This window comes from Bradyrhizobium sp. JHI2711 (assembly GCF_056156565.1).
Genome location: NZ_JBPZPT010000002.1, coordinates 1,619,893 through 1,676,902 on the forward strand (window position 1 = coordinate 1,619,893; position 57,010 = coordinate 1,676,902).

Sequence of the window (57,010 nt, forward strand, 5' to 3'; positions counted from 1 at the left end):
AATTGCCGGCGAGCGTCGACCCCGTGGTCGAGCTCATCGACGAATTCGACGAGGATTTCGGCAGGTCGGTCGTCCCGGAGACGACCGGGGGCGAAGTGGCGGCATTCGTGGTGGTCATTGCCAGATACTCCTCACACTCTGATGTCGACGCCGCTGCTCGATCCGAGCATGCGGCCATAGCCGCGCCCGATGGGCGCCGTGGAAACGCTGTCGTCCTCGCTGATGATCAGGCGGCGGGCATTGCCGCCATTGTCGTTGTTCTGGCCTGAGTGCTGGCCCGATGAATTCTGGTCGCGCAGGCTGAAGGACAGGCCGTTGCTGCCGGTCTTGAAGCCGGCATCGTCGAGCGCGCGCTGCAATTGCGGCGCGTCCTGACGCAGCATCTGCAGCGTCTCCGGCTTCTCGACGGTGAGATGCGAGGTGACGTTGCCGGCGCGGTCGACGTTGATGCGCACGTCGATGCGGCCGAGCTCGGCCGGATCGAGGCTGATGTCGAACCGCGACTTGCCGGAGCGAATGGCGGCTGCGATCTCGATCGGGATGCCGCTGATCGGCACCGCCGTAGTGTGGGTCGCCGCGGTCGCGGTGAGCGTCGCGGTCGATGCTGTCGCGGCCGAGGTCGTATTGGTCAGCGGCGCCTGCACGGCGGAGGCGGCCTGTGCGCTGGTATCCGTCGGAGCGATCGTGGCTTGCGGGCCGGCATGCGCCGGCGCGGCCGACGTGCCCTGGGCCGGATCGGCGGCGCGGTCGGCGGGGCCCGCCTTGGCGTCGGTCGCGACGCTATCGGGCTGCGGCTTGACGCCTTGCGCATGCGCGGCGCTGGCGGGTGCCTGCGCCGTGGCGAGGTTCGTCTTGCCGGTGTCCTGGCCGATATTTGAGATGTCGGTCTGGGCCTGCACCGTGGCGGCATCCTTGAACGCAGTCTTGGGCGTGCCCTGGCTGACCGCGGCGATCAGTCCGCCACCAGCTTTTGCTTCGGTCGAGGCGGTCTCGGTCGTGCCGGCGGCGGCCTCGCCGAGCGTCGTCGTGGTCTCGGCATCGACCTCGGCGCCTGCGGCCTTGGCGCTCGCCGTGGCGGTATCGGTCTTGGTGCCGGCGATCTGGGCCGCGATGGAGGCGCTGGCGGCAAGACCTGCCGCGGCGATCGCGAGCGGCGCGGCTGCGGCATCGCCAGCCTGGTTCGCAGCTGCATTCTGGTCGACCGGAACGACCGGCGCGGCAACGATGATGCCGGGGTCGGGCAGGGCGGTCTGGGTCGTAGCGGACGGCGCGGCGGCAGCCGCCTCGACGGCGGCCGTGAGGACCTCGGTGCCATCAGTCGCGTCGCTCTCGGTCTCGTCGGATTTGTCGGCCGATTTGGCGTCCGCCGTCTCGGACTTGTCCTTGACCTTGCCGGCGTCCCTGGCCGGATCGCTGGACGCCTCGCCCCTGTCATTCTCCGCCGGCGCAGATGGGTCGGTGTCGTCGCTCGCCTTGCTCTGCGAAGCCTGGTCCGTGGACGAGGTGTCGCGCGACGGCCGCTCGGCCGCCGGGGAGGACGAGGTCTGCTCGCTCCGGCGCGGTGCGGTGTCCTGCGCCGGCGCGTTGTTGCCGATGGCCTGCGTGTTGCTGTCGACCAGCGAGCCGAAAGCCTCGCTCGCGGGCGTGTCCTTCGGGGCTTGCGACCGGGCAGGCTTCTGCTGCGCGCTCTGGATTTGCACGCTTGCCACGACATCTGACATCCGACCGACCACAGGCAACCCCTTGCAAGCAACTTCGCATCAAGAGGGAGCAAGGAGCGGGCCAGCCACCTAAGGCGTCGATTTCATCAATGTAATCAATACCTTGATGATGTGGGTCCATCGCCGGCCAGCCGGCTGCGCCCCCGTCATTTCTGCCGCCCCGGCAAGAATTGCCCTAAGCGGGGGGCTCGCGTGATTGCTTCACCGGAATGCCCCCTATATTAAAGAGGCTACTCTCAGCCGCTTTCGACTTGGGCAGTCGTGCTCTTCGGGAACCAAGGTTCCGGGGGATCGCCGCCGTCCCCCCGAGAAAGCAAATCGCGGATCGCGCGTCGCCGCCGTCACAACGCTCCAGGGCCCATGCTCAACAGTCTGGATCTCGAAGGCCGTCCCGAGGACACCAGGGTCGTCGTTGCCATGTCGGGCGGCGTCGATTCCTCGACGACGGCTGCGCTCTTGAAGGCTGAGGGCTACGACGTCGTCGGCATCACGCTGCAGCTCTACGACCATGGCGCGGCCACCCACCGCAAGGGCGCCTGTTGCGCCGGCCAGGACATCCACGACGCCCGCGACGTCGCCGCCAAGCTCGGCATTCCCCATTACGTGCTCGACTACGAGGACCGCTTCCGCGAGTCCGTCATCGACAATTTCGCCGATTCTTATGCCCTTGGCGAAACGCCGGTGCCCTGCATCGAGTGCAACCGCAGCGTCAAATTCCGCGACCTGTTGAAGACCGCCCGCGAGCTCGGCGCCCAGGCGCTCGCCACCGGCCATTACGTCGCCTCGCGCCGCCGGGGCGACGGCTCACGCGCGCTGGTCTGTGCGGCTGACGCCGATCGCGACCAGAGCTATTTCCTGTTCGCGACCACGCAGGAACAGCTCGACTTCCTGCGCTTTCCGCTCGGCGACATGACCAAGCCCGAGACGCGCGAGCTCGCGCGCCGCTTTGGCCTTGCGGTCGCCGACAAGCACGACAGCCAGGACATCTGCTTCGTGCCGACGGGCCGCTACACCGACATCATCACGCGCCTGCGCCCCAATGCGATGGACCCCGGCGACATCGTCGATCTCGAGGGCCGCGTGCTCGGCCGGCACAACGGCATCGCCAACTTCACCGTCGGCCAGCGCCGCGGCCTCGGCATCGCCTCAGGCTCGCCGCTGTTCGTGGTGCGGCTGGACGCGGCGACCCGCCGCGTCGTGGTCGGCCCGCGCGAGGCGCTGAAGATGCACCGCATCGCACTTCGCGACGTCAACTGGATCGGCGACGGCGACATCGACCGCGCCATCGGAGGCGGCCTTGAGATGTTCGTGCGCGTGCGCTCCACCCGAAGCCCCCAGCCGGCCTGGCTGCGCGGCAGCAATGGCCGTTACGAGGTCGAGCTCGTCGCCGGCGAAGAGGGCGTCTCGCCGGGACAGGCCTGCGTGTTCTACGACGCACCTAGCGGCCAGGCCCGCGTGCTCGGCGGCGGCTTCATCCAGAGCGCCGCGGCCAAGGTCGGCACGGGCACATCGCGCCCGCTCGCGGAAGCCGTGCGCGGCTGATCATGAAATTGGATCGCACTCTCGCGACACCGGAAGTGCGCCCCCTCTCCCGCCTGCGGGAGAGGCACAGGCCGCCCTTGGCGGCCGTTCTGAAGTTGGACGCCGATGCGAAGCATCGGCTACGGGAGAGGGCTCTCTCCACACGCGATATATCGCGACATGAAAAAGCCCTCACCCGCCACGCTCTTGCGAGCGTGTCGACCTCTCCCGCAAGCGGGAGAGGCGCTAGACCGCGCGCGGAGCCGGCATCGATTTCACCAACACGCATCACACTCTAGAAACGCGCAAGGGCAGGGGGCATGGCAGCAGACATCTCGCGGGCCGGGGTCGAGAAGGCCTATGGCCGCTGGGCGCCGGTCTATGATCTCGTATTCGGCAAGGTGTTCGACGCCGGCCGGCAGTCGACCATCGCGGAGGCCGACCGCATCGGCGGCCGCGTCCTCGACGTCGGCGTCGGCACCGGTCTTTCGCTCTCCGAATACGCGCGCACCACCAAGGTCTGCGGCGTCGACATCTCCGAGCCGATGCTGCGCAAGGCGCAGGCGCGCGTGCGCTCGCTCCGCCTCTCCAACGTCGAAGTGCTCTCGGTGATGGATGCGAAGAACCTCGCCTTCCCCGACAATTTCTTCGACGCGGTGGTGGCGCAATATGTCATCACCGCCGTGCCCGATCCCGAAGGCACGCTCGACGAGTTCATGCGCGTGCTTAAGTCAGGCGGCGAGCTGATCCTGGTCAACCACATCGGTGCGGAGAGCGGCCCTCGCAAGCTGTTCGAGCTCGCTTTCGCGCCCATCGCCCGCCGCCTCGGCTGGCGCCCGGAATTCCCGTGGGCGCGCCTCGAGGGCTGGGCCGCAAGGCACGGCGGCGTCGCGCTCACCGAGCGCCGCCCCATGCCGCCGATGGGCCATTTCTCGCTGATCCGCTACCGCAAATCGTGATTGCCACCTGCGGGAACAGGGGGCCTCGCGCGCGCGTTTCCTTCCCATGCGCACGACAAACCTCATTCTTGCGGGCCTCCTGATCGCCGCCTCTGGCAGCGCGATCGCGCAGGCCCCGCCCGCCCCGGCGACGCCGCCGCAAGCGACCGCGCCGCCATCCCCACAACGCGCCGCCGGCTGTGCCCCATCCGACCGGCTGGCCACGACGCCGGACGGCACCACCACCGGCCAGTCCCGGGAACCGCTCGGCGACAAGCTCGCCAAGACGGACGGCGTGCTCTGCCCGCCCGCGGGCGTCGATCCCGACATGCACGCCCCCGCCCCCAGCACCGACAGCAACACCCCGGTGATCCCGCCCCCCGGCAGCCCCGGCGGCGACCCCAATGTGAGGCCGAAATAAGGGACGCTTCCCTTCGCCTCTCCCCGCCGGGGAGAGGCCGGAATCCGCGCGATGCGCGGATTCCGGGTGAGGGGACACCATCCACGAGTCCGGCCCCGTAAAAAATCGCAAATTCTGGTGAGAAATCGTGCCGAAGCGGGCTTGTCGCGCCGAAGCTTTAGCGAAGGCGGATTGACTTACCCCCGCCCCCTTCCTTATATGCCGCGCGTTCGCGAGATCGGCCTTGTTCGCCGCCGCGATCCCTGTGGCGGGGTAGCTCAGCTGGTTAGAGCACGGGAATCATAATCCTGGGGTCGGGGGTTCGAGTCCCTCCCCCGCTACCAAAACCAGCGTAACACCTTGGTTTTCCAGACTTGGCCTGAGGACGTTTCGACGCGAGGGCATGTCTCTTTGATTCATCCGGAAACAGCGTTAATCGATTCTGGTCGCGTCCGGCGACGCATCGGCGCTTCTCGATAGCCTGAAGCGACGCCATCAACCGAACGCGAGGGGAGATGGACCTTATCGTATCACGCCTGCCGATCCACTCACAGTTGATCGCGACACCACGGTCATCGTCGCGGACGTTGTCGATCTACCGAGCTACAGCGAGAACGATTGCAAGTCGCCCCTTTGACCAAGCAACCCGCTAGGCTATCAGGGGTATGTAACACCAGAGCGAGCCTAGCATGGCCCTAGACATCGTAGTTACCACGAGCCGTTGGAAGAACGACCCCACTTCTCGGTCGTTAGTTGGCTTTCTTGATGAGCATCAGGCAGACCTCGGGTTGTCGGATGGGGTGGTGTATTACGACTTTCCTGCTTACGCTGATTACGAGGCATCGGTCTTCAGGCCAGATATTCTGCTGTTGTCGCCGTCGCATGGGTTCGTCGCCATCCGTGCATTCGAGCCTGGCATCTTTCAGCGGTCGCGCGAAAATATCCGCGAGATGGATGTTGCCCTGGACGATTTCGTCAGCAATCTCCACTCTAGGCTCATCCGCAGTCGCGAGTTGCGCAAAGGTCGGACTGGTTCGATCGTTGATATCCATCCAGTCATATTTCTAAGTCCCGGTACTTCGCCCGGCGAGTTCAATGACGACGTCGAGTCGACGATTTGCGGCAGTCTGGAGGCGCTTGCTAGCTTTCTCAGGGACAATCGCGGCGAAACTCTGGGACCCTCGGCCATGGCCGAGGTCCGTTCCGTGGTCGAGGGTGCCAAGGCGCTAAGCAGGCCCACCCGACGTTCGGTCGAAGACCCCGGCCGCCAGCCGCTTGCTGCCGCGCTGGCCAGACTCGAAAGCGAAATTACTAACTTCGACGAGAAGCAGCGTCACATCGCCCTGGTCGATGTCGGTGGCCCTGCACGGATCAGGGGGCTCGCGGGATCAGGTAAGACCGTGATCCTGGCGATGAAAGCCGCCCACATCCATCTTGTCGATCCGGAAGCCGTGATCCTAATCACGTTCTACACCAGGAGTTTGCGTGCGACCATTAAGACGCTGGTCACAAGATTTTACCGGCTCTATTCGGACAGCGATCCTGATTGGAAGCACGTGCACATTCGGCACGGCTGGGGAGGAAGTACGATCCCGGGCGTCTACTCGGACGCGTGCGCGCGAAGCGGGAGAACGCCGCTCCGACTGCCAGAGGCGCAGCGGCGCGCCGGACGCGGCGAGACTGCGTTCGGTGCGGCGTGTGCTGACCTCATCAACAGCGGCGTCGTCAAACCATTCTACGACCACGTCCTAATCGATGAAGGTCAGGACTTTCCCGACAGCTTCTATCGACTTGCCTTTCAACTGGCCAAGGGAGATCGCGACAAGAAGTCCGTCGTTTGGGCCTACGACGAGCTTCAAGACATCATGAACGTGAAGATCCGCCAGCCGATAGAGTTGTTCGGCCGCGGTCCTGACGGCGTACCGCTGGTCGACCTCGACCGCACAGCGGCTCAACTACCGCCTGGCGCCACGAACGACGCGGTACTCAGCAAAGCTTACCGGAATCAACGGGACGTTTTGGTCGCTGCGCACGCGCTGGGCTTCGGCGTTTACGGCAATATCGTTCAGATGCTCGAGAGCGCGGAGCATTGGGAGGACGTCGGCTATCAGGTTGTGACGGGGCCCCTAAAGACGGGGCATCCCGTGGTGATTGTGCGGCCGGACCGGAATAGTCCGTTAAGTGTTGCGGAGCTGCAAGGCTTCCCTACCATCGACGCGTCAGTGGCAACGGATTTCGAAAGAGAGATCGAATGGGCCGTAAGCCAAATCCGCTCGTTCATCTCCGGCGGCCTTCAGCCAGAAGAGTTGCTCGTCATTGCGCTCGACGACCGGAACGCGCGCAATTACTTACGAAGAATTGCAGAGAAGCTGTCCGACGCGAGTATCTCTTCTAACAACGTCATCGCTGATCCATACAACGAGCCCCCGTTCACGATCGCTGGGAAAGTCACGCTTTCCACGGTTTATCGCGCCAAAGGCAATGAAGCAGCGGCAGTCGTTGCGGTCGGGATCGATGCTGTTGACACAAAACTCAGGGACGGTCGCAACAAGATATTCACCGCCTTCACAAGATCGAAGGCTTGGCTGCGCGTCAGCGGCATCGCGCCGGGAGCAGCGCCCATCATCGCCGAGCTACGCACGGCGGTCGCGAACTCTCCTCGCATCACCTTCACCATGCCAAACTTGAAGGAGATCGAAACGATCCAGCGCGGCTTCAGCAAGAAGCAGGCAGCCGCCAAAGCCGCACGAGAACAGTATCTCAAGCAACTTCGTGCAGCCGGCTTCTCGGAGGAAGAGATCGAGGAGGAAATCCAGCAGGGCTTTGGAAATGAATAAGGCCGACTTAGTGCCACACATCCGCAGGTGCTGGATGTACGCAAAGGCCCTAAGGATCGACGAACTCTTCTCGGGACCAACGGCCCTGGAGGCATCGGATGTCTTTAAGACGCTCGCGGTCAATCCGGTAGCTTCTTACGAAGAGCTCTACCTTACGGGATTGCGCGATAGCCAATACAACATTCTTCTGAAGGATTTTTCCTTCTTCCAATTCGGAATCGGCAGCTTGGATGGCGTTCGTTACGCGTATTATCCCAATCCGTTCCTCGGGGCCTCGCGCGACGCTTTGTCGGAATTGAAGGAAATGCACGAGTTCGTCGCCGAGGGCATTATAGACATGGACGAATTTCTACATCGGATCTCTGATATCAGGCGTCCACAACATCCCCCGCTAGTTCGTTACGAATATTCGAAACTTCAGTACGTCCAGGCCACACACCCATGTTCGCATATGCACTTAGGCTTCCATGGGGAGAACCGGTGGCCAGTTCGGAGACATCTCACCGCCCATGCCTTTGCTCTTTTGATCTTTCGCCTGTTCTACCTCGATTTCTGGGGGCAGGCGGATACGATTAAGAGTGGTGACAAAGAACTCACGCTAGACCAGGTGCTGGAGGCGGCAAGAACAGAGTGCAGGATGCTCTACGACGACGAGTTTTCCGAGGCCGAAGGCAAGCGCTTTTATTTTATCTGAGGTCATAACGTCGAAACATGGGTGTCGGCCCACAGCTGTAAGGTCTGGGAAGGCCTCCTGTTTCGCACCCCGTCAACCCCTCCCCGCAAAAATATTCACCTTTACCGAAATTCGGAAATATCGTACACCTCGCTCATCCCGGCTCATCCTGAGGGGCGATCGCGTCGTCGTCTTGATCGCGAGCCGGGCTTGCGGTGGACGCGGCAGCGTCGGGCGCGAAGGGTAGCGGGCAGGGAGGGTAGTCCCCGGTGAGCTCGCGGCCGCGCGCGGACGAACGGCGCTGCTAGGTCTCGTCTCGTCTGTAAGTTTCCGGCTTCGTCGACGGAGCTGGAAATACTGCGGGCGAAATGGCGGGCCGTGCGTACGGCAAAACCGTGTGGTCCTGGCCGTCGTTGCTACGGTCAAGCTCTTGCGGAGGCGGCATTCGCGTCAACCGGCGCGGGTGCCGGTGAATTCCGCGGGGGCGAGGGAGGCCAGAAGGAACTCGGCTCCCGGGAGAGCGCGGCATAAGCCGTCCGACCATCGCGCAGGGAAGGCCGAGTGATCGGCACCACCTGTATGCTGCTGTGCGGTTCTTCCTGCGTGTGCATTTGGCGCAGCGGACCGCGGGTGCGTTGTCAGCACCCGGCCTTCCCTGTGCCCTCTTGGCTCAAGAGGGTGGAGCGACCAGGCAAAGCTCGGGCGAATTCAGCCGCGAGAACGCGGAACTGCGTCCGGCATTTGGAATCGAGGCTGGTTGGCGAATGGCAAGTGTGGGCGGGGGTGACCGCGGCGCGCCGCCGCATCTGCGTGATGTTGATGCCCCGCTCCGAGCTTTGGCAACCGACGGTTCTGTGATCACCATCACAGGCGCGGCCGCCTTCCCCAGTCTATACTGCCGGCTCGGAGGCTGGGTGGCGACCATGCGGATTCGGATTGCACTGGTTTTCAGTTTCGTTTTTTTCGCTTCTCTGGCAGCTGCTGATCTTGCGGCCGCAGACGACCGGACAATCTGCACGCAGCGCGGCCATGAAGACCGCATCGCCGCGTGCTCGCGGCTGATCGCAAAGAGCGGCGGGCGCGACGCCGTGGCGTTCGACAATCGCGGTGCCGAATATGGCGACAAGGGCGACTACGATCGCGCAATCTCCGATTTCAGCGAGGCCATCCGCATCGATCCGAAATACGCGCTTGCCTGGCAGCATCGCGGCGCCGCCCTGCTTCGCCGGAACGAGGTGGATCGGGCCATTGCCGACCTGACCCAGTCGATCCGGCTCGATGCAAACAATCTGAACGCCTTGAACGACCGCGGCATGGCCTATGCCGCAGCAGGTGATTCCGGGCGCGCGCTTTCGGATTACAACGCAGCGATCCGCATCAATCCGAGGTTCAAGTTCGCCTACTTCAATCGAGGGCGGCTCTATGCCGGCAAGGGCGACCACACCCGGGCGATCGCTGAATACTCCGAGGTCATTCGCATTGACCCGACCTACGGCTATGCGTTCAACAATCGCGGACTGTCCTATCGGGACACCGGCCAGTCCGAGCGTGCCGTGGCCGATTTCAGCGAGGCGATCCGGCTTTTGCCGAGGACGACGCTGGCCTACAACAACCGCGGCGACATCTATCTCCTTCAGGGCAGGTACGATCAAGCCCTCGCCGATTTCAATGAGTCGCTGCGCAATGATCCGCAACATCAGAGCGCGCTGGTAAACCGCGGAATGGTGTTCGAGAAGCTGGGCGAGGTCGCAAAGGCCCGCGCCGACTTCAACGCAGCTCTGGCTGCCCTGCAGAAGTACGACAGCGCGAAATGGGCGATGGACAAGGCGCGCGAACGCCTCGCCGCGCTGGACGATACGTCCATCAAGACCGTTCCCGCCACCACCACGTCGGTCATCGCGCTGCCGGGACCGTCAAATAGAAATGACAGGCGCATCGCGCTCGTGGTCGGAAACTCCGCTTATGAGAATGTCGCAGCGCTCGCCAATCCGGCGCGCGATGCGGCGCTCGTCGCCGAAACGCTCAGGCTCACCGGATTCGAATCCGTCACGCTGCTGACCGATCTGCGCAAGGATGCGTTGACCGCGGCGCTGCGCGACTTTGCAAGGCAGGCGGAAATCGCCGACTGGGCGATGGTGTATTACGCCGGTCACGGCATGGAGGTCGGCGGCGTCAACTACCTGATCCCGATCGACGCGAAGATCGCCTCCGACCGCGACGTCAGCTTCGAAGCCGTGGCGCTGGACCAGGTGTTGAACGCGGCGGAACGCGCCAAGCGGCTGCGCCTCATCGTCCTCGATGCCTGCCGCGACAATCCCTTCGCCAACCAGATGAAGCGTACCATGACGCTGGCGTCGCGTTCGGTGTCGCGCGGCCTTGCGGCGATCGAGCCCGAGGCGGGCACGCTGGTGGTGTATGCCGCCAAGGACGGAGAGATGGCGCTCGACGGAGAGGGCAGGAACAGCCCGTTCGCCACGGCGTTCGTCAACAATATGCGCAAGCCCGGTCTCGAGGTGCGCCGGCTGTTCGACGTCGTGCGTGACGACGTCATGGAGGCGACCAATCGTGCACAAAAACCGTTCAGCTACGGATCGGTCTCGGGCCGGCAGGATTTTTACTTCGTTGCCGGGAAATGAAACGGAAGGCTTTGGCTGTCGCGCGGGCCAAAATTCACGGTATTGAGCCGAATTTCGGAATATCGTACACCCCGCCCATCCCGGCTCATCCTTGCGCGGACGAACGGCGCTGCTAGGTCGCCTGCAATGAGTGGCGCCTGTCGGAGGCATGTTGCCCCCTGGTCCATCGGCGCAAGGGCCCTGTCCGCGGGTCACGCATCCGTGCCCGACAATCGGACTTGCGACATGGTGACATTTTCGGCCGCTCACGCCGGCCACGCCTGTCCACCGCCGTCGATCCGCAACACCTGGCCCGAGACGAAGGCACCCATGGGTCCTGCAAAAAACTCGACCACGCGCGCGACCTCGTCGACGGTGGCGATGCGGTCGAGCGTCCCGGTCTCGACCATCCGGTTGGGGTCGACCGCTCGGGTGCCAAGAAATCGGCCGGTGCGGGTGTCACCTGGCGCGATGCAGTTGACGGCGATGTCGTAGGCACGGAGCTGGTCGGCAAGACAACGCGTGTAATGCGTCACGCCGGCCTTCGCCACCGCATAGATCGAGCCGTTGGTGCGGCCCTTGAAGGCGGCGACCGAGCCGAGCGTGACGATGCGGCCGCGCCGCCGCTCCATCATGCCCTTCGCGACCGCCTGGCAGGTCAGGATGGTCGAGAGCAGGTTCCGCTCCAGCACGGCCCGTATGTCGGCTTCCTTGATGTTCACGGCATCGTTCGGATCGGGCTTGCCACCCGCAGCCGCGATATCGCCGCCCGCATTGTGCACGAGGATGTCGATCGGCCCGAGAGCGGCCTCGGTTTCGGCAATCACCCGCGAGATATCGTTGGTCCTGGTGAGATCGCCAAGCACGCGTACGGTGCTCACGCCGAATTCTCGGCTGATCTCCGCGGCAACGGCAGTGAGCGTGGTGCCCTCGCCATATTCGGCCGGTCCGTTCTCGCGCATGCCGTGTATCGCGACGCTGGCACCGAGCGCGGCGAGCTTTTCCGCAAAGGCGCGGCCGAGCCCTCGCCCTGCGCCGGTCACCAGGGCCACCTGCCCAGCCAAAATCCTCGTCCTGTCAGGCGATGCCATGATCCTCTTCCTGCTATGAAATGTCACTCAGCTGCGACATTGAAGCCGATCGCCAGCGCTTGCACCAGGCACATCGGCGCCACCCGCGTGCGGAGCACCGGCTTGGGCATGTCCTGGATCTTGAAGACGGCGCTGGCGCCCTCGATGGCACGCGTTCGCACAGAGACACTGCCGGACGGCGAATTTCATCCGGTTTGGGCATTTAGCTTACCTCTATTTGGCCGCTCCTCGAGTTGGGCGCCGGACCGGCTGGAACTCGTGGGCGTGATGGTCGTTTGCTTGGCCGGGGCAGCAGTAACGATCGGGGAGAGCACGTGAACCGACGCCAGCTTGTTCAAGGGTCGGCAGTGCTGCCGGCGTTGCTGCTTGCTTCCCGATGCAGTCTGGCCGCCCCTTCGGATGACATTTTCGGGCCGTCCACCGTGAGGGACCTGGCGCGGAGGCTGGCGGGCAAGCCGTACGAGGCGCCGGACGAGAAGCTCCCGGGCGGATTGAAGGACCTGGACTACGATCAGTATCGTTCGATCCGCTTTTTGCCCGAGCGGGCGCTCTGGCGCGGCAAGAATCTTCCGTTCGAAGCGCAGTTTTTTCACCGCGGCTTCTTCTACAAGAACAGAGTGAACATCTTCGAGGTCGCGGACGGAAAGGCATCCGAGCTCAAGTACCGCAAGGCGGACTTCTCCTTCGGCGAGAAGGTCCCGCCGTTCGAGGACAGCGATCTCGGGTTCGCGGGCTTCCGCATCCATGCGCCGATGAACCGTCCCGACTATTACGACGAGGTCTGCGTCTTCCTAGGTGCGAGCTATTTCCGCGCCGTGGCCAAGGGGCAGACCTACGGGCTTTCCGCGAGGGGGCTGTCGATCGATACGGGCGAAGCCAAGGGCGAGGAATTTCCGCTCTTCAAGACGTTCTGGCTCGAACGGCCGGCGCCGGGTGCGACCTCGTTGGTGATTCATGCTCTGCTCGACAGCAGGAGCTGCACCGCGAGCTACCGGTTCACCGTGCGCCCCGGGGAGACGACGGTCTTCGACGTCGAGATGTCGGTCTACCCGCGCGTCGAGATGCAGCGGGCCGGGCTCGCGCCCATGACCAGCATGTTCTTTTATGGTCCGAACGACCGCAACGACATCGACGATTTCCGCCCCTCCGTCCACGATTCCGATGGCCTTGCGATCTTCAACGGGAAGGGCGAAAGCCTCTGGCGGCCGCTCAGCAATCCCCGCGATCTCCAGATCAGCACCTTCCAGGATCTCAATCCGCGTGGCTTCGGGCTGATGCAGCGGGAAAGAAACTTCTTCGCCTACCAGGACATCGAATCCAGTTTCGAAAAACGTCCAAGTCTCTGGATGGAGCCGATCGGCGATTGGGGCGAGGGCGGCGTCGTGCTGTTCGAGATCCCGACCAAGGAGGAGATCCACGACAACATTGCCGCATTCTGGCGCCCGAAAAGCCCGCTCCAGGCCAAGGGCGAACACAACTACACCTATCGGCTGCATTGGGGGCCGGATAGCCCGAAGCCGCATTCCCTGGCCAGATTCACGCGAAGCGGGATAGGGGCGAGGGGCGGAGATGCGCGCCTGTTCGTGCTCGATCTGCATGGCGACAACCTCAAGGGCGTCGATCCTGCCGCTGTCAAAGGCGTGGTGTCGGCGGGGAAGTCTGAGGTGAAGAACATCGTCACGCAGCCTAATCCCTACACCGGTGGGTGGCGGCTCAGCTTCCAGTGCCAGGTGAAAAGCGAGCCGATCGAGCTGCGGGCATTTCTGGCAGAAGGCGACAAGCCCTTGTCGGAAATCTGGGTCTACCGATGGGCACCCTGAGCACTGCACCGCGGCCGATTGCCGGCGATATCGCGACCCAGCGCCTGCTGCCGACGGAGGCCCCCCTTCCGATGGCTCCTGGCGACCTCGGAAAAAGCCTGGTACCCGACCGTATTCCTGCGCCGGCTGCCCCCGCAATGGCCTGGCGGCGCGGCCTCATCCTGCTCTCGACGGCGGCGCTCACGGGGGCCGGCGGATATGAGATGTATCGCGTGCTGCAGGTCGGCGGCGTCACCGTCCTTGAAGCCATGGTGCTGGCGCTCTTCCTGGTCTTGCTCGCCTGGGTCGCCTTCTCGTTCGCCTCCGCGCTGGCCGGCTTCTTCGTGCTGCTGGCCCATCGCCCAGGCGCCCTCGCGCCAGAGGCGGAGTTGCCTGCGATCGCAAGCCGCACCGCCATGCTGCTTCCCACCTACAATGAAGATCCGCACCGATTGACGGCGCGGCTTCGCGCGATCATCGAATCCTTGGAGACGACCTCCCAAGGAAGGCTGTTCGACTGGTACGTTCTGAGCGACAGCACCGATCCCGACATCTGGGTCGCCGAGGAAAAAGCGCTCCTCGTGCTGCGACAAGCCGTCGGAACGCCAAGGCTGTACTATCGTCATCGAGCCGACAACACGGCTCGGAAAGCCGGCAACATCTCCGAGTGGATCACGCGGTTCGGCGGCGCCTACGACTTCATGATCGTGCTCGACGCCGACAGTCTCATGAGCGGGCAGACCATCGTCCGACTGGTCCATGCCATGGAGAGCAATCCGAGCGCCGGCCTCGTCCAGACGCTCCCCATGGTCGTCAACGCGCGAAGCCTGTTCAGCCGAGTCCAGCAATTCGCGGGCCGCCTGTACGGACCGATGATCGCCGCTGGCGTCGCCTGGTGGCACGGCTCGGAAGGCAATTACTGGGGCCACAACGCGATCATCCGGGTGAAGGCGTTCGCGGAATCGGCTGCGCTGCCGCAGTTGCGCGGGCGCAAGCCGTTCGGCGGGCACATCCTCAGCCATGATTTCGTCGAGGCAGCGCTAATGCGGCGCGCCGGGTGGGGCATCTACATGCTGCCGGCGCTCGGCGGAAGCTACGAAGAGGTGCCGCCGTCGCTGCTCGATTTCGCGGCGCGCGACCGGCGCTGGTGTCAGGGCAATCTTCAGCATCTCGCCGTCGTGCCTGCGCGGGGTCTCCACTGGGTCTCGCGCGTGCATTTCATGGTGGGGATAGGGGCATATCTGACGGCGCCCCTCTGGCTGCTGTTCCTCTTGCTGGGAATGTTGATCTCGCTGCAGGCCCGCTTCGTGCGGCCGGAGTATTTTCCGAAGGGTTTCTCGTTGTTTCCGACGTGGCCGGCCCAGGATCCCGTGCTCGCCATCTGGGTGTTCGTCGCCACGATGGGTCTGCTGCTGTTGCCGAAGCTGCTCAGCCTCGTGCTCGTTTGGATGCGCGGCTCGGTGAGACGCCAGTTCGGCGGCGCGTTGCGTGCTTCGGCCGGAGTTCTCGCAGAGATCGTCGTGTCCGCGCTGATGGCGCCGGTGATGATGATCTTTCAGTCGATCGCCGTCGTCGAGATTCTGGCCGGCCGCGATGCCGGCTGGCAGACCCAGAGGCGCGACGACGGCACGGTGGAGCGCCGCGAACTCTATCGGAAGTACGGCATTCCAACCCTGTGCGGCGTTGCGATGGCCGCAAGCGCGTACGCGGTTTCGGTGCCCCTTCTGCTTTGGATGTCGCCGGTCATCGTTGGGCTGCTGTTCGCCGTTCCCATAGGCGCGCTGACCGCCATGCCCGCCTCCGGAAGATTGTTTGTTACTCCCGAAGAACGAGAGCCGCCTTCCGTGCTGCGGCGAGCGAACGAACTCAGCGCGTCGGCAGACGTAGGGGGCAGCCCCGCCTTGGTGGAGCTGCGCCAAGACCCCGCGCTCCTGGCCTTCCACCTCGCGCAGTTGCTGCCTCCTCGCGCCACCAGGCCCGATACGGTCGACGCCAACCTGGCGGTCGGCCGTGCCAAGGTCGATGCAAGCGAAACTTTCGAGGAGGCCGCAGAGCATCTATCCTCGCGGGAAATCTTCTCGATCTTGAACGACGGTCCGGCGCTTTCCAGCGTGTTGCAGAAGCGATGAAGCTGCGGCCTGGATCTGTCCTGCGGCCGTTCGAAGCTTTTCTCGTTGCATAGTCCGGTATTGCTCTCTCCCTTGATGGCCGGCATCCTCGAACCAAGTGCGCGGAAAAGCGCCCAAAAACGTCCAAGGAAGGAAGCACGCGATGAAGATGATCAAAGGGCCTGCGATATTCCTCGCTCAGTTCGCTGGCGATGCGGCGCCGTTCAATTCGCTCGATGCCATATGCGGATGGGCCGCCTCGCTTGGCTACAAGGGAATTCAGATTCCGAGTTGGGATGGGCGGCTCTTCGACCTGAACAAAGCCTCGGAGTCTCAGACCTATGCCGACGAGGTGAAGGGTGTTGCGGCTCGGCACGGGCTTTCCATCACCGAGCTTTCGACCCATCTGCAAGGCCAGCTCGTCGCCGTTCACCCGGCCTATGATGCGGCGTTCGACGGCTTCGCCGCGCCGGACGTGCGTGGCAATTCCAAGGCCCGCACGGAATGGGCCGTCGATCAGGTCAAGCGCGCCATCCTGGCGTCCCGGCGGCTCGGGCTAAGTGCCCAGGCAACGTTTTCCGGCGCGCTTGCCTGGCCCTATGTCTATCCCTGGCCGCAGCGTCCCGCCGGCCTGATCGAGACCGCCTTCGACGAACTCGCCGGGCGCTGGCGGCCCATCCTCGACTATGCCGACGAGCACGGTGTCGATCTCGCCTATGAGATCCATCCTGGCGAGGACCTCCACGACGGTGTCTCCTACGAAATGTTCCTCGAGCGGGTGAACAACCACTCGCGCGCGAACCTGCTCTACGATCCCTCGCACTTCGTTCTGCAACAGCTCGACTATCTCGACTACATCGACATCTACCACCAGCGCATCAAGGCGTTTCACGTCAAGGACGCCGAATTCAATCCGACCGGTCGCCAGGGCGTCTATGGCGGGTTCCAGAGCTGGGTCGACCGCGCCGGCCGCTTCCGCTCGCTCGGCGATGGTCAGGTCGATTTCGGCGCCATCTTCTCCAAGCTCACGCAATACGACTACGATAGCTGGGCGGTGCTCGAGTGGGAGTGTGCCCTGAAACATCCCGAGCAAGGCGCGGCCGAGGGCGCCGAGTTCATCCGAAACCATATCATCCGGGTGACGGAGAAAGCCTTCGACGATTTCGCAGGCAGCGGCGCTGACGCGGCTGCCAACCGCAAGATGCTCGGCATCTCCTAAAAAAGAGGGTGCAACATGGCGATCGAAGCAAGCAACGAAACCGGCGGCCATCGTCGTATCCGGCTCGGGATGGTCGGCGGTGGCCAGGGCGCCTTCATTGGTGCCGTCCACCGCATTGCCGCGCGCATCGACGACCAGTTCGAGCTGGTCGCCGGCGCGCTCGCGTCGGATCCGGTTCGCGCCAAGACGTCCGCAAAGGAGCTCGGTATCGCCGACGGCCGGGCCTATGGCTCGTTCGAGGAGATGGCGCGGGCTGAAGCGGCGAGGGCGGATGGCATCGAGGCGGTCTCGATCGTGACGCCCAACCACATGCACCGCCCGGTCGCGAAAGCTTTCCTCGAAGCCGGCATCCACGTCATCTGCGACAAGCCGCTGACGACGACCGTGGCCGAGGCCGAGGAACTGGTGGCGCTGGTCAGGAAGACCGGCAGGATCTTCGTCGTCACGCACAATTACACCGGCTATCCCATGATCCGGCAGGCGCGCGCCATGGTCGCGAACGGCGATCTCGGCGAGATCCGTCTCGTCAAGGCCGAGTATCTGCAGGATTGGCTGACTGAGCCATTGGAAACCACCGGCCAGAAGCAGGCGGCATGGCGCACCGATCCGTCCCGGTCCGGCGCCGGCGGGTGCATCGGCGACATCGGCACCCATGCTTACAATCTTGCCTGCTTCGTCAGCGGGCTCGAGCTCGACGAATTGCTCGCCCAATTGTCGACCTTCGTCGAGGGGCGGCGGCTCGACGATGATGTCCAGATCCTCCTGAAGTGGAAGGGCGGCGCCAAGGGCATGCTGTGGGCGAGTCAGGTTGCCGTCGGCAACGAGAACGGGCTCACGCTGCGCGTCTACGGCAGCAAAGGCGGCCTCGAATGGGCGCAGGAGAATCCGAACCATCTCTGGTTCACACCCTACGGCAAGCCCAGGCAGCTCCTGACCCGCGGCGGAGCCGGCGCAATGGGCGAGGCCGCCCGCGTTAGCCGCATCCCATCAGGCCACCCTGAGGGCTACCTTGAAGGCTTCGCAACGATCTATGCCGAGGCGGCGCGCGCCATCCGCGCGGCAGCGGCCGGTGAAAAGCCGCATCCCGATGTCGTCTTCCCGACGGTCGAGGATGGCCTCGCCGGCGTGAAGTTGATCGAGGCTGCGGTGAAGTCGTCCGCGGGTAATGGCGTCTGGGTTCGGATGACGTAAGGCGGTCGCGAAGCCGCGGAACCCGTTGTCGACGGATCTGCTCTATATGGATGCAATCATGACCCATGACTTCGCTTTGTCGAGTACCGCCGAGTGGGACAACTCGCACGGCATTCGGTGCGTCACGTGATGCGACAGCTTGCGGCGTCCGGCGTCCGCACGAAAGATGCACCAAATGCGAGCAATTGTGGCGCCTGCAATTTGCATGCTGACTATGGGCTACCTCACACATCTGAAATTTCCGCTCTCACAAATTGCTGACGCGGAGCCAAGGCGAGTTCCATTGCTTTGTCTAACCTAGATTGTATGGTGCCCGTAAGAGCATCCGGTCTGATCGACGATGTGCGGCCAATCGGCGCTGTCCGTGTCCTAGTGATCATGATCATAAGAAGAATGTTCGCCCCTGGATAGAATGAGGGACAGAAGACAATGACCGAAGGAAAAGGACAATGTCGCTGCTCCAGATCAATCTCTTCGGCGGTGTCGAGGTCGTGTGTGCGACCGGCGAGTCGGTGTTGATCCCCAGTCGCAAGGCTGCAACTCTCCTGGGCTACGTGGCGCTCAGTTCTCCTCGCGCCATTTCGCGCGGCAAGCTCGCGACGCTGTTGTGGGACGGTCATTTCGGCGATCGCGCGCGCGCCAGTCTTCGACAAGCCCTGCTCACGTTGCGGCGTGAGCTGCCGCGATATTCGGATGTGATCCTGGCCGATCGCGATGATATACGCATCTGTCCGAACAGCATCAGCACCGATGTCGGGGAATTCGAGCGGCTTTTGACGGGAGGGGATCCCGAACGTCTGGCCCGCGCGGCGGTGCTTTATCGCGGCGACCTTCTCGAGGGCATCGGCTCGACTTCATGCCAATTCGAGGCCTGGCTGTCTGCCGAGCGCCAGCGACTGCGGACCCAGGCGATGCGGGCGCTTGCGGGCCTGCTCGACTCCGGCGGGCGCGAACACATGGATATCGCGATCGCACTCGCGCTACGGATCCTCGCAATCGACCCGTTGCAGGAAGAGATTCATCGCATCTTGATGCGCTGTTACGCGCAGCAAGGCCGCCGGACCGATGCGCTCCGTCAGTACGATCTCTGCCGCTCCGTACTGTGGCGCGAGGTTCGCGCAGCGCCGGAGCGAGAGACGGAACGGCTGCAGCTCGAAATCCGGCACACGTTCCGAGCCGCTGTAAGATCTACTTCACTCAAATTGCCTCGCGATAAGAATTCTGACGCAACTTTCACGCTCGACGTGACGCCTGCATCACGATCCCTGTCGTAGCCTTCAGCCGCTCGCACAATCGTGCGCAGTGATCCCGCCTCCCTGTGGGGAGCGCGTGTCGCTCACGGCTCAAGCACTTCATCAGGAGATTTTGAACATGACTGGATTTCAGCAACAGACTGAGGACTACGGCCAATTGGACCCGCAGGGGATCTTCGGCTCGATCCTCGGTGGCGCGGCCGGACGCGTTATCGGCAACCTGCTCGGCGGCAAGAAGGGGAAGCAGATCGGCGGCGCGATCGGCAACATCGGTGGTGGCTTCCTGCCGTTCTCGGCCGGTCCGGACATGCAAGGTACCGTGCAGGTCTCCGACATGGAGTTGCAGGGCTTCTGGAGCGTGCTGAAGAAGATCGGCCAGGGCGTGCAGACCGGCGTGAATGTCGGCAAGCAGCTCGGCGTGTTCAGCGCCCAGCCTGGCCTGGAGCCCGCGGCGGCGCAGGTTTCCGACATGGAGCTGCAGAGCTTCTGGAGCGTGCTGAAGAAGATCGGTCAGGGCGTGCAGACCGGCGTGAATGTCGGCAAGCAGCTTGGCGTGTTCAGCGCCCAGCCCGGCTTGGAGCCCGCCGCGGCGCAGGTTTCCGACATCGAGCTGCAGAGCTTCTGGAGCGTGCTGAAGAAGATCGGCCAGGGTGCCCAGACCGGCCTCGATATCGGTCGCCAGCTCGGCGTGTTCAGTGCCGGCCCCGGCGGTCAGCCTGCCGCGGCGCAAGTCTCCGACATGGAGCTGCAGAGCTTCTGGAGCGTGCTGAAGAAGATCGGCCAGGGCGTGCAGACCGGCTTGGACGTCGGCAAGCAGCTCGGCGTGTTCAGCGCCCAGCCCGGCCTGCAGCCCGCGGCGGCGGAGGTCTCCGACATGGAGCTGCAGGGCTTCTGGAGCGTGCTGAAGAAGATCGGGCAGGGCGTGCAGACCGGCTTGGATGTGGGCAAGCAGCTCGGCGTGTTCAGCGCCCAGCCCGGCCTGCAACCCGCGGCGGCGCAAGTCTCCGACATGGAGCTGCAGAGCTTCTGGAGCGTGCTGAAGAAGATCGGCCAGGGCGTGCAGACCGGCTTGGATGTGGGCAAGCAGCTCGGCGTGTTCAGCGCCCAGCCCGGCCTGCAGCCCGCGGCGGCGCAGGTCTCCGACATCGAGCTGCAGGGCTTCTGGAGCGTGCTGAAGAAGATCGGCCAGGGCGCCCAGACCGGCCTCGATATCGGCCGTCAGCTCGGAGTCTTCAACGCCGGCCAGCCCGCTGGCACGATGCACTAGACCCAACGCGTGGGGGCGGGCGCAAGCCCGCCCTCTGCGCTTAGACGTGAATGGAAACCAGATGGCCGATTCAACCGCGTCGCAGCAATTCATCGTGCAGGGAGGCCCGGTCCAATCCGGTGAGCTCAACGAACACTTGCAGCGTGAACCCGGCGTGAAGCGAGTCGCGCAAGTCGCACCCGATGTCGTCATCTTGTCGATGACGACCACACAGGCCGATCGCCTGAAATCGACGTTTGCCACGCTGGTGGTCGAACCGGATTCAGCGCTGAAGCCATTCGATGCCGACTGACGTCGGTGGGCAAACATTGGACACGCAAAACATCAAGGAGGCCGCAGATGGCCACGAAAGGCAAATCAGGAACTTCCACGCAGGGCGAGCACGACGCGACCGAAGCCGCGATGAACGGCAACGGGTCCGTTCCGGACCAGGGCACCGCTCCATCATCGTCACGGGGGCAGGAGCCCGCAACGATCGCAGCGCGCCCGGCGCAATTCATGATCGCGCCGCAGCAGCAGCCCGGGCTTGCGACCTTCAGCGTCGATTTCCTGACTCAGCAGCTCAGCAACAGTCCCGACATCGAAGTGGTGAAAACGGTCTCTCCGCCGCGCCTGTTCGGATTTCAGAGCGCAGAGCTCGGACAAGTGCCGCTCAGCCCGCTGGTCCTCGCCAAGATGACTCCTGACAAGGCCAAGTTGCTGCAGACCCAGGCGGGACAGCGTTGCGCGGTGGAGCGCGACGAGCGGCTGAGCTACATGCTCGATCCGACCACGCCGCAGCTGCCCAATCCGGGGGTGCTGACACCGCTGGCCGACGGCTTCACGACCACGATCGAAGTGCTGGGCCAGGATGGTCCGCTGCCTGAAGCCGAGGTTTATGTGTTCGGCAGCATGTGGCCGGCCCAAGGCATCACGGACGCCACCGGCCGCGCCACAGTGACCCTGCAAGGCGAAAGACCCGAGACCATCCGCTCGATCCTGGTCAAACCGAAGATCGACTACTGGACCTTCTGGCTCGATCGTCCGCAGCTCGTTCCTAACAGCGTCAACCGGATCGTTGCCAGGGCGCTCGGCGCGGTGTTGCGGAATTTCCCCGGCCAGCAATTGATGGGATGGGGTGAGCGCGCGATGGGCCTTGATCGTCTGCCGCCGTCCTTCGATGGCGCCGGCATGAAGATCGCAGTCATCGATTCCGGCCTGGCGCCGACCCATCGCAATCTGCACGGGATCACGGCAGGCACCAGTATCGTCGGGACCGACAAGGCGGCCTGGACCGTCGATACGATCGGCCACGGATCGCATTGCGCTGGAATCATCGCTGGCGGACCCGTCGGCGCCGGTGGCGGCATCCGCGGCTTCGCTCCCGCGGCGGAAATCCACGTCTGCCGCATCTTCCCCGGCGGCCGGTTCAGCGATCTCGTCTCCGCGCTCGATTACTGCATGGAGCATGGCATCGATGTTGCCAATATGAGCCTGGGCGGCGGCGAGCCTTCGCGCATTATCGAGGAACGCATCATCCGGGCCAAGCAAATGGGTATGGCCTGCATCATCGCCGCGGGCAATTCCTCGGGGCCGGTGCAGTTTCCCGCGTCGACGCCGCATTGCCTGGCGGTTGCCGCGATCGGCAAGTGGGGCGAATTCCCCAACGACAGCTATCATTCGCAGCAGGCCCTCGACGGCTTCCAGAGCCGCGACGGATATTTTCCGGCAAAGTTCTCCTGCTTCGGTCCGGAGGTCGACGTCTGCGCGCCTGGTGTGGCGATCGTCTCGTCGCTTCCCGCCGATGGCTTCGGAGCATGGGACGGCACCTCGATGGCGACTCCCCATGTCACGGGCCTGGCCGCGCTGGTGCTGGCGCATCATCCGGACTTCACCAAAGGCAACTTTCAGAATCGCGACGCACGCCGTGTCGAGCGGCTGTTCCAAATTCTGAAGGAAACCGCGACGCCGCTGCAGTTTGGCGACCCAAATCGGACCGGCGCGGGATTGCCGAACGTGATGCGGGCACTCGGCCTGGAAACCGGCGTCGCCCCGGTGATCGCCGCCGCTACCGCAACCGACCCTGCGCTGGCAACGTTGCGGCGTCTGCTTGGATTGCAGTCGGTCGAAGCGCCGAGCATGGTTCCCGTGGGGTCGCCGCCGCCGTCCGCCGATCCCGTGCACGGCAGTGCGATCCACGTGGCGCGCGGTCCGGCACAAACGGCGGCCGCAATGAATCTGCAGTCCGTCGATCCGATCAAGAACGGATCGAGCTCCGTCGCTCACGGTCCCGCACAGACCGCAGGCGCGGCAGTCGCGCCCATGATGGTGGATCCGAATCCGGCGCAGATCCGGGAAATCATGCACAGGGTGGGATTGCTCTAACGCGCGTCCTTGGCATCTCAGAAAGGGGCACAGCAGCAGCTGTGCCCCGAGTGCCGACTGCCTTGAGGCAATTGCTGCGGCCGCTCGCCTTGGGAACATGGTGGATTGTTTGCCGCGTCCTGGATTTTCCTTCGCGGCGTCGTGCCGCACAGGCGCAGCTTGGAACTCTCGCGCCCGATCGAAACTTGACTCCGCGGGTCAGCATCGCCGCCGATCGCTGGCCTGCACGGCCCCGCCTCCAAGCCCCCCATACCCCCCTGGGTGGGGCCGTGCTTCCAAGCAGGAGGTGCAATTGTCCGAGCCGACCGAGCAAGAGATCAGAGAACGCGCGCACCAATTGTGGGAGCAGGCGGGCAAGCCCGAAGGGCGCGAGGAGGAATTTTGGCACGCGGCGGAGCAGGAGCTGCGCAACGAGGACAGGTCGAGCACGCTGCGGACGCCGGATACGCTGTGACCGACAAGACCTGCCCATTCTGCCAGGGTCTTGGATGGGTCTGCGAAAACCATCCGCTCCGGGTCTGGAGCGAGAAGCTCGGCGGCTGCCGCTGTGGCGAGGGCATGCCCTGCTCCTGCAACACGACTGAGGACCCTGAAATCAGGGTGGTGATCGTCGAAGCCGACACGACGTGGCACTAGCGGCGCCCAACCGATGCCTGCTCGGCTGGTCACTTCCGAAACGCTGCACCTCAGGGAACGGACCATCCCGGAAAGGAATTTAGTGTCCGCACGGCTCCGACAACAATTCTTTCCGCGGCAGTTTCGGTGGTGGACGAGCAGAAGAAGCTAGAGCACCAGATCGAACTCGCAACGCGAGCGGCCTCGCTCGTCAGGGATGAAACCACCGGACAACGCTTCAGGAGCTTCGCGGAGGAACTGAAACGAAAGCTGCTTCGCATAATGCGCCGTGGCAAGGTGCGCACACGCGCCTATGAGCTCTGGGAGCAGGCGGGACGGCCGAGCAATCGCGAGTTGGAGTTCTGGCTGGAAGCCGAACGTCAGATCGAAGATGAACGCGAGGAGCGAAAGAGCTCGGGCGCTTCATAGCGCCGGGCGGTATCTCCGTCCTCTGCGCGCGGACCGCAGGTCGCGCGAGCAAGGAAAAAGCCGCCGGGTTGTTCACCCTGGCGGCGTCACAAAGTCCGTAGCTGTTGATGGTCTTCCCAGCCTCGTGCGTACCGCCGTTACCTTGTTTGCGGCCATGCCTGATCCTTGTAGGCGAGGTTGCGCGATTCCGCTGTGATCTGGAGCACACAGTGGACGGGATTCGGCATCGCGATCTGAATCCCGCGCTGCGCTGCAACCATCAGCGCGCTCACGAGCCCCCTCAGGTCCGGTACCACGCCGCCAGGTTCCACGTGATGGTGTCCCAGCCGGAGATGTCGATCATCAAATTGTTGGCGCCGGCGTTGACGACGTGGCGCGACAGCAGCGGCAGGAACACGTTTGCCTCGCAGAAGATCTCGTCGACCTTCATCAGCAGCGCGGCGCGCTTGACCGGATCGAGCTCGTTCTGCGCGGCCTTGTAGGCTTTGTCGGCTTCGGGGTCGGAATAGCGCGAATTGTTGCGGCCGAGCCATTTGTTGTCTTTGGTGGCGATCTCCCAGGACACGCACTGGTTCAAGAGGCGCTCCGGATCGGGCTGCGGCTGCGTGGTGTTGTACATCTCCATGTCGGCATAGAATTTCGAGTAGGTGTCGGGATTGCCGACGTCGGATGAGAAGAACACGGAGGCGGTGACCGCCTTGATCTCGATGTCGATGCCGGCCTTCTGGCACGCCTGCTTGATGATGGCCTGCGTCTTCTGCCGCGGCGCGTTGGTCGAGGTCTGGAATACGTATTTGAGCTTCTTGCCGTCCTTCTCCCGGATGCCGTCCGCGCCCTTGGTCCAGCCGGCCTCGTCGAGGATCTTGTTGGCCTTGTCGATGTCGAACTCGTATTTCAGCTTGGGCGACTTGAACTGCTTGGGCGCGTTGACGAAGCTCGCGGTGGCGATGGCGCCGCGGCCGTAGATGAACTTCTGGATCGAATCGCGGTCGATCAGGAAGTTGATCGCGCGGCGAACGGCGGGATCGGACAGCGTCGGATGCTTGGTCTTGACGCTCGAGCGCTCGCCGTCGACCTCGGTCCAGGGGTCTGTCGTGTTGAGGATGATGAACTCGACATTGCCTGAAGGCGTGATCTCGAGCTTGCCCTTGCCGCCGGCCTCCATGCGCTTGAGGACCTCCTCCTCCACCTGCATGTTCCAGGCGAAGTCGTACTCGCCGGTCTGCAGCACGGCGCGCGCCGCGGACACCGCGTCGCCGCCACCCTTGATCTCGACCATGTCGAAATGCGGCTGGTTCTTGATGTGATAGTCGGGATTGCGCTCGGCGCGGATCATATCGCCGGGCTTGAACTCGACGAATTTGTACGGGCCGGTGCCGACCGGCCTCAGATTGCCCGGCGCTTCGCGCGACTTGGCCCCGACATACTCGCCGAAATGATGCTTCGGCAGGATCATCCCGACCGAGCCGACGAACGGATCGGCCCAGAACGGCGTCGGCGCCCGGAAGATCACCTTGACGGTGTGGTCGTCGATCTTCTCGACCTTGATGTCCTTGTAGGAGCCCGTGGTGTAGGCCGCGGTGGCGAGATCTGCGGCGTATTGCCAGGTGAAGACGACATCGTCGGCGGTGAAGGGCTTGCCGTCATGCCACGTCACGCTCCGCTTCAGCTTCCAGATCACGCTCATGCCGTCGGCCGCAAGGCCGCCGTTCGCCTTGGTCGGCGCCTCGGCGGCGAGGCAGGGGATGAGGTTGCCCTCCTTGTCCCAGCCGGCGAGCGGCTCGAAGAAGATGCGCGAGGCGATCTGGTCCTTGGTGCCGAGCGCGAAATGCGGATTGAGCAGGGTGGGCGCCTGCCAGAGCAGCATCTTGAGCGTGCCGCCGCCGCCGGCCTTGGCCGGCTTGTACGGCAACGTGGCGTCAGCCATCGCCACATCGTGCCAGACCAGGATTTGGCTGGCGATCGGCGCCGCGATTCCGACCGCGGCCATTGTCCTGATGAATGAGCGCCGCGACAGCGTGCCTTGCTTCACTTCTGCGACCAGATTGCGGATTTCGTTCTCGTTCATTGGATGATCCCCACTTCGTCGCCACCGGCTCAGTGCGCGCTAACTCAGCACGTCGGGCGTGGTGGAGTCAAAGAGAAGGACGCTGGCCCGGCTGCGGATGGAACGAAAGTGCAATCCGGGATTCTTGCCACGAGCGGCAGCAGCCCTGCTTGCGCGGCGCTTCATCCGGGTTACGCGCGCGCACTTTGTCGCACTCTGCATTCGTTTTCCGTTTGCGGCCGAATGGAGAAAGGCTGGCCCCGAGCCGCGGACAATATGGATTTCCATTTCATTGATTTCGCACCGCAGAAAAGGGAATACGGGTCCGTTGCCGCAAGACCCAAGGAGACCAAGATGCCGTTTCGCCTTCCCCTGATTCTCTCTGCCGTGCTGGCCGCATGGTCCGCCGCAGCCGCGGCCGAGACCATCAAGATCGGCGTGACGCCGGGGCCGCATGCGCAGATCCTCGAAGCGGTGAAGCCGATCGCCGCCAAGCAGGGCCTCGACATCCAGCTCCTGGAGTTCTCCGATTACGTGGTGCCGAACGCCGCGCTCGATGCCGGCGAGATCCAGGCCAATTCGTTTCAGAACCAGCCTTACCTGGACAACCAGAAGGCCGACCGCGGCTACAAGATCGAATCCGTCGGCCTGACCGTGAACTTCCCGATCGGCGTCTATTCGAAGAAGCACAAGGCCTTCGGCGATATCCCCGCGGGCGGCAAGGTCTCGATCCCGAACGATCCGACCAATGGCGGCCGCGTGCTGCTGCTGCTGCGCGACAAGGGCGTGATCAAGCTGAAGGACGGCACCGGCTTCAAGCCGACCGTGCTCGACATCACCGACAATCCCAAGAAGCTGAAGTTCATCGAGGTCGACGCGGCGCAGGCCCCGCGCGCGCTCGACGACGTCGATGCCGCCGCGATCAACACCAACTATGCAACCCAGGCGGGCCTCGATCCGGTCAAGGATCCGATCCTGCGCGAGGACCCGAAGGGGCCCTATGTCAACCTGATCGCGGTGCGCAGCGCCGACAAGGACAAGCCTTGGGTCAAGATCCTCGTGGGCAGTTACCACACGCCTGAGGTCAAGGAGTTCGTCCTGACCAAGTTCAAGGGCGCGGTGCTGCCGAGCTGGTAGGCAATCTGCCCGCCCAGAGTCCACATCAAGGCGATCCGGCGGGCAGCCTTGCGATCAGCCTTGCGCAGGAATCTTGCGTATGTGCCCTGCGTAATGCCCGCTTGTCGGGAACTGCGGCAACCGACATCATCGGGGCCCATCCTCGCCCGACAGGGATCGTATGAAACGCTTTGCCAACCTGAAACGCCTGGGCTTCTTCACGCGGCTGCTCGACGAGGCGCCGGCGGCGGACCGCTATCGCTTCGCCGCCGAGCAGATCGTGCGCGCCGAGAAGGCCGGGCTCGATTCCGCGTGGATCGCGCAGCATCATTTCCATGAGCGCGAGGGCGGCCTGCCGTCGCCCTTCACGTTCCTGGGTTATGTCGCCGCGCAGACCTCGCGCATCCGCCTCGGCACCGGCATCGTCACGCTGCCGCTGGAGAACGCGGTGCGGGTGGCGGAGGATGCCGCGGTGCTCGATCTCCTCTGCAACGGCCGCTTCGAGCTCGGCGTCGGCACCGGCGGCAACCCGTCCGCCTTCGCCGCTTTCGGCCTCGACAGCGCCCAGCGCAACGAGATCTTTGCCCGCAATTTGGACATCGTCCGCAAGGCCTTGACCGGCAAGCCGCTCGAGGGCGGCGATACGCTTTATCCGCAGCGGCCGCAACTGGATAAGCGCATCTGGCAGGCGACGTTCTCCGTTGCCGGCGGCGCCCGCGCCGGCAAGGCCGGCGACGGCCTCCTGCTCTCGCGCACGCAGCCGCGGGCCAAGGACGCGCCGAACGCGACGCTCGCCGAGATCCAGAACCCGATCATCGACGCCTATCTCGCCGCGCTGCCGCCGGGCCGCGAGCCGCGCATCATGGCCTCGCGCAGCATCTTCGTTGCCGACGACCATCGCGAGGCGCTGCGCCTCGCCGATATCGGACTGCGCCGCGCGCTGCCGCAATTCATGAAGGGCGGACATCCCCCTCCAGGCGAGACGCTGGAGGAGATGATTACCGCGTTCGACACCCATGTCGGCGATGCCGACCACGTCATTGCCTCGCTCCGCACCGACGCCACGCTGGAACGGGTGACCGATCTCGTCTTCCAGGTGCATTCGGTCGATGCGCCGCATGCTGACGTCCTGCGCTCCATCGAGCTCGTCGCCGACAAGGTCGCCCCAGTGCTGGGCTGGACCCGGACGGCCGCCAAAGACATTGCCCTCGCAGGTTAGCCGGAATGAACGAAAAACGCGTTGCACGAGGCTGAATGATGGGAACGCAAGACATCATCGACACGCTCGCCGGGATCGAGCCCGGCTCCACACTCGACGCCATCCGCGCGCGCCGCCTGCAGGCGCGCGAGAATGCGCAGAAGAGCTATCTCGCTTTGTTCGAGCCGGTGGACGCCGGCGATTTTTCGCTTGCCGAGCGCGCGGTGGTCGCGGCCTTCGCGACCGGGCTCCATGGCGAGTCCCCCGTCGCCGCCTTCTATCGCGACAAGCTTGCCGCGACTGCGGATGGCGCGCCTCTGCTCGATGCGATCAACGCCGAGATCGAGCGCGGCAAGACCTCCGGCCCATACGGCGCCTATCCGGCCGGTCCGTTGTCGATCGAGAACAAGGCCGGCTTGATCTATCGCGTCAGCGCGGAGCGCAAGCCTGTCCTCGGCGCCAGGCTGGTCGCAGCATTGGAGCACGCGCATCTGCTTCTCTTCCACCCGCGCGATGCCGCGTCCGCCGACATGAAGGCGCTACTGGCTGCCGGCTGGTCATCCACCGGCATCGTCACGTTGTCCCAGCTCGTTGCGTTCCTGTCGTTCCAGGTGCGCGTCGTCAGCGGCCTGCGCACGCTCGCCGCAGCGAACGCGTAGGAGGTCCAATCATGAGCACCGTCAATCCGCCCGTCGCCTTCACCCAGGACGAGCTCGGCTGGGTCTCGTGGATCGACCCGCTGCCCGAGGCCGAGCTGACCGAGCGGCACTACGCCGGCCTCGTCGACCGCGCCCGCGCCAAGTCGGAATATTTTCGTCTCTTGGTGCGCGATCCCGAAGTGCTGGAAGCCCGCACCAAGACCGACAAGGACATCTTCTACAACGTCGCCGACGGCCTGCCGCGCGCCGAGCGCGAGCTCGCCGCTGCGGCGACCTCGCGCTACAACGGCTGCATCTATTGCGCCTCCGTGCATGCGCGCTTCGCCAGCACCTATTCCAAGCGCCGCGACGACGTGCAGCGTCTGCTTGACGAGGGCGTTGGGGCCGATCTCGGTGAGCGCTGGAATGCGGTGGTCAAGGCCTCGGTGGCGTTGGCCGCAACGCCGATCGCATTCGGGCCTGACAATATCGCCGAGCTGCGCCGCGCCGGTCTCGACGACGCCGAGATCGTCGACGTCATCAACGGCGCCGCGTTCTTCAACTGGGCGAACCGGCTGATGCTGTCGCTCGGCGAGCCCTCGAAATAGGCAATCTCACCGGCACGAGAATTGCTGCTGTATCAACATTGAATGGATGGAGCCGTGAATGAGCAACATCGATCGCCGTACCCTGGTCAAAGGTTCGCTCGCCGCCATGATGGCGGGCACAGCCTTCTCGCGCGCCGCACTGGCGCAATCCGCCGAGCCGATCCTGCTCGGGGTCAGCGGCCCCCTCACGGGACCGAACGCGCAATATGGCGCGCAGTGGAAGCAGGGCTTTGATCTCGCGCTCGACGAGATTCACGCCGCCGGCGGCATCAACGGCCGCAAGCTCGCCTACCAGTTCGAGGACAGCCAGAGCGATCCGCGCCAGTCGGTCGCGATCGCCCAGAAATTCGTCTCCGATCCCCGCATCGTCATGGAGCTCGGCGATTTCTCCAGTCCCGCCTCGATGGCGGCCTCCCCGATCTATCAGCGCGGCGGCCTGGTGCAGTTCGGCTTCACCAATTCGCACCCCGACTTCACCAAGGGCGGTGACTTCATGTGGAGCACGTCCGTGAGCCAGGCCGACGAGCAGCCGCTGCTGGCGTCCTACGCCGTCAGGCGGCTCGGCCTGAAGAAGCTTGCGGTGCTGCACCTCAACACCGATTGGGGCCGCACCAGCCGCGACCATTTCGTCAAGGCGGCCAAGGAATACGGCGCCGAGGTCGCGATCACCGAGGGCTACATCGCCGAGGAACGCGACTTCCGCTCCACTCTGGTGCGCGTGCGCGACGCCAGCCCGGACGGCCTGATCCTGATCTCCTATTATTCCGACGGCGCGCTGATCGCGCGCCAGGCCCGCCAGGTCGGCCTGAAGCAGACGATCTGCGCGGCCAGCTCGGTGTATTCGCCGAAATTCATCGAGCTCGGGGGCGAGGCGGTCGAGGACGTCCATCTCGGCACGCGCTATTTCCCGCAAGATCCGCGGCCCGAGGTGAGGAAGTTCATCGACGGCTTCAAGGCCAAGTACAACGGGCAGGAGCCCGACGCCTTCAATGCCTATTCCTATGACGCGATGAACATGGCCGCTGCCGTGGTGAAGATCGGCGGCACCGACCGCCGCGCCATCCGCGATGCCTTCGCCAAGGTGAAGGACGTCTCCAGCGTCATCTTCGGTCAGGCGACGTTCGACGTCGAGAGCCGCCGCGTCAAGGGCGCCATGAACGCCGAGCTCGTCGTGCGCAAGGGTCAGTTCGCGCTGTGGGACGGCAAGCCGACCTGATGCGATGGCCGAAGCGATCGCTCCGGCCGCTTTCTCCCTGATTAGGAATACTGCGTGTCCTCCTGGCTCGACCACACCATCAACGGGCTGATCGTCGGCAATGTCTACGCGCTCGTTGCAGTCGGGCTCGCGCTGATCTTCGGCGTCAGCCGGCTGATCAACTTCGCGCAAGGGTCGATCTATCTGGTCGGCGCCTATATCGGCTGGATCGCGGTGGTGCAGCTGCACACGCCGCTGCCTCTCACCATCATCGTGGTCGCCGTGGCGGCGGCGATCGTCGGTCTGATCATCGAGCGGTTCGGTCTGCGGCCGCTGCAAAACTCGGTGCGCATCGCGCCGCTGCTCGCGACCATCGGCATCAGCTTCGTGCTCGACCAACTGGTGATGCTGATCTTCTCGCCCAATCCGCGCGCGTTGCCGAGCCAGTTGCCCGATGTCCGCTTCCAGGTCGGTGGCGGGACGATCGGGCCGCTTGATCTGCTCATTGCCGGCGTCGGCCTCACCAGTGCGCTGCTGCTGTTCGTGTTCCTGCGTTACACCAAGCTCGGCTGGGCCGTGCGTGCCACGGCGCAGGACCGCGACGCCGCCATGCAGATGGGCGTCGACGTCAACCGGGTCAATCAGGCCGTGTTCGGTATCGCGGCGGCGCTCGGCGGCGTCTCCGGCATGCTGGTCGGCATGTACTACAACCAGATCGACACGGCGATGAGCCTTCAGGCGACGCTCAAGGGCGTCGTCGCGGAAGTCGTCGGCGGCGCCGGCAACGTGCCGGGCGCGGTGATCGGCAGCCTGCTGCTGGGCCTCGTCGAGAGCTACGGCGTCGCCGTGCTCGGCACCAGCTACCGCAATTTGTTCGCGTTCCTGCTGCTCGTCGTCGTGCTCGTGCTGCGGCCGAACGGCCTGTTCGTCAGCGCACGGCAGGCGCCGCCCGAGCCGCTCACCGGCACGTTCATCGCGCCGAGCCGCCCGGTGAATATTCCGCGCTGGGCGCTGTTGGTCGCTGTTGCCGGCTTTGCGATCATGCCGCTGTTCCCGGTGTCCTTCTACGTGCTCCAGACCCTGATCAATGCCTGGTTGCTCGGCATGCTCGGGCTCAGCCTGACGCTGGTTGCGGGCACGATGGGGCAGGTCTCTCTCGGTCATGCCGCGCTGCTTGCGATCGGCGCCTACACCTCCGCATTGCTGTCGCTGGTGCTGGCCGTTCCGGCCGGACTTGCCGTCATCGGCGGTGGCCTGATGAGCGCCGCGCTCGGCACGCTCCTGATCTCGCCTTCCTTCCGCCTGCGCGGGCATTATGTGTCGATCGCGACGCTTGCGATCGGCGAGATCGTGGCGCTGGTGATCCTGAATTGGGAAAGCGTGACACGCGGTCCGATCGGCATCTCCGGCATCCCGCCGCTGGCTCTATTCGGCTATGACCTGATCAGCCCGACCTCGGTCTATTGGTTCAGCCTTGCGGTGATGGTCGTGCTGGCGCTGCTGCAGGGACGGCTGCTTACCTCGCATCTTGGCCGCAGCTTTCGCGCCATCCGCGACGACGACATCGCCGCGCGCGCCTATGGCCTCAGCCTGAACCGCTACAAGTCGATCGCCTTCATCTTCGGCGGCTTCGCCGCCGGCGTCAGCGGCGGCATCGCCGCGCATCTTTATTCCTACATCAACCACGAGACCTTCAACACGCAGCAATCCATCCTGGCGCTGACCGTCGTCATCCTCGGCGGCCTCGGCAACGTCGTCGGCGCGATCGTCGGGTCGGTGGCGCTGGTCGGCCTGCCCGAGGTGTTCCGGATCGCGGCCGAGTACCGCATCCTGATCTACGGCATCGTTCTCTTGCTGCTGGTGCGGTTCAGGCCGCAGGGCCTGTTGGGAACGGTCTGATGGAGAAGCAGCTTCACGCCATGCTGTCCCTGCGCGGCCTGACGCGCCGTTTCGGCGGCCTCACCGCGGTCGACGCCATCGACCTCGACCTTGCCAGGGGCGAGCTGATCAGCATCATCGGCCCGAATGGTGCCGGCAAGACGACGCTGTTCAATCTCGTCACCGGGCTTGACCGGCCCGATGCCGGCACCGTCAGCTTCGAAGGGCAGGACATCACCGGCCTGCCGCCGGAGCGGCTCGCGGCCGAAGGCATCGCGCGCACCTTCCAGCTCGGCCGCGTGTTCGGCAATCTCAGCGTCATGGACAATGTCCTGATCGGCGCGCACACGCGGCTGCGCGCCGTGAAGCCGGCCGTGCCGGTGATCGGTCCGCTGCTGGAATTGGGTCTGGCCTTGCTGCGTCCCTCGCGCGTCAGGGCCGAGGAGGAGCGGCTGCGTGAGGAGGTCAAGGCCATCCTCGCGCGTTTCGGCGAACGGCTGCTGCCGCGCATCGACAAGCCCGCCTATAGCCTCTCCTACGCCAACCGCCGCCGCGTCGAGATCGCGCGTGCGCTCGCGCTGAAGCCGCGGCTGCTGCTGCTCGACGAGCCCACCGCCGGCATGAATCCGACCGAGACCGCGGAGATGCAGGGACTCGTCGCCGAATTGAAAGCCGAAGGGCTGACGATCCTGCTGATCGAGCACAAGCTGGAGATGGTGATGCGCCTGTCCGACCGCGTCATCGTCATGGACGAGGGCAAGAAGATCGCGGAAGGGCCGGGCGAGCAGGTGCGAACCGATCCCAAGGTGATCGAGGCCTATCTCGGCCACGGACTGTCAGGGACGACGGAGCAGGAGAGCGCGGCATGACGAGCGCACCCGAAGCACTGCTGGCATTGTCTGATGTCAACACCTTCTACGGCCAGGCCCAGGTGCATTTCGACCTGTCGATCACGGTTGCGCGCGGCCACATCGTCTGCCTGCTCGGCGGCAACGCGAGCGGCAAGTCGACCACGATGAAGATCATCTTAGGGTTGGTGAAGCCGCGCTCGGGCGAGGTGACGTTCGACGGCGCTTCGCTGATCGGGCTCTCCACGCCGCAGATCGTCCGCCGCGGCATCGGCTCCGTGCCGGAGGCGCGGCGGCTGTTCGCCGACATGAGCGTGCGCGAGAACATCCTGATGGGCGCCTTCGTGCGCAATGACCGCGACGCCATCGCGCAGGATCTCGACAGGATGCTGACGCTGTTCCCGAAGCTCGGCCAACGGCTGTCGCAGCGCGCCGGCTCGCTGTCCGGCGGCGAGCAGCAGATGGTGGCGATGGCGCGCGCGCTGATGAGCCGCCCCCGCATGATCGTGATGGACGAGCCGACCATGGGCCTGTCGCCGCTCTATGTCGATCGCGTGCTGGAACTGATCCGCAGCATCAACCAGGAGGGCGTCTCGGTCTTCATGGTCGAGCAGAACGCCAGCCTCGCGCTCGAGATCGCGCACGAGGCCTATGTGCTGCAGACCGGCAAGATCGTGCTGTCAGGGCCGGCCCGCGCGCTGAAGGACGACCCGCGTATCCGCGACGCCTATCTCGGCGGCTCCGAGGCGGCGTAAGCGTCTCAACGCAGGCAGGGCTATCGCATATGGCTTGTGGCGGCGGCCTGCGTGCACGCCTCGTCCTTCGAGACGGCGCTGACGCGCCTCCTCAGGATGAGGCTCATTAACGTTCTGTGCCCGTTGACACTGCTGCCGCGCACTCCGTCCTCATCCTGAGGAGCCCGCCTCAAGCGGGCGTCTCGAAGGATGGCCGGAGGAAAGAATTCTCAAATATGATAGCCGTGCGCAAGCGGGAGCGCATCTCATTCGTAGTACCGATCAAGCCGACGCCACGCTTGCGACCTGCTCCGCGGGCTGATCATCCCCGTTGGGATCGCCCGGCGCGGTTGCCCAGGCCAGCTCCACCAGCGTCACGATCCTCCGTCCGCCGCCGTCGAGCTGCACCACGATGAGGCCCTGCTCCTCCATATAGCCGAGCAGCCGCTGCGCCCTTCGCAGCGAATGCGAGCCGTAGGCGCGGGCGATCGCGGCATCGCCGGGGCAGGGCCAGCCCTCCTTCGCCGCGCGCGCGATCATCATGAAGACGCCCTGCATGTCGTCGGGCAAAATGGATGCGCGCAACGAGACGTCCTGCCAGGCATCGTCATCAGCGATGTCTGCACCGAGGCCAGCGCGCGCATGCGTGAGCATGCGCCGGAATTCGTTGAGATCGGGCACCGCCGCCCCTAACCCCTCGATGCGGCAGCGGACCACGAACTCCTGATAGAGCACGCCGATGGCGCGGAAGCCGGCATCGGGCTCGGCCATCACGGCACGCAGCGTGCGATCCACGCGCTCGCGCCGCTCGGCGAGCTCTTCGGCACTGACGGGAGCCTCGACCACTTCGGCCCGAATCTCCGGCACCGGGGCGGCCTTCGCCGCGCGAAGCTGCTCGAGCAGATCCGGCGCCGGCCGTCGCTGCGGCCGGCTGGCATCGGGCGGCGGTGCGGCGAGGATGACCGCGCGGGCATCTTCAAGCGTGGCTTCCGGCAGCGGCATCAGCCGCGGTGTCGAATTGCGCGGGCTGGTCTCGGTCGGGCCGATGTTGAGGCGCAGCGGCCGGCGCGACAACGCAGGTCCCAGCGCCATGAACTGACCGCGCTCGAGATCGCGGAAGGCTTCCGCCTGCCGCCGCTCCATGCCGAGCAGGTCGGCGGCGCGGGCCATGTCGATGTCGAGGAAGGTCCGCCCCATCAGGAAGTTCGAGGCTTCGGCCGCGACGTTCTTGGCGAGCTTGGCCAGGCGCTGGGTTGCGATGATGCCGGCAAGCCCGCGCTTGCGGCCGCGGCACATCAGATTGGTCATGGCGCCGAGCGAGAGCTTGCGTGCTTCGTCCGAGACTTCGCCCGCCACCGCCGGCGCAAACAGCTGCGCCTCGTCCACGACCACCAGCATCGGGTACCAATGATCGCGGTCGACGTCGAACATCCCGCCGAGGAAGGCAGCCGCGCGCCGCATCTGGTTCTCGGCATCCAGCCCTTCGAGATTGAGCACGGTGGAGACGCGATGCAGCCGCGCGCGCTCGCCCGCGACCTGGAGGCCGCGCTCGGTGTGATCCTCGGCCTCGATCACCAGATGGCCGAAGCGCTCGGCCAGCGTGACGAAGTCGCCCTCGGGATCGATGATGGCCTGCTGCACCCAGGGTGCGCTCTGTTCCAGCAGCCGCCGCAGCAGATGCGACTTGCCGGAGCCCGAATTGCCCTGCACCAGGAGACGGGTCGCCAGCAGTTCCTCGAGGTCCATGGCGGCCGCGGCGCCTGCCGTGGTCTGCCCCATCTCGATCGCAACCGTCATGTCCCCGACTCAAAGTCCCGTCATTCGCGGACAGCGGCTTATCAATCCAGCCGCGGCGCGTCGAGCGCTCCAGCGCGAATCAGGTGGTGTTGCCCACGCCAAAACCGGAAAGCATCCGCCGTGAGCGGCAGGAACCCGGTGCCGAAAGGCCTCGGCTCGGGGAAGATGGTGCAGACCGCCATCGCTCGGCCAAATGACGCAGATCAAGATCGACGGGTTCGAGAGCTGCTATCTGGCAGTATGACCTTTCTGACCTTCTTCACGGCGACCTATTTCCTGCTGGCGGTGCCGGGGCCGACCAACACCCTGCTGGCGACATCGGGGGCCGGAGCGGGCATCTCGCGCTCCCTTCATCTGCTTGCGGCGGAACTGTGCGGCTATCTGCTGGCGATCGCGGTGCTGCGGCTGGCGCTCGGTCCAATCATCAGCGACATCCCGATTGCGGCGCTGCTGCTCCGCGTCGCCGTGACCATCTACATCCTGTGCCTCGCCGTCATGCTCTGGCGCGTCAATACGCGTGAGCTGCGCGACGGCGCTGCGGTGACTTTCGGCCAGGTGTTGCTGACGACGCTGCTCAACCCGAAAGCACTGGTCTTCGCGTTCCTGCTGCTGCCGCTTGGGGCCGGGCCGCTCGAACTGCTGCCGTGGCTCGGCGTGATCGCGCTGCAGATTCTCACCGCCGGCGCCGCGTGGATCATTCTCGGCGCAACGCTCGGCCGCGGCGCCCGTCGCCTCGGGCGCCCTGACCTCGTCACGCGCACCGGCGCGGTTACGCTGGTCGCCGTGACCGGCCTGATCTGGCTGCAATCCTTCCTGGTTGCCTGAGCGGACCTCGGTGGGAGCGGCGCTACTGCGCGCCGGAGCCGCCCTGCACGATCTTCTCGTTCAGCTTCTGGTCCACGGTGTCGACGGTGCGGTCGATCTCGGCGTTGGGCACGCCGAGCTGATGCGAGATCAGCTTCACCAGCAGGTCGACGCGTTCGATGAAGGGCGCACCGCTCGCGACCGCGCGCGCCGCCGATGACGGCTTGAGCAGGCTCTCCGCGGCCTTGGCGTACTTCGCGAACGGCACCTGGTCCTGCGGATCGGCGCCGAGGCGGCGGGCGATCGCATCGACATGGTCGTAGATTGTCTGCGAACGATTGAGATCGCCGTGCACGGCGTCGCGGATCGACTGCGGCTCGTTCGGCGTGATGCAGCGGTAATTGCCGGTCAGCAGCATCGACCATTTCGCCAGCGGCACGAACAGGGAATCGAACACTTTCAGCTTCACCGGCACGTCGTGGCCGTCGAGCGTCACCGCGTCGATGTCGGCCTCCAGCTCGCGCAGCAGCTTGTTGTGCTTCTCGTCGGCGAAGACCGACGCCTTGAAGTTGGTGGGCAGGCCGACATGCAGCACGTTGGCGGCCTCTTCCGGCGGCCGGAAGGCCTGCGGGTCGGGCGAGCACAGCGTCACCAGCCCGGGCTCAAACCGCTCCCACACCTGCGCATTGGTGTAGGCCTCCTCGAGATCCATGTCGGCGAGTGCCGGAATCCGCTTCAGGTAGGGCAGGGGCGGCATGTTCATGATCGACAGGCACGGCAGCTTCGCCGCGGCAATCTTGACCATGAGGACGCGCACCGTGTGGTTGGTGTATTGCGGCTCCTGCATCGCGAGGCCGACCAGATCGTAGCGGGAGAGGTCGACATTGGCCGGCGTCACCGCGTCGAGCTTGCCAGGGAGGTTGCGGGAGAAGATCGCCCGGTGCACCGCCTCGTCGCGTAGCTTGATGCGCACCTCGGTACCGTCGCGGTTGATCAGCTCCGCTGTCTTGGCACGGCAGACCAGGGTCACGTTGTGGCCGGCCATGAGCAGCTTCGTGCCCAGCAGGGAGCCGTAAGAAGCCCCAAGAATCAATATGTTGCGCGCCATGCTCCGTCCCCTTGGCAATTTGCATGATTTTTCAGCCCCGGCCGTTCCGCGGGACAGTTGGGGGCATGTAAAGCGAAGCGCAGGGGAATGGCAACTGGGATAATGCATACAAGGGTGCGTCTGGTCCCTGCGGGTTCGAGGGCCAGCCTGGCGGCCTGTTTCGGCCTCGTGTCAATCCCGTGAAGCAAAGATATTCTTCTTTACCGAAATTCGGATTTGTCGTATGTGTCGGTCATCCCGGCTCAATCTCGAGGGGCGATCATGAGGTCGTCTATTGTCGCGAGCCGGGCTTGCGGTGGACGCGGCAGCGTCGGGCGCGAAAGGTAGCGGGCAGGGAGGGTAGTCCCCGGTGAGCTCGCGGCCGCGCGCGGACGAACGGCGCTGCTAGGTCTCGTCTCGTCTGTAAGTTTCCGGCGCTGTCGACGGTGCCAGGGAAAACTGCGGCGAAATGGCGGGCCGTGCGTACGGCAAAACCGTGTGGTCCTGGCCGTCGTTGCTACGGTCAAGCTCTCGCGAATGCGGCATTGGCGTCAACCGGCGCGGTGCCGGTGACTTTTGCGAGGGTGAGGGAGGCCAGAAGGAACTCGGCTCCCGGGAGAGCACGGCATAAGCCGTCCGACCATCGCGCAGGGAAGGCCGAGTGATTGGCACCACCTGTATGCTGCTGTGCGGTTTTCTGCGTGTGCGTTTTGCGCAGCGGACCGCGGGTGCGATGTCAGCACCCGGTCTTCCCTGCGCCCTCTTGGCTCAAGAGGGTGGAGTGACCAGGCAAAGCTCGGGCGAAATCAGTCGCGAGAATGAATATGCACGTCTGCGACCACACACTCGCTGTCATCGCCCGGCTTGACCGGGCGATCCAGTACTCCGAGACGACAGTTGTTCAATGCAGAGGCCGCGGCGTACTGGATTCCCCGCCTTCGCGGGGAATGACAGCCGTCACTCGGAGAGCGAGCTATCGCCTCATACTCCGTCATTGCTTCGCTTCGCTCGCAATGACGTTGATGGAGCGCCGCTTCTTGGCGGCCTCAGCCCTGGCTCGCCATGCGCTCGCGGTCGAGATGCTGCTCGATCTTGGGGCGGTCACGCGTGCGCTCGAAGCTGGTGCAGAGCAGCTCGGTCTCCTCGAGCGAGATCGGAGCACGATAGAGCCGGCACATGAATTCGGCGTTTCCACGCCCCTTACCGGTGCCCGGCCCGCGCTCTGCGAGAAACATGCAGTCCCGGCAGATGCTCGCTTCGAGCCGCTGATGGGCAGCATCGAGGTGATTGAGGATCTCGCGGAGAGAGTCGCGCAGCCTGATGCACTCCTCGGTCCCGAGCGACGTCACCGCGTTGACCACGTGATTGATCGGGTCGTGCTGGCTCAGGCATTTCTCGCCCTGCGGCGTGACGTGCAGGACGACGGAACGCTTGTCCTCATGCGACGGCTTTCGCACCAGGAACGACTTGCTCTCCAGAGTCTTCACGATCTGCGACGCCGTCGCGCGTGTGGCGCCGATGAAGCCGGCCAGTGCGGACGGCGTGCGCGAAAACCTGTTGGCGCGCCCGAGAAAGCGCAGCGCCATCCATTCCCGATCGCGCAATCCATGCTGATTGCCTTCGAAATACCAAGCCCGCGCCGCCTGAACCAGCAGCTCGACGGCTTCCCGCGCCAATGGCATGAATCTACCTCGTCCCCGGAACTTCGTCTGCGGCGTCCCGAAGCCGCTTTGCGCCCTGAGTGTCAGACGAGCATGCCCTGTCGAACTCTCGCACAATGGCGCGGATCGCACCGCGCCCGACCTCGGCCGATGAGCGTCGCATCGTCCGCAGCGAGAAGCCGTATCGCTGATGGCATGCCAACGGCGTGGTCGTCGCGCGGGAGCTCGGGTTGCCGTCGCCGGCAAACGGTGGATCGGAGTAGCTCAACCGAAGCCCCCAAAGTTCAAGTCACAAGCAGACGTTTCTTATACTCAACCAAAACGATGGATGAGCTTCTCAACAAAATCAAGTAGAGACCCTCTCACAGGCTGGATGTCGTCGCAGGCGAATGTAACGTTCAAGGGCAATCTCGTTGTTCGGGACACATGATGGTGAACGCAATACATGGCGCGGCGAGTAATATGCACTCGATATTGTGAGAGTTTGATTGCACGCGCGTTGTTGTCTTGCGTTGATGCAAACTGATCGAAGCTTGTGCATCACGATGACGTTTGGCGGCACGTCATCCACAACTTGTGCGTTCTGCCGCGGAATCGTCGAGGGAACTCATTGGAATTGCACGCGGCGGTTGTTCCCGTCGTGTTTGCAGAATAGACTCTTCGATTGCTTGCACAGCGCTTGCCAGCTCGTGCACACCCGAGCGGCGAATTCGCTCACGACGAAAATGGGTGAGCCGGTGTGCACGCGCATGCGCTGGAAGCGTAGCGACATGCGCAATCTCTTGTCGAAAACCACGGGCAGGGCGGACGGCAGGCGCCTCACCCTCTCCACCCGTCAGTCGCCCTTGAGCATGTCCCGAAGCTCGCGGAACGGATCGGCGCTCGGCGGGGCCGATGCGCCCTGTCGCATCGCGTTGTAGATTCGCGGAACCATCTCGACCGCCTGGTCGAGGCCCGAATCACGTCCCGGCTGATAGCCGCCCATCAGGCGAAGGTCGCGCGTGTCCTCGTATTTCGCGATCATGGCGCGCAGCTTGCTCACCAATTCGCGCTCCTCGGGGTCCCAGACGTTGTGGGCGAGGCGGGAGACCGAGGCCAGAACATCGACGGCCGGATAGCGCGCCTGGTCGGCGATGTGCCTTGAGAGCACGATGTGCCCATCGAGCGTGCCGCGGATGGTGTCGGCGATCGGCTCGTTGTGATCGTCGCCGTCGACCAGCACGGAGAAGATCCCGGTGATGGTGCCGGATCCCTCCTCGCCCGGACCGGCGCGCTCGAGCAGGCGCGGCAGATCGGTGAAGACCGTCGGCGCGTAGCCGCGCGCCACCGCGGGCTCGCCGGCGGCGAGCGCGACCTCGCGGGCGGCGTGGGCAAAACGGGTGATCGAATCCACCATCAGCAGGACCGATTCGCCGCGGTCGCGGAAATATTCGGCGACCGCCATCGCCGTCTTCGGCGCCAGTCGCCGCATCATCGGGCTTTCGTCGCCCGTCGAGACGATTGTGACAGCGCGATGACGGTCGTTGCCCAGCACGTCCTCGATGAACTCGCGCACCTCGCGGCCGCGCTCGCCGACCAGGGCCAGCACGACCGTATCGAAGCCCTGGCTGCGGGCGAGCATCGCGAGCAGCGTCGATTTGCCGACGCCCGATCCGGCAAAGATGCCGACGCGCTGGCCGGCGCAGACCGGCGCGAACAGGTCGATGACGCGTACGCCGGTGCGCAGCGGCTTGTGCACGCGCGCACGCTTCATGGCCGACGGCGCCTCCGCCTCCGCCGAGACCGCCTGCGCCCCTTGCGTGAGCGGCCCCTGTCCGTCCAGCGGCGCGCCGAGAGCGTTGATGACGCGGCCCTTCCAGCTCGGATCGGGCGCGAAGGACAGCGGCGGCATCCGGTAGGCCGCCGAGCCGAGCCCGCCGCCAAATTGCCGGTCGAACGGCTTGGCGATGATGCCGTCGCTGTCGATCCGCACCACCTCGCCGATCTGGCGCTTACCGCCGCAATCGACGCCGATGAGCTCGCCGAGCCTGACGAAGCGCGACAGGCCGGAGACGCGGAAATGCGTCGGCGCGATCTCGGAGATCGCGCCACTGACGCTTGCCAGGGGAGTGCTCTGCTGAAGCTCCAGCAGCGCCCACTCGAGTTGCCGAAGAGCGTTCAAGGAAACCGTCCAACCTCATCCTGCGCGCTTGGCGCGCAATCTACTTGCCGGGTTCGCCGAGGGTCCGGATCGCGTTCTGCAGCGAGCTCTCGGTGCCCTCGATCATCGAGTTGGTGCCATCGAAAGCGCGCGATGCCGAGATCAGCCGCGTCAGTTCGAGCATCGGATTGGCGCCGGAGCCTTCGACATAGCCCTGCTTGAAGCCGTCCCGGGAGAAGTCCGCGATGGCGGTCGCAGGCCGGTCGGGCGTCACGCCTGAATTGCCGTAGCGTTCGAGATTGGCGTCGGCCGGAATGCTGAACAGGCCGATGGTGCCGATCTCGTTGTTGTCCTGGATGATCGCGCCGCTGCGCGCGATCGAGATCGGTCCGCCGTTCGGGTCGAGCGTGATCTGCGCGCCCCCGGAATCGACGATCGGAAAGCCGCTCACGGTCTGAAGATCGCCGTTGGGGGCGATCTGGAGCCGGCCGTCGCGCGTGTAGACCGTGCCGTTCGGACCGGCGAAGGCGATCCAGCCCTGGCCGACCACGGCGACGTCCAGCGGGTTGCCGCTCTCGGTAATGTTGCCCATCTCGCGCGAGATGATGTTGTCGCCGGGCGAGGAGAACGCCACCGGCGTCGGACCGGCCTTGGACAGCACGGTCTCGAACTTCACCACGTCGGTGCGGAACGCGGCCGTGTTGACGTTGGCGACGTTGTTGGCGATCGTCTGGAGGCGCTTTTCGAGGGCGACCTGCGCCGACAATCCCACATAGAGAGCCGATTGCATGACTTACCTGTTGAACTTGATGTTCTGAAGCGTCGTGAGCACGTTGGTATCCATGCTGACCGACGTCGCGGCGCCGGCGATCAGGACCAGCGCGGGATTGGTCGAGCTGTCGTTCCGGGCCTGGGTCGCATCCCACATCGCCGCAAAGCGCTGCACGAACTTGGTCACCTTGGCGGGATCCTGGAAGTCGGTGAGCTTGATCTTGTCCGCGATCATCTTGGCCTGGGCGTCGATGTTCGCCGCGCTGATCGTCGACGGCAGGCCGAGCGCGGTCTGCACCACCTGCGTCAGCGCCTTGTCGGCCAGGATCTGGTAGGCGGTCGTGATCGTGGAAGCCTTGCGGGTGAAATACAGCGCCAAACGCAGGCCTTCGTTCTGATCGCCGGCCTTTTCCTCCATCGTCTGCGTGACGTACTGGGTCGCGGTGCCGGTCGTGGCCGCGGCGGTCTGGGTCGCCTTGTCGCCGAGTGCGGCGAAATTGAAGGCGGTCGCGAATTGCCGGTAGCGGGTGTCGGTCAGCTTGTTGGCGAAGGCGTCCTTGCTCGTGACCCCCTCGGTCAGCACCTTGCGCATGAACGCCTTGGCGTAGGTCATGTCGCTGAGGCCATAGGCCTTCATCGCATAGGAATAGAGACGATAGTCCTTCAGGAAATCGTCGATGGTCTTCACTTTGCCGATATGGCCGAGGAAATAGTCGGTGTCGCGGCTGACGTCCGGCTGCTTCGCGACCTGCGTCAGCGACTTGCCCATGTCCTTGGTCAGCCTGGTGTAGTCCGCGATGGTGGATAGCATGACACGCGCCCCTCTGGCCGCAGGTCGCGACCCCGCTTCAAGCTGCCGCCAATTGCTTGCGCGGGGCTGGCGACCTCGAAGCCAGCTTCGCGCAAGCGTCGCCGACTAGGTATTCCAGGTGGGATCGGCGATGGAGCGGCGCGTTGGGCAGTTTCGTGGGGATTTTCATCACGGTAGCGGCGCTGCTCGGCGGCTTTGCCGCCATGGGCGGGCACCTGGCCGTGCTCATGCAGCCGTGGGAGTTCGTGATCATCATGGGAACCGCGGTCGGCACCTTTATCGTGGCCAATCCATGGAAGACGGTGGTGGACACGGGCGTCGCCTGCATGCAGGCCATCACCGGCGCGGTGCCCGGCCAGCGCTACTACCTTGACCTGCTCGGCGCGCTCCACGCTCTGATGCGCGAGCTGCGTGGCAAGGGGCGCAACGAAGTCGAGGCGCATATCGACGATCCCGCCTCCTCCGAAATCTTCAAGGCGTTCCCCAGCGTGCTCGGAGATCCCTCGCTGCTCCAGTTCATCTGCGACTATGTCCGCCTGATCATCATGGGCAATGCGCGCACGCACGAGATCGAGGCGCTGATGGACGAGGAGATCCATACCATCGTGAAAGGCAAGCTGGCGCCCTATCATGCGCTGGTGACGGTGTCCGAGGCGCTGCCGGCGCTCGGCATCGTCGCCGCCGTGCTTGGCGTCATCAAGGCGATGGGCGCGCTCGACCAGTCGCCGAAGCTATTGGGCGGCTTTATCGGTGCAGCCCTGGTAGGCACCTTCGCAGGCATCTTCCTGTCCTATGGCGTGCTTTCGCCCTTCGCGATCAAGATCAAGATGACGCGCGAGAAGAAGTGTCGGCCCTACATCATCGTCAAGCAGACGCTGCTGGCATTCATGAACGGTGCCATGCCGCAGATCGCCGTCGAGCACGGCCGCAAGATGATCTCCAGCAGCGAGCGTCCCTCGATCGACGTCGTCGAAAACGAGACGATCGCAGGTCCCAAGCCCGTCGCTGCCGACGCTGAACCCAAGGCGGCGCGCGCATGATGATGGAAGACGCAGAAGTCGACCAGCGCAAGCAGCTGCCGAACTACCTGCTGGACGCTGCCGGCATATCGATCGAGCGTATGCCGATGCTCAATGTGATCTTCGATCGCATGGCGGCATCGTGCACCGACAGCCTGCAGCCGATGGCCGGAACGCCCTGCTATTTCTCGGTCAACGGCATCACCAACGATCCGCTCGGCGACATCATCAAGGACTACGAGGGCAACGCGGTCGCGGCCGTGCTCTATGCCGAGCAGTGGGATTCGCGCGTCATTATCATGCTCGACCGCGACTTCGTATTCACGATGGTCGAGGCGATGTTCGGCTCTGACGGAGCGGAACCGCCGCTTGACGTCGAACGGACGTTCTCGAACATTGAGATACGGCTGGTCCAGGCGCTGTTCGAGCGGTTCGCCAAGGCGCTGCAAGGCGCCTTCGCCGGAACGTCCAACGTCACCTTCCGCGTCGAGCGTGTCGAGACCGCGATGGCGTCGCTGGCGATCGGACGCGCCAGCAACATGTCGATCTGCGCGAACATGATGGTGCAGGCACTCTACCGCGGCGGTCAGATGTTCCTGATCATTCCGCACTCCGCGCTCAACCCGCTGCGTCAGAAGCTCGCTCACGTGGTCGTCAGCGACGGTCGCGCCGCCGACCCACGCTGGCGCGAACAGATGGAAAGCGAGGTGCAGCGGACCGAGGTGACCCTCAGCGCCGTCCTCGACGAGAAGATGGTGACGCTCGGCGACGTCGTGAAGTTCGAGGTCGGGCAGGTGCTCGAGCTCGAGGCCACGCCGCGCACGCTGGCCCGTCTCGAAAGCAACAATCAGGTGTTGTTCTGGTGTCAGATCGGCCAGCTCGACGGCTATTACGCCATGCAGGTGGCAGATCCCGTCGATCAGAAGCGGGAGTTCGTCGATGATATCCTATCTCGTTGATATCGTGCTGCTGGTTGCGCTCGCCTTCACCAGCCTGCGGGTGACCAGGATGCATCGCGAGCTGGCGCGGCTGCGCAGCTATCAGGGCGAATTCTCAACCATCATGCACGAGACCGCGGGTGCCTTCGACACGGTCATCACCGCGGCGCACGATTCCACGGCGAATCTCGGACGCCTCGCCAACGTGCTGAGCACGAAGATCGACCAGGCTCACGAGGCGATCGCAGCGCTCGATGCGCGCAGCGGGCTCGCACCCGCGGCGACGGCCGCGACCGCCGAGCTGAACAAGCACTGAATGCCGGCACCGGCAGAGCAATACGGCCGGAACGCCACGGCGCTCCGGCAGCGGAAGTACCAAGAGGCGATACCATATGGCGCAATCATTCGACTACGAGTCTGCACCTGCATCGGCTGAGACCGAGACGTCACCGCTGGAACGCCTGGCCGAGATCGCCCAGCGCACGGCCGAGGAGACCGGCAAGTTCGCCAATGTCGACGCCATCTTGCGCATTCCCGTCACCATGCAGGTGGTGCTGGGATCGGCGACCATTCCGGTGGCGAACCTGATGAAGCTCGGACGCGGCGCGGTGGTTCCGCTCGATCACCGGGTCGGGGAGCCCGTCGACGTCGTCGTCAACGGCCGCATCGTCGCCCGCGGCGAGGTGGTCGTCGTCGAAGAGGACAATTCCCGCTTCGGCGTCTCACTCACGGAGATCGTCGGACCGCTGGGGCAGGGTGATACCTGACCATGGCGGCACCGGTCGGCATCGCTCCCGTCAAGCAGCGAGGCGTTACCACGCTGGGCGGCACGGAAAAGGTCGCCGCGCTCCTGCTGGCCATGGGCCGGCAGGCGGCGGCGAGCGTGCTTCAGCAGTTCGAGCCGCAGGAGATCCGCATCGTCACCAAGGCGGCGGCGGAGCTGCGGCCGATCACCGCGCAGGAGCTCGAGGGGATCGTCGAGGAGTTCGCCCAGCAGTTCTCGATGGGCGCGAACATTCTCGGCACCCTCGGTGGCCTGGAAGCGGTGCTCGGCGACGTGCTTCCGGCCGATCAGGTTTCGGCGATCATGACGGACCTACTCGGCAATTCGAGCCGCTCTGTGTGGGACCGCGTCTCGTCGGTGTCGGAAAATTCGCTGGCCACCTACCTGTCCAAGGAGCATCCGCAGACCGCGGCGCTCATCCTGTCCAAAGTCAAGCCGTCCTGCGCCGCCAAGGTCATGAGCCAGCTGCCGTCGAGTCTGCGCAACGAGTTGATGCGGCGCGTGCTCAGCCTCAAGCCGATCGTTGATGACGCGATGAAGGTCCTCGAGAAGACGCTGCACGAAGATCTGACGCTGAATTTCGCCCGCAACCTCGGCGCCGACACCTACGCCCGCGTCGCCGACATCATCAACAAGATGGAGCGCGGCCACATCGAGGACATCCTGAAGAGCCTGTCGGAGAAGCGTCCGAAGTCGGCCGAGGTGCTAAAGGAGCTGTTGTTCACCTTCGACGACGTCATCAACCTGGCGCCGAAGGCGCGCACCATGATCTTCGACCAGGTTCCGACCGACCGCATCGTGGTCGCACTGAAGGGCACCGACAAGCATTTCCGCGAGGTGATCCTGTCCGCGGTCGCCTCGCGCGTCCGCCGCGTCGTCGAGGCCGAGCTCGCGATCGGCGAGCCGTCGAACCAGCGCGACGTGCTCGAGGCGCGCCGTGTGATCACCGACCTTGCACTCGACCTCGCGGAGAAGGGCGAAATCGAGCTCAACCCCGAGCAGGAGGATGGGCTGGTCTTCCGCTGACCGCTGAACGGGCATGGCAGAAACATCCGATCAGGAGAGCAAGACAGAAGAGCCGACCGAGAAGAAAGTCCGCGATGCGCTCGAACAGGGCAAGATTCCGGTCTCTCGGGAGGCCTCCATTTTCGCCTCGATGGCCGCGCTGATGGTGATCCAGGCATTCCTGATCGGCCAGGGCGTGCAGCAATTGACGCCGACGCTGAAGAGCCTGCTCGACGATCCCGAGGGCTTCCCGCTCTCGACCGGTGCGGACGCGCAGAACCTGCTCACCGTGGTCGGCCTGCAGGCGCTGCGGTTCCTGGTGCCCTTGGTGGTCATCCTGGTGGTGTTCGGGCTCGCGGCCTCGCTGCTGCAGAACGCGCCGCGCCTGGTGCTCGAGCGGATCAAGCCTGACATGTCGCGAATCTCTCCAGTCAGCGGCTGGAAGCGGTTGTTCGGGACGCAGGGCCTGATCGAGTTCGCCAAGTCGTTGTTCAAGCTCGCCGCGGTGACCGCCGTGGTCGCCTTCGTGCTGCGCGCGTCCGAAGCGAGGGCGTTCGAGGCCATGTACACCGACCCGGTCGCGCTGCCGGAGATGATCCTCAACATCGCGATGCGCATCGTCTCGGCGATCTGCATCGCCACCATCGTGCTGGTGGCGATCGATCTCGCCTGGGCGCGCTTCCACTGGCGGCGCGAGCTGCGCATGACCAAGCAGGAGATCAAGGACGAGCACAAGCAGGCGGAAGGCGATCCCCTGATCAAGGCGCGCCTGCGCTCGCTGGCGCGCGACCGTTCGCGCCAGCGCATGATCGCCTCGGCCTCGCGCGCGACGCTGGTGATTGCCAATCCGACGCACTTCGCGATCGCGCTGCGCTACAAGCGCGAGGAAAACGCCGCGCCGCTGGTCGTGGCCAAGGGCATGGACGTGATCGCGCTGAAGATCCGCGAGATTGCCGAGCAGAACCGAATCCCCGTCATCGAAAACAAGGCGCTGGCGCGCGCGCTCTACGAGGCAGTCCAGGTCGATCAGGTGATTCCGGCGGAATTCTTCCGGCCCGTTGCCGAGATCATCTACTTCCTCCAATCCAAGCAGGCGCCACGGCCCGAGAACGTCCGATAGATTTCCGAGGATGGTACTTCGCGCAACAGCTTGACGAAAGCTTAACGCCCTAGGCTCGTCCCGAATGGATCAGAATGGGGCCGTCGTGGGACCGCTTTATCTCTTCGAACTCGCATCGTCGCAGGCGCGCTATCTCGAGCTGCGTCAGTCGACCATCGCCACCAACGTCGCCAACGCCAACACGCCGGGATTCCGGGCGCGCGACGTCGAGCCGTTCAGCAAGGTGCTCGACGGCATGCCGGTGAGGTTCGCGACGACGTCGCCTTCGCACATGCAATTGGCCGCAGCCGAGACCGACACGCGGGCGACGGCGAAGAAGGACAGCTGGGAAGTGGTTCACTCCGGCAACTCCGTCAGCCTCGAGCAGGAAATGATCAAGGGCAGTGACGTCAATCGCGACTATTCGATGAACGCGGCGATCGTGCGGTCGTTTCACCGCATGGTGCTGTCGAGTGCAAAGGCCTGAGGTGATTTGACATGCTGGACTCATTGAGCGCCTCGCTGACGGTCGCAAGCTCCGGGCTCGAAGCGCAGTCGACGCGCATGCGCATCGTCTCGGAGAATCTCGCGAACGCCACCTCGACGGGGCGCGCCGCCGGCGCCGATCCGTATCAGCGCAAGACCATCACCTTCGATGCGGCGATGGATCGCGCCTCGGGCGCGCAGCTCGCGAAGGTCAAGGAGATCGGGGTCGACACCACGCCTTACCGGGTGGAATACGATCCGGGGCATCCCGCCGCCGACAAGGCGGGCTACGTCAAGCTGCCGAACGTGAACATGATGATCGAGATGGCCGACATGCGGGAGGTCAACCGCTCCTATGAGGCCAATCTCCAGGTCGTGAAGCAGGTGAGGTCCATGCTCGGCATGACCATCGATCTCTTGAGGAGTTGACCATGCTTGAGGCGATTTCATCCACCGCGATTTCCGCAGGGCAAGCCGCGAGCCGTGCGACCGAGACGCAGGCCGTCTCGCCGGCGGCGACCACCGCGATCCAGACCAGTGACGACGTTGGCTTCGAATCGGTGATGAAGCAGGTGACGTCGGATGCGATCGGGACGCTGAAGGCGGGCGAGGCGGCATCGATCTCGGCAATGCAGGGCAAGGAATCGACGCGCCGCGTCGTGGAGGCGCTGATGTCGGCCGAGCAGGCCCTGCAGACGGCGGTCGCGGTTCGCGACAAGGTCGTCCAGGCCTACCAGGAAGTCGTTCGGATGTCGATTTGATCTGAAGGAGTGGGACCAGTGAAATCGCTCGCCATTGCGGCCACGGGCATGAACGCCCAGCAGACCAACATCGAAGTCATCGCGAACAACATCGCCAACATCAACTCGACCTCCTACAAGCGGGCGCGCGCGGAGTTCACCGATCTGTTCTACCAGATGGACCGCATGCAGGGCGTCGCGAACACCAACGGCTCCTCGCCGATTCCGGAAGGTGCCAATCTCGGCCTCGGCGTCAAGTCGGCGGCGATCCGCAAGCTGCACATCCAGGGCGCGCTGACGCAGACCGGCAATCCCTATGATCTCGCGATCAACGGACGTGGCTGGTTTCAGGTGCTCGGCCCCAACAACGAGGTGCAATACACCCGTGCGGGCTCGTTCAACGTCAACGCCAACGCTCAGCTGGTCACGATCGACGGTTACCTGCTGGATCCCGCGATCACCATCCCGCAGGGGACGGTCGAGGTCACGGTCAACCAGACCGGCCAGGTGTTTGCCAAGCTCGACACGGAAGTGAATCCGCGGCAGATCGGCCAGCTCAACCTCGCCAACTTCGCTAACGAAGCGGGTCTCGAGCCGCTGGGCAGCAATCTCTACAAGGAGACCACGGCGTCCGGCACGCCGGTCGTCGGTCTGCCGGGCGATGCCGGCTATGGCAAGATCAACCAGAAATGGCTCGAAGCCTCGAACGTCGACCCGGTCAAGGAAATCACCGAGTTGATCTCGGCCCAGCGTGCCTACGAAATGAATGCCAAGGTCATCCAGGCCTCGGATGAAATGGCCCAGACGGTCTCGAAGGGCATGCGCTAGTTCCGGTGTCTCGATGTTGAACAGGGTGGGCCTGATCGTGCGCGGGTTGGCCGCCGTGCTGCTGGTTCTCGCCGCGGCGCGGGCCGCCGCGGCCGAGGAGAAGCGGCTTCCCGTACCGGCCGTCTCGATCCGCGCCGGCGAGATAATCCGCGAGGAGATGATCACCGAGCGCGCCTTCGCGCCGAGCCTGCTCGGCGTCGCAATGTTCATCGAGGGACGCCAGATCCTGGTCGGTCGCATGGCGCGGCGCGCGCTGTTGCCGGGCCAGCCCATTCCAACCAATGCGGTGGAGGACCCCTGGACCGTCGCGCGCGGCGCCATGGTCAAGGTCGTGGTCGAGGACAGCGGCCTGTCCATCGTCACTTACGGCTCGGCCATGCAGTCGGGTGCGGCCGGCGCGCTGATCCCCGTGCGCAACACGGACACCGGCGTGATCATCAGGGGCGTCGTCCAGCCGGACGGCAGCGTCAAGGTCATGGACGGGTCATGACCAGGCTCCTGCTTGCGCTCATGCTGCTGGTGTCGGCCGCCGGCGCCCAGGCCGCCGTCCGCATCAAGGACATCGCGGACATCAAGGGTTTGCGCGAGAACCAGATCGTCGGCTACGGCCTCGTCATCGGCCTCAACGGTACCGGCGACACGCTGCGCAACGCTCCGTTCACCGAACAGTCCCTGCAGTCGATGCTCGAGAACATGGGCATCAACGTCAGGAACGAGACCACGAGCACCAACAATCCCCCGCGTCCGACCACGCTGCGCACGCGCAACGTCGCAGCGGTGATGGTGACGGCGGACCTGCCGCCTTCGATCGGGCCCGGCGAGCGCATGGACGTCACCGTGTCCTCGCTCGGCGATGCGACGTCGCTGCTCGGCGGCACATTGGTGATGACGTCGCTGCGCGCGGCGGACGGCGCCGTCTATGCGGTGGCACAGGGCGCGATCACGGTTGCCGGCTACAGCGTCGGAGGCCAGGCGCAGAACGTCAGCCAGGGCACGCCGACGGCCGGGCGCATCCCGAACGGTGCGCTGGTCGAACGCGAGGTGCAGGGAAGTCTCCACGAGATGGAGTTCCTGGTGCTACAGCTGAAGAACCCGGACTTCGTCACCGCAACGCGCATCCTCGACGCTGTCAACCGCTACGCCGGCGGTCGCTACCGCGCGCAGATCGCCTTCGAGCGCGACTACCGCACCATCGTGCTGTCGAAGCCGCGTCATGTCGGCCCTGTTCGCTTCCTCGCCGAGATTGGCGAATTGGTGGTCGAGCCGGATACGCCGGCGCGGGTCGTGATCAACGAGCGCACCGGCACGGTCGTGATCGGGCGCGACGTGCGGATATCCACCGTCGCCGTGACCCACGGCAATCTGACGGTTCGCGTCACGGAGATGCCGGTTGTGTCGCAGCCGGCGCCGTTCTCGCGGGGACAGACGGTGGTCGTCCCGCAGACCGTGGTCGAAGCCAACGAGGCCGGATCGCAGGTGGCGATCCTGAGCGGGGTCGATCTCCAGCGCCTGGTGCGCGGGCTGAACCAGATTGGCCTGAAGCCATCGGGGATTATCGCGATCCTGCAGGCGATCAAGACGGCAGGCGCGCTCCAGGCCGACGTCATCGTGCAATGATGCGCAAGCGTCGTGCAAGCTTGGTCGCTCAATGCTCAGGTCTGAAGCGAGAATCGCACGCGGCCCGATGCTGAAGCTGGATCACAAAGGCAAACTCCTCCTGCTGGCCGCGGCAGCAATGCTCGCGAGCGCCTCGCCCGCGCTCGCCTTGGACGAGGCCAAGCCGTCGAAACCGCTCAACCTGCTCTCCTTCGCCCGCGCCCGCGCTGGCGGACCGCAGAAGCCGCAGCCGTCGGCCACCGCGACACCTGTCGACAATGCGTCGGTCCGGGCCACGGCATGGGCGGCCGAAGATTCGGGCCCCGCGGTCACCGGTGCGGTGCCGGAGACACCGGCGCCTGCCCGTCCGGCTAAGCCTGGCAGCGTCACGGCGCCGCCGACGCCTGCACCGCCGCAGGCTGCGCCGCCCCCGGACAACGAAATCGCGCTGTTCTGCAGCAACGTCGCCGATCCCGCCGTCGATGCCAGGCTGGCCTGGCAGCTCAAGGAGCTCGAGAAGGCCGAGAGCCTGCTGCGCGAGCGCATCGCCGAGGTCGAGGCCAAGCGCGCCGAATACGAGAAGTGGATGGCGCTGCGCGACGACTTCCTGAAGAAGGCCGAAGCGAGCGTCGTCGAGATCTATTCGCGCATGAAGCCCGAAGCTGCGGCGACGCAGATCGCCGGCATGGCCGACGAGACCGCCGCCGCAGTGCTCGCCAAGCTCAGCCCGCGCAGCTCGAGCGCGATCTTCAACGAGATGGACACGGCACGCGCGGCGCACCTCGCAGACCTGCTCGGCGGCATGCGTCGCGTGGACGACGGAAAGAGCAAATAGATGACCAAGCCGATCCTCATCCTCTCGCTGCTCGCGGCGTCCGTACTTCTGGCCGGTTGCTTCCATGATCCGGCCGAAGTCCTGACCGGTCCGCAGATGTCGCCCGTCGGCAGCGGCCTGCGGATGCAGGCCGATCCGATCCCGGTGACGCCGCGCATGCGCACGCCCGTCAGCTATCGCTCGACCTGGGACGACGGCACCGATCTCTACCGCGATCCGCGCGCCCGCCGCACCGGCGACGTCGTGACGGTGATCATCTCGATGCAGGACAAGGCCAAGCTCGACAACAAGACTGGCCGTTCGCGCGATTCGCAGGTCAAGTTCGGGCTCGACTGGCTGATGGACATCGCTGGATGGAACGACACGGGTTCGGCCAACGCCAATCTCAGCACCAATACCCAGATCAAGGGCAACGGCCAGATCGACCGCACCGAGGACATCAGGCTCTCGATCGCGGCCGTCGTCACCGACGTGCTGCCGAACGGCAATATGATGATCAGCGGCTCGCAGGAATTTCGCGTCAACACGGAGATGCGCGTGCTCAAGGTCGGCGGCATCGTGCGTCCGCGCGATATCTCGCGAGCCAACACCATCTCCTACGACAAGATCGCCGAGGCGCGCGTGTCCTATGGCGGGCGCGGAAATCTGTCGGACGTGCAGCAGCCTGGATGGGGACACCGGATCTATGACGCCGTGGCACCATTCTGAGGCCCGAGCCGGCTGGATCGCGCCGCGATGGCAGGAGACGCCATGCGCCTGATCGCTGCCATCGTCGTGCTGACCCTGATCGCGATCGGCGCGGGCGCGATTGCCGGTCTGCATCTGATCGCGACCGCCGAGCGGGTTGCCGACGCGAAGAAGAACGCCACGTCCCCGCCGATCGCGTCGAGCTACACCGGCAGTGCGCGGCTCCGGAAATTGTCCCCGATCGTGACCAATCTCGCCGCGCCGGCCAACAATTGGGCGCGCATCGAAGCCTCTATGGTGACCGACAGCATGAGCGACGAGGATGCCGGCATTCTGGCCGCCCACATCAGCGAGGACATCGTGACCTATCTGCGGTCGGCGACAGTGGCGCAGTTCGAAGGATCGCGCGGGCTCCAGCATCTGCGCGACGACCTGACCGAGCGCGCCAGTATCCGCTCGTCAGGCAAGGTCCGCGAATTGATCATCGAAACGCTGGTGATCCAGTGAGGGTGAAAGTCCTGCTGCTCGCGCTGGTTCTGGTCGTGCTGCCCGAAGCGGCGCTGGCCCAGATTCCCGACCTGAATTCGCTGCTGCCGCCCGGAAACGGCTCGACAAGCGGCCGGATCATCCAACTGATGGCGCTGATCACGGTGCTGTCGGTGGCGCCGGGGTTGCTGATCATGGTGACGAGCTTCACGCGATTTGCGGTGGCGTTGTCGTTCCTGCGCGCAGGTCTCGGCCTCCAGACCACGCCTGCCAACCTGGTGCTGATCAGTCTCGCGCTGTTCATGACCTTCTATGTCATGGCGCCGACCTTCGACCGGGCCTGGGAAACCGGCGTCCAGCCGCTGATGAAGAACGAGATCTCGGAAGAGGAAGCCTATCTGAAGATCACCGATCCGTTCCGCGAGTTCATGCTGGCCCATGTCCGCGACAAGGATCTCCAGACCTTCGAAGCGCTCGCCGCCGAAAGCTTCCGCAGGAAGTTCGACGACAAGCGGGTCGATCTGCGCGTCATCATTCCGGCCTTCATGATCTCCGAGCTCCGGCGCTCGTTCGAGATCGGATTCCTCATCATCCTGCCGTTCCTGGTGATCGACATGATCGTGGCGACGCTGACCATGTCGATGGGCATGATGATGATGCCGCCGACGATCCTCGCGCTGCCGTTCAAGATGCTGTTCTTCGTGCTGATCGACGGCTGGAATCTGCTGGCCTCCGGGCTGGTCCGCTCGTTCTCGTGAGCACTGGCCGGCCGGTTATGGTTAAGCGAAAGGTGCTGGATTTGGTTAGCGGCGCGTTATTTTAACCATATGATTCTACTGCGGAATTCAAGCTCGTCTTAATCCGGAAGCAAGATTCGGCGTGCTAGCAATGCGGCACGGCGGGTTGGACCCACACAGATCGGTCCAAAGGCATGATGCCGCCCTTCCGTACCGGTGAAAGCCCGGTATGTCCCCTCGTGAAAATGTAAACGCGTACATAAAGGGACATTCGCAATGTCAAGCCTGCTTACGAACTCGACTGCCATGACCGCACTCCAGACCCTGCGGTCTGTGGGTTCGCAACTCTCCACCACGCAGAACCGGATCTCGACCGGCCAGCGCGTCGCCACCGCGTCGGACAACGCCGCCTATTGGTCGATCGCAACGTCGATGCGCTCCGACAACGCCGCGCTCTCTGCCGTCTCCGACTCGCTCGGCCTGTCGGCCGCGACCGTCGACACCGAATATACCGCTCTGACCTCGGTGATCGGCGACAAGGACTCGGGTCTGACCAAGCTCCAGGCGCTGCTGGTCCAGTCCAAGACCGCAGGTATCGATCGCACCAAGATCCAGGCGGACATCACCCAGATCCAGCAGGACATGAAGCTGAAGGCCAACTCGGCGACCTTCAACGGCATCAACTGGCTGAGCACCACGACGGGTACCACCCCGACGAGCTTCAGCCTCGTGTCATCCTACTCGCGCGTCGGCGGCACGCCCACCATCGGCTCGATCACGGTGACGACGGCCAACTACACGCTCTACTCGACCACGCAGACCGGCATTCTGGATACTGTGGCTGGCAGTGCGTCGGTCGACACGATCAACATCGCCGCGCTGACCGACTCGGCGGCCGACCAGACCACGCTCGATGGCTACATCGCGCAGGTCACGACTGCGATCAACTCGGTGGCCTCGGCCGCCGCCAATCTCGGTGCCGTCAAGAACCGTATCTCAACCAACACGAACTTCGTGAAGTCGCTGATGGACTCGGTTGACCGCGGTGTCGGTCAGCTCGTCGACGCCGACATGAACGCGGAATCCACCCGCCTGGCCGCCCTTCAGGTCCAGCAGCAGCTCGGCGTGCAGGCGCTCTCGATCGCCAACAACAGCAGCCAGAGCATCCTGTCGCTGTTCCGCTAAGACGGAGGTCATCGGAGGAGGGCCGCGCTTCTCGCGAAGCGCGGCCCTTTCGCTTGGGTATGGCCACGCGTGCCCAAGTCCGGCCGCCTGTTGCGGCCGGAACACAAGGCCACAAGCCCCGCACAAGCTTCGCTCGCTAACCTCGCCGCTACGACAGATTGGGCCTTGAACCCGCGTTTGCGGCACGCCCAAAGGCATGACGCCGCCCTGTCGTACCGGTGCAAGCCCGGTATGTCCCCAACTCAAGTCAATCTTCAAAGGGACATCAAAAATGGGTTCTAGTCTTCTCACCAACTCCTCCGCCATGACCGCGCTGCAGACCCTGCGGTCTGTCAGCACGCAACTCGCCACCACGCAGAACCGGATTTCCACCGGTCAGCGCGTGTCCACCGCTTCGGACAACGCCGCCTATTGGTCGATCGCAACGTCGATGCGCTCCGACAACGCCGCGCTGTCCGCTGTCTCCGACTCGCTCGGCCTGTCGGCTGCGACCGTGGACACCGAATACACCGCTCTGACCTCGGTGATCGGCGACAAGGAATCCGGCCTGACCAAGCTCCAGGCGCTGCTGGTCGAAGCCAAGACCGCGGGTATCGACCGCACCAAGATCCAGGCGGACATCACCCAGATCCAGCAGGACATGAAGCTGAAGGCCAATTCGGCGACCTTCAACGGCATCAACTGGCTGAGCACGACGACGGGTACCACCCCGACGAGCTTCAACCTCGTCTCGTCCTACTCCCGCGTCGGCGGTACGCCCACCATCGGCTCGATCACGGTGACGACCGCCAACTACACGCTCTACTCGACGACGCAGACCGGCATCCTGGACACCGTGGCCGGCAGCGCCTCGGTCGACACGATCAACATCTCCGCGCTGACCGATTCGGCGGCCGACCAGACCACGCTCGATGCCTACATCGCGCAGGTCACCGCCGCCATCAACTCGGTGGCCTCGGCAGCTGCCGATCTCGGCGCGGTCAAGAACCGCATCTCGACTAACACGGAATTCGTCAAGACCCTGATGGACTCCGTGGATCGCGGCGTCGGCCAGCTCGTCGACGCGGACATGAACGCGGAATCGACCCGCCTTCAGGCCCTGCAGACCCAGCAGCAGCTCGGCGTTCAGGCGCTGTCGATCGCCAACCAGAACAGCCAGAGCATCCTGTCGCTGTTCCGCGGCTAAGCGGCGCTCTCGAAAACGACCGTGC

55 protein-coding genes and 1 tRNA gene (1 of these 56 cut by a window edge) are annotated in these 57,010 nt (G+C 64.6%); 45 read left to right on the forward strand and 11 right to left on the reverse strand.

The features are described 5' to 3' along the window. Both ACTEK7_RS20190 and ACTEK7_RS20195 read right to left on the reverse strand, forming a co-directional pair. A protein-coding gene (locus ACTEK7_RS20190; protein ID WP_225146498.1) for a flagellar hook assembly protein FlgD crosses the window boundary here: on the reverse strand, nt 1-118 show its beginning. Its footprint begins 587 nt before the window's first position; only the first 118 of its 705 coding nucleotides appear in the window; its start codon is at nt 116-118; its stop codon lies off the left edge, out of view. A gap of 13 nt (nt 119-131) precedes the next feature. Further along, nucleotides 132-1,733 (reverse strand): flagellar hook-length control protein FliK, encoded by a 1,602-nt coding sequence (locus ACTEK7_RS20195; protein WP_225146499.1) that lies wholly within the window; start codon nt 1,731-1,733, stop codon nt 132-134. A 348-nt stretch (nt 1,734-2,081) separates the two neighbouring features. Here ACTEK7_RS20195 and mnmA point away from each other — a divergent pair, with 348 nt between their 5' ends. The 7 genes from mnmA (at nt 2,082) to ACTEK7_RS20230 (ending at nt 10,726) form a co-directional block, all read left to right on the forward strand. Next, a complete protein-coding gene (gene mnmA, locus ACTEK7_RS20200) occupies nt 2,082-3,263 on the forward strand; it encodes a tRNA 2-thiouridine(34) synthase MnmA (protein ID WP_225146500.1) in 1,182 nt (393 codons plus the stop codon). A 299-nt stretch (nt 3,264-3,562) separates the two neighbouring features. Next, complete coding sequence (locus ACTEK7_RS20205; protein WP_035999078.1) at nt 3,563-4,201, forward strand: class I SAM-dependent methyltransferase; 639 nt, start codon at nt 3,563-3,565, stop codon at nt 4,199-4,201. 46 nt (nt 4,202-4,247) lie between these two features. Then, nucleotides 4,248-4,601 (forward strand): hypothetical protein, encoded by a 354-nt coding sequence (locus tag ACTEK7_RS20210; protein WP_128264088.1) that lies wholly within the window; start codon nt 4,248-4,250, stop codon nt 4,599-4,601. Between the two features lie 246 nt (nt 4,602-4,847). Next, a tRNA-Met gene (locus ACTEK7_RS20215) sits at nt 4,848-4,924 on the forward strand. Between the two features lie 345 nt (nt 4,925-5,269). After that, a complete protein-coding gene (locus ACTEK7_RS20220; protein WP_225146795.1) occupies nt 5,270-7,417 on the forward strand; it encodes a DEAD/DEAH box helicase in 2,148 nt (715 codons plus the stop codon). Next, complete coding sequence (locus ACTEK7_RS20225) at nt 7,410-8,111, forward strand: DUF2290 domain-containing protein (RefSeq protein ID WP_225146796.1); 702 nt, start codon at nt 7,410-7,412, stop codon at nt 8,109-8,111. The genes ACTEK7_RS20220 and ACTEK7_RS20225 overlap by 8 nt, the downstream gene beginning before the upstream one ends. Before the next feature lie 902 nt (nt 8,112-9,013). Then, the gene (locus ACTEK7_RS20230; protein WP_225175043.1) at nt 9,014-10,726 is read left to right on the forward strand and encodes a tetratricopeptide repeat protein; all 1,713 of its coding nucleotides are present in this window, start codon (nt 9,014-9,016) and stop codon (nt 10,724-10,726) included. A 245-nt stretch (nt 10,727-10,971) separates the two neighbouring features. On the opposite strand, the gene ACTEK7_RS20235 is transcribed toward ACTEK7_RS20230, so the two are convergent. Together ACTEK7_RS20235 and ACTEK7_RS20240 are read right to left on the reverse strand one after the other, a co-directional pair. Beyond that, nucleotides 10,972-11,796, reverse strand: coding sequence for an SDR family NAD(P)-dependent oxidoreductase (locus ACTEK7_RS20235; RefSeq protein ID WP_225123894.1), 825 nt, complete (start codon nt 11,794-11,796; stop codon nt 10,972-10,974). A gap of 23 nt (nt 11,797-11,819) precedes the next feature. Beyond that, a complete protein-coding gene (locus tag ACTEK7_RS20240) occupies nt 11,820-11,957 on the reverse strand; it encodes a hypothetical protein (RefSeq protein WP_157785121.1) in 138 nt (45 codons plus the stop codon). A 153-nt stretch (nt 11,958-12,110) separates the two neighbouring features. Between ACTEK7_RS20240 and ACTEK7_RS20245 the strand changes: the two genes are divergently transcribed. From ACTEK7_RS20245 to ACTEK7_RS20295, 11 genes are all read left to right on the forward strand, one after another. Then, nucleotides 12,111-13,616: a glucan biosynthesis protein G gene (locus ACTEK7_RS20245; RefSeq protein WP_225147057.1), complete on the forward strand. Its 1,506-nt coding sequence runs from the start codon at nt 12,111-12,113 to the stop codon at nt 13,614-13,616. Beyond that, a complete protein-coding gene (gene mdoH / locus ACTEK7_RS20250; RefSeq protein ID WP_225146798.1) occupies nt 13,604-15,724 on the forward strand; it encodes a glucans biosynthesis glucosyltransferase MdoH in 2,121 nt (706 codons plus the stop codon). The genes ACTEK7_RS20245 and mdoH overlap by 13 nt, the downstream gene beginning before the upstream one ends. A 142-nt stretch (nt 15,725-15,866) precedes the next feature. Then, nucleotides 15,867-16,922 (forward strand): sugar phosphate isomerase/epimerase family protein, encoded by a 1,056-nt coding sequence (locus ACTEK7_RS20255; RefSeq protein ID WP_225146799.1) that lies wholly within the window; start codon nt 15,867-15,869, stop codon nt 16,920-16,922. A gap of 15 nt (nt 16,923-16,937) precedes the next feature. Further along, nucleotides 16,938-18,113, forward strand: a complete 1,176-nt coding sequence (locus ACTEK7_RS20260) for a Gfo/Idh/MocA family protein (protein WP_225146800.1) — start codon at nt 16,938-16,940, stop codon at nt 18,111-18,113. 449 nt (nt 18,114-18,562) lie between these two features. After that, nucleotides 18,563-19,387, forward strand: a complete 825-nt coding sequence (locus tag ACTEK7_RS20265) for an AfsR/SARP family transcriptional regulator (RefSeq protein WP_050996197.1) — start codon at nt 18,563-18,565, stop codon at nt 19,385-19,387. Between the two features lie 97 nt (nt 19,388-19,484). After that, the gene (locus ACTEK7_RS20270) at nt 19,485-20,633 is read left to right on the forward strand and encodes a hypothetical protein (protein WP_225126204.1); all 1,149 of its coding nucleotides are present in this window, start codon (nt 19,485-19,487) and stop codon (nt 20,631-20,633) included. A gap of 61 nt (nt 20,634-20,694) precedes the next feature. Beyond that, entirely contained in the window at nt 20,695-20,925 is a 231-nt protein-coding gene (locus tag ACTEK7_RS20275; protein WP_036006916.1) for a hypothetical protein, read from the forward strand. A gap of 47 nt (nt 20,926-20,972) precedes the next feature. Beyond that, on the forward strand, nt 20,973-22,997 hold the full coding sequence (locus tag ACTEK7_RS20280; RefSeq protein ID WP_050996019.1) for a S8 family serine peptidase: 2,025 nt from the start codon (nt 20,973-20,975) through the stop codon (nt 22,995-22,997). Between the two features lie 292 nt (nt 22,998-23,289). After that, nucleotides 23,290-23,451 (forward strand): DUF2934 domain-containing protein, encoded by a 162-nt coding sequence (locus tag ACTEK7_RS20285; RefSeq protein ID WP_074447557.1) that lies wholly within the window; start codon nt 23,290-23,292, stop codon nt 23,449-23,451. Continuing rightward, the gene (locus ACTEK7_RS20290; RefSeq protein ID WP_074447556.1) at nt 23,448-23,633 is read left to right on the forward strand and encodes a hypothetical protein; all 186 of its coding nucleotides are present in this window, start codon (nt 23,448-23,450) and stop codon (nt 23,631-23,633) included. The genes ACTEK7_RS20285 and ACTEK7_RS20290 overlap by 4 nt, the downstream gene beginning before the upstream one ends. Before the next feature lie 129 nt (nt 23,634-23,762). Then, nucleotides 23,763-24,041: a DUF2934 domain-containing protein gene (locus ACTEK7_RS20295; protein WP_036006918.1), complete on the forward strand. Its 279-nt coding sequence runs from the start codon at nt 23,763-23,765 to the stop codon at nt 24,039-24,041. 280 nt (nt 24,042-24,321) lie between these two features. Here ACTEK7_RS20295 and ACTEK7_RS20300 read toward each other — a convergent pair whose 3' ends face one another. Further along, nucleotides 24,322-26,109 carry a peptide ABC transporter substrate-binding protein gene (locus ACTEK7_RS20300; protein ID WP_225146801.1) on the reverse strand — a complete coding sequence of 596 codons (1,788 nt, stop codon included), beginning with the start codon at nt 26,107-26,109 and terminating at the stop codon, nt 24,322-24,324. A 333-nt stretch (nt 26,110-26,442) separates the two neighbouring features. Between ACTEK7_RS20300 and ACTEK7_RS20305 the strand changes: the two genes are divergently transcribed. From ACTEK7_RS20305 to ACTEK7_RS20340, 8 genes are all read left to right on the forward strand, one after another. Beyond that, nucleotides 26,443-27,225 (forward strand): MetQ/NlpA family ABC transporter substrate-binding protein, encoded by a 783-nt coding sequence (locus ACTEK7_RS20305; RefSeq protein ID WP_225146802.1) that lies wholly within the window; start codon nt 26,443-26,445, stop codon nt 27,223-27,225. A 160-nt stretch (nt 27,226-27,385) separates the two neighbouring features. Next, the gene (locus ACTEK7_RS20310) at nt 27,386-28,423 is read left to right on the forward strand and encodes a putative FMN-dependent luciferase-like monooxygenase (RefSeq protein WP_074447555.1); all 1,038 of its coding nucleotides are present in this window, start codon (nt 27,386-27,388) and stop codon (nt 28,421-28,423) included. Nucleotides 28,424-28,461: 38 nt separating this feature from the next. Beyond that, complete coding sequence (locus tag ACTEK7_RS20315) at nt 28,462-29,061, forward strand: CMD domain protein (RefSeq protein ID WP_225142484.1); 600 nt, start codon at nt 28,462-28,464, stop codon at nt 29,059-29,061. Between the two features lie 11 nt (nt 29,062-29,072). After that, entirely contained in the window at nt 29,073-29,648 is a 576-nt protein-coding gene (locus ACTEK7_RS20320; protein ID WP_036027469.1) for an alkylhydroperoxidase domain protein, read from the forward strand. A 58-nt stretch (nt 29,649-29,706) separates the two neighbouring features. After that, complete coding sequence (locus tag ACTEK7_RS20325) at nt 29,707-30,864, forward strand: ABC transporter substrate-binding protein (protein WP_036027466.1); 1,158 nt, start codon at nt 29,707-29,709, stop codon at nt 30,862-30,864. Nucleotides 30,865-30,918: 54 nt separating this feature from the next. After that, a complete protein-coding gene (locus ACTEK7_RS20330) occupies nt 30,919-32,742 on the forward strand; it encodes an ABC transporter permease (RefSeq protein WP_225146803.1) in 1,824 nt (607 codons plus the stop codon). After that, nucleotides 32,742-33,590: an ABC transporter ATP-binding protein gene (locus ACTEK7_RS20335; RefSeq protein ID WP_225146804.1), complete on the forward strand. Its 849-nt coding sequence runs from the start codon at nt 32,742-32,744 to the stop codon at nt 33,588-33,590. Before ACTEK7_RS20330 ends, ACTEK7_RS20335 begins: the two co-directional genes overlap by 1 nt. Beyond that, nucleotides 33,587-34,324: an ABC transporter ATP-binding protein gene (locus ACTEK7_RS20340; RefSeq protein WP_225146805.1), complete on the forward strand. Its 738-nt coding sequence runs from the start codon at nt 33,587-33,589 to the stop codon at nt 34,322-34,324. The genes ACTEK7_RS20335 and ACTEK7_RS20340 overlap by 4 nt, the downstream gene beginning before the upstream one ends. Nucleotides 34,325-34,585: 261 nt before the next feature. Here the strand turns inward: ACTEK7_RS20340 and ACTEK7_RS20345 are convergent, their stop codons facing one another. After that, nucleotides 34,586-36,100 (reverse strand): helicase HerA domain-containing protein, encoded by a 1,515-nt coding sequence (locus ACTEK7_RS20345; protein ID WP_225146806.1) that lies wholly within the window; start codon nt 36,098-36,100, stop codon nt 34,586-34,588. A 240-nt stretch (nt 36,101-36,340) separates the two neighbouring features. Between ACTEK7_RS20345 and ACTEK7_RS20350 the strand changes: the two genes are divergently transcribed. Further along, nucleotides 36,341-36,925: a LysE family translocator gene (locus ACTEK7_RS20350; protein ID WP_128263913.1), complete on the forward strand. Its 585-nt coding sequence runs from the start codon at nt 36,341-36,343 to the stop codon at nt 36,923-36,925. 22 nt (nt 36,926-36,947) lie between these two features. Here the strand turns inward: ACTEK7_RS20350 and ACTEK7_RS20355 are convergent, their stop codons facing one another. From ACTEK7_RS20355 to ACTEK7_RS20375, 5 genes are all read right to left on the reverse strand, one after another. Continuing rightward, nucleotides 36,948-38,012 carry a ketopantoate reductase family protein gene (locus tag ACTEK7_RS20355; RefSeq protein WP_036006955.1) on the reverse strand — a complete coding sequence of 355 codons (1,065 nt, stop codon included), beginning with the start codon at nt 38,010-38,012 and terminating at the stop codon, nt 36,948-36,950. 1,025 nt (nt 38,013-39,037) lie between these two features. Further along, a complete protein-coding gene (locus ACTEK7_RS20360; RefSeq protein ID WP_036006959.1) occupies nt 39,038-39,673 on the reverse strand; it encodes a MarR family winged helix-turn-helix transcriptional regulator in 636 nt (211 codons plus the stop codon). A gap of 814 nt (nt 39,674-40,487) precedes the next feature. Continuing rightward, nucleotides 40,488-41,813, reverse strand: a complete 1,326-nt coding sequence (gene fliI, locus ACTEK7_RS20365; protein ID WP_225146807.1) for a flagellar protein export ATPase FliI — start codon at nt 41,811-41,813, stop codon at nt 40,488-40,490. A 40-nt stretch (nt 41,814-41,853) separates the two neighbouring features. Then, on the reverse strand, nt 41,854-42,582 hold the full coding sequence (gene flgF, locus ACTEK7_RS20370) for a flagellar basal-body rod protein FlgF (protein ID WP_036027436.1): 729 nt from the start codon (nt 42,580-42,582) through the stop codon (nt 41,854-41,856). Nucleotides 42,583-42,585: 3 nt separating this feature from the next. Continuing rightward, nucleotides 42,586-43,374 carry a DUF1217 domain-containing protein gene (locus ACTEK7_RS20375; protein WP_036006968.1) on the reverse strand — a complete coding sequence of 263 codons (789 nt, stop codon included), beginning with the start codon at nt 43,372-43,374 and terminating at the stop codon, nt 42,586-42,588. 143 nt (nt 43,375-43,517) lie between these two features. On the opposite strand from ACTEK7_RS20375, the gene motA reads away from it, so the two are divergent. From motA to ACTEK7_RS20465, 18 genes are all read left to right on the forward strand, one after another. Beyond that, nucleotides 43,518-44,414 (forward strand): flagellar motor stator protein MotA, encoded by an 897-nt coding sequence (motA, locus tag ACTEK7_RS20380; RefSeq protein WP_036006971.1) that lies wholly within the window; start codon nt 43,518-43,520, stop codon nt 44,412-44,414. After that, nucleotides 44,411-45,352, forward strand: coding sequence for a flagellar motor switch protein FliM (locus ACTEK7_RS20385; protein WP_036006973.1), 942 nt, complete (start codon nt 44,411-44,413; stop codon nt 45,350-45,352). The genes motA and ACTEK7_RS20385 overlap by 4 nt, the downstream gene beginning before the upstream one ends. After that, the gene (locus ACTEK7_RS20390) at nt 45,333-45,647 is read left to right on the forward strand and encodes a hypothetical protein (RefSeq protein WP_036006976.1); all 315 of its coding nucleotides are present in this window, start codon (nt 45,333-45,335) and stop codon (nt 45,645-45,647) included. Before ACTEK7_RS20385 ends, ACTEK7_RS20390 begins: the two co-directional genes overlap by 20 nt. Before the next feature lie 76 nt (nt 45,648-45,723). Then, the gene (gene fliN, locus ACTEK7_RS20395; protein WP_036006979.1) at nt 45,724-46,098 is read left to right on the forward strand and encodes a flagellar motor switch protein FliN; all 375 of its coding nucleotides are present in this window, start codon (nt 45,724-45,726) and stop codon (nt 46,096-46,098) included. A 2-nt stretch (nt 46,099-46,100) separates the two neighbouring features. Beyond that, nucleotides 46,101-47,141 carry a flagellar motor switch protein FliG gene (locus ACTEK7_RS20400; RefSeq protein ID WP_036027431.1) on the forward strand — a complete coding sequence of 347 codons (1,041 nt, stop codon included), beginning with the start codon at nt 46,101-46,103 and terminating at the stop codon, nt 47,139-47,141. 13 nt (nt 47,142-47,154) lie between these two features. Then, entirely contained in the window at nt 47,155-48,240 is a 1,086-nt protein-coding gene (flhB, locus tag ACTEK7_RS20405; RefSeq protein ID WP_036027429.1) for a flagellar biosynthesis protein FlhB, read from the forward strand. A gap of 64 nt (nt 48,241-48,304) precedes the next feature. Continuing rightward, nucleotides 48,305-48,706, forward strand: coding sequence for a flagellar basal body rod protein FlgB (gene flgB, locus ACTEK7_RS20410; protein ID WP_225146808.1), 402 nt, complete (start codon nt 48,305-48,307; stop codon nt 48,704-48,706). Between the two features lie 11 nt (nt 48,707-48,717). After that, complete coding sequence (flgC, locus tag ACTEK7_RS20415) at nt 48,718-49,134, forward strand: flagellar basal body rod protein FlgC (protein ID WP_036006988.1); 417 nt, start codon at nt 48,718-48,720, stop codon at nt 49,132-49,134. Between the two features lie 2 nt (nt 49,135-49,136). Next, nucleotides 49,137-49,466, forward strand: a complete 330-nt coding sequence (fliE, locus tag ACTEK7_RS20420; RefSeq protein WP_036006990.1) for a flagellar hook-basal body complex protein FliE — start codon at nt 49,137-49,139, stop codon at nt 49,464-49,466. A gap of 18 nt (nt 49,467-49,484) precedes the next feature. Beyond that, nucleotides 49,485-50,273 (forward strand): flagellar basal-body rod protein FlgG, encoded by a 789-nt coding sequence (gene flgG / locus ACTEK7_RS20425; protein ID WP_036006992.1) that lies wholly within the window; start codon nt 49,485-49,487, stop codon nt 50,271-50,273. Between the two features lie 13 nt (nt 50,274-50,286). Then, nucleotides 50,287-50,763, forward strand: a complete 477-nt coding sequence (flgA, locus tag ACTEK7_RS20430) for a flagellar basal body P-ring formation chaperone FlgA (protein WP_225146809.1) — start codon at nt 50,287-50,289, stop codon at nt 50,761-50,763. Beyond that, on the forward strand, nt 50,760-51,890 hold the full coding sequence (gene flgI / locus ACTEK7_RS20435) for a flagellar basal body P-ring protein FlgI (protein ID WP_036007006.1): 1,131 nt from the start codon (nt 50,760-50,762) through the stop codon (nt 51,888-51,890). Before flgA ends, flgI begins: the two co-directional genes overlap by 4 nt. 67 nt (nt 51,891-51,957) lie before the next feature. Further along, nucleotides 51,958-52,704 (forward strand): MotE family protein, encoded by a 747-nt coding sequence (locus ACTEK7_RS20440; RefSeq protein ID WP_225146810.1) that lies wholly within the window; start codon nt 51,958-51,960, stop codon nt 52,702-52,704. Next, entirely contained in the window at nt 52,705-53,412 is a 708-nt protein-coding gene (flgH, locus tag ACTEK7_RS20445) for a flagellar basal body L-ring protein FlgH (RefSeq protein ID WP_057030122.1), read from the forward strand. 42 nt (nt 53,413-53,454) lie between these two features. Continuing rightward, complete coding sequence (locus ACTEK7_RS20450; RefSeq protein WP_225146811.1) at nt 53,455-53,898, forward strand: flagellar basal body-associated FliL family protein; 444 nt, start codon at nt 53,455-53,457, stop codon at nt 53,896-53,898. Then, nucleotides 53,895-54,635 carry a flagellar type III secretion system pore protein FliP gene (fliP, locus tag ACTEK7_RS20455; protein ID WP_225112060.1) on the forward strand — a complete coding sequence of 247 codons (741 nt, stop codon included), beginning with the start codon at nt 53,895-53,897 and terminating at the stop codon, nt 54,633-54,635. Before ACTEK7_RS20450 ends, fliP begins: the two co-directional genes overlap by 4 nt. A gap of 255 nt (nt 54,636-54,890) precedes the next feature. After that, entirely contained in the window at nt 54,891-55,799 is a 909-nt protein-coding gene (locus ACTEK7_RS20460; protein ID WP_057030125.1) for a flagellin N-terminal helical domain-containing protein, read from the forward strand. Between the two features lie 271 nt (nt 55,800-56,070). Then, nucleotides 56,071-56,985, forward strand: coding sequence for a flagellin N-terminal helical domain-containing protein (locus ACTEK7_RS20465; protein WP_057030126.1), 915 nt, complete (start codon nt 56,071-56,073; stop codon nt 56,983-56,985). The last annotated feature ends 25 nt before the right edge of the window (nt 56,986-57,010 follow it).

Bases quoted from the DNA above. Each gene is read 5' to 3' on its own strand.
- mnmA (WP_225146500.1), top strand. From the start codon at position 2,082: ATGCTCAACAGTCTGGATCTCGAAGGCCGTCCCGAGGACACCAGGGTC.
- ACTEK7_RS20205 (WP_035999078.1), top strand. From the start codon at position 3,563: ATGGCAGCAGACATCTCGCGGGCCGGGGTCGAGAAGGCCTATGGCCGC.
- ACTEK7_RS20210 (WP_128264088.1), top strand. From the start codon at position 4,248: ATGCGCACGACAAACCTCATTCTTGCGGGCCTCCTGATCGCCGCCTCT.
- ACTEK7_RS20220 (WP_225146795.1), top strand. From the start codon at position 5,270: ATGGCCCTAGACATCGTAGTTACCACGAGCCGTTGGAAGAACGACCCC.
- ACTEK7_RS20225 (WP_225146796.1), top strand. From the start codon at position 7,410: ATGAATAAGGCCGACTTAGTGCCACACATCCGCAGGTGCTGGATGTAC.
- ACTEK7_RS20230 (WP_225175043.1), top strand. From the start codon at position 9,014: ATGCGGATTCGGATTGCACTGGTTTTCAGTTTCGTTTTTTTCGCTTCT.
- ACTEK7_RS20235 (WP_225123894.1), bottom strand. From the start codon at position 11,796: ATGGCATCGCCTGACAGGACGAGGATTTTGGCTGGGCAGGTGGCCCTG.
- mdoH (WP_225146798.1), top strand. From the start codon at position 13,604: ATGGGCACCCTGAGCACTGCACCGCGGCCGATTGCCGGCGATATCGCG.
- ACTEK7_RS20255 (WP_225146799.1), top strand. From the start codon at position 15,867: ATGAAGATGATCAAAGGGCCTGCGATATTCCTCGCTCAGTTCGCTGGC.
- ACTEK7_RS20260 (WP_225146800.1), top strand. From the start codon at position 16,938: ATGGCGATCGAAGCAAGCAACGAAACCGGCGGCCATCGTCGTATCCGG.
- ACTEK7_RS20265 (WP_050996197.1), top strand. From the start codon at position 18,563: ATGTCGCTGCTCCAGATCAATCTCTTCGGCGGTGTCGAGGTCGTGTGT.
- ACTEK7_RS20270 (WP_225126204.1), top strand. From the start codon at position 19,485: ATGACTGGATTTCAGCAACAGACTGAGGACTACGGCCAATTGGACCCG.
- ACTEK7_RS20275 (WP_036006916.1), top strand. From the start codon at position 20,695: ATGGCCGATTCAACCGCGTCGCAGCAATTCATCGTGCAGGGAGGCCCG.
- ACTEK7_RS20280 (WP_050996019.1), top strand. From the start codon at position 20,973: ATGGCCACGAAAGGCAAATCAGGAACTTCCACGCAGGGCGAGCACGAC.
- ACTEK7_RS20300 (WP_225146801.1), bottom strand. From the start codon at position 26,109: ATGAACGAGAACGAAATCCGCAATCTGGTCGCAGAAGTGAAGCAAGGC.
- ACTEK7_RS20305 (WP_225146802.1), top strand. From the start codon at position 26,443: ATGCCGTTTCGCCTTCCCCTGATTCTCTCTGCCGTGCTGGCCGCATGG.
- ACTEK7_RS20310 (WP_074447555.1), top strand. From the start codon at position 27,386: ATGAAACGCTTTGCCAACCTGAAACGCCTGGGCTTCTTCACGCGGCTG.
- ACTEK7_RS20315 (WP_225142484.1), top strand. From the start codon at position 28,462: ATGGGAACGCAAGACATCATCGACACGCTCGCCGGGATCGAGCCCGGC.
- ACTEK7_RS20320 (WP_036027469.1), top strand. From the start codon at position 29,073: ATGAGCACCGTCAATCCGCCCGTCGCCTTCACCCAGGACGAGCTCGGC.
- ACTEK7_RS20325 (WP_036027466.1), top strand. From the start codon at position 29,707: ATGAGCAACATCGATCGCCGTACCCTGGTCAAAGGTTCGCTCGCCGCC.
- ACTEK7_RS20335 (WP_225146804.1), top strand. From the start codon at position 32,742: ATGGAGAAGCAGCTTCACGCCATGCTGTCCCTGCGCGGCCTGACGCGC.
- ACTEK7_RS20340 (WP_225146805.1), top strand. From the start codon at position 33,587: ATGACGAGCGCACCCGAAGCACTGCTGGCATTGTCTGATGTCAACACC.
- ACTEK7_RS20345 (WP_225146806.1), bottom strand. From the start codon at position 36,100: ATGACGGTTGCGATCGAGATGGGGCAGACCACGGCAGGCGCCGCGGCC.
- ACTEK7_RS20350 (WP_128263913.1), top strand. From the start codon at position 36,341: ATGACCTTTCTGACCTTCTTCACGGCGACCTATTTCCTGCTGGCGGTG.
- ACTEK7_RS20355 (WP_036006955.1), bottom strand. From the start codon at position 38,012: ATGGCGCGCAACATATTGATTCTTGGGGCTTCTTACGGCTCCCTGCTG.
- ACTEK7_RS20360 (WP_036006959.1), bottom strand. From the start codon at position 39,673: ATGCCATTGGCGCGGGAAGCCGTCGAGCTGCTGGTTCAGGCGGCGCGG.
- flgF (WP_036027436.1), bottom strand. From the start codon at position 42,582: ATGCAATCGGCTCTCTATGTGGGATTGTCGGCGCAGGTCGCCCTCGAA.
- ACTEK7_RS20375 (WP_036006968.1), bottom strand. From the start codon at position 43,374: ATGCTATCCACCATCGCGGACTACACCAGGCTGACCAAGGACATGGGC.
- ACTEK7_RS20385 (WP_036006973.1), top strand. From the start codon at position 44,411: ATGATGATGGAAGACGCAGAAGTCGACCAGCGCAAGCAGCTGCCGAAC.
- ACTEK7_RS20390 (WP_036006976.1), top strand. From the start codon at position 45,333: ATGATATCCTATCTCGTTGATATCGTGCTGCTGGTTGCGCTCGCCTTC.
- fliN (WP_036006979.1), top strand. From the start codon at position 45,724: ATGGCGCAATCATTCGACTACGAGTCTGCACCTGCATCGGCTGAGACC.
- ACTEK7_RS20400 (WP_036027431.1), top strand. From the start codon at position 46,101: ATGGCGGCACCGGTCGGCATCGCTCCCGTCAAGCAGCGAGGCGTTACC.
- flhB (WP_036027429.1), top strand. From the start codon at position 47,155: ATGGCAGAAACATCCGATCAGGAGAGCAAGACAGAAGAGCCGACCGAG.
- flgB (WP_225146808.1), top strand. From the start codon at position 48,305: ATGGATCAGAATGGGGCCGTCGTGGGACCGCTTTATCTCTTCGAACTC.
- flgC (WP_036006988.1), top strand. From the start codon at position 48,718: ATGCTGGACTCATTGAGCGCCTCGCTGACGGTCGCAAGCTCCGGGCTC.
- fliE (WP_036006990.1), top strand. From the start codon at position 49,137: ATGCTTGAGGCGATTTCATCCACCGCGATTTCCGCAGGGCAAGCCGCG.
- flgA (WP_225146809.1), top strand. From the start codon at position 50,287: ATGTTGAACAGGGTGGGCCTGATCGTGCGCGGGTTGGCCGCCGTGCTG.
- flgI (WP_036007006.1), top strand. From the start codon at position 50,760: ATGACCAGGCTCCTGCTTGCGCTCATGCTGCTGGTGTCGGCCGCCGGC.
- ACTEK7_RS20440 (WP_225146810.1), top strand. From the start codon at position 51,958: ATGCTGAAGCTGGATCACAAAGGCAAACTCCTCCTGCTGGCCGCGGCA.
- flgH (WP_057030122.1), top strand. From the start codon at position 52,705: ATGACCAAGCCGATCCTCATCCTCTCGCTGCTCGCGGCGTCCGTACTT.
- ACTEK7_RS20450 (WP_225146811.1), top strand. From the start codon at position 53,455: ATGCGCCTGATCGCTGCCATCGTCGTGCTGACCCTGATCGCGATCGGC.
- ACTEK7_RS20460 (WP_057030125.1), top strand. From the start codon at position 54,891: ATGTCAAGCCTGCTTACGAACTCGACTGCCATGACCGCACTCCAGACC.
- ACTEK7_RS20465 (WP_057030126.1), top strand. From the start codon at position 56,071: ATGGGTTCTAGTCTTCTCACCAACTCCTCCGCCATGACCGCGCTGCAG.